This window comes from Edaphobacter sp. 4G125 (assembly GCF_014274685.1).
Classification (GTDB): Bacteria; Acidobacteriota; Terriglobia; order Terriglobales; family Acidobacteriaceae; genus Edaphobacter.
In genome coordinates, this window is record NZ_CP060393.1 from 3749543 (window position 1) to 3807213 (window position 57671).

General features: G+C 55.2%; 53 protein-coding genes and 1 tRNA gene (1 of these 54 cut by a window edge). 36 read left to right on the top strand and 18 right to left on the bottom strand.

Annotated elements, in window-relative coordinates; genetic code table 11:
* Positions 1 to 608, bottom strand: the 5' portion of a protein-coding gene (locus tag H7846_RS15735; protein WP_186693433.1) for a hypothetical protein. The gene continues 121 nt to the left of window position 1, outside the view; 608 of the gene's 729 nt are visible here — the first part of the coding sequence; the start codon lies at positions 606 to 608; its stop codon lies beyond the left edge, outside the window.
* Between the two features lie 75 nt (positions 609 to 683).
* Positions 684 to 1247, bottom strand: coding sequence for a hypothetical protein (locus H7846_RS15740; RefSeq protein ID WP_186693435.1), 564 nt, complete (start codon positions 1245 to 1247; stop codon positions 684 to 686).
* Positions 1248 to 1439: 192 nt separating this feature from the next.
* Between H7846_RS15740 and H7846_RS15745 the strand changes: the two genes are divergently transcribed.
* Genes H7846_RS15745 through H7846_RS15755 form a run of 3 tightly spaced genes read left to right on the top strand, consistent with a single transcriptional unit; the run spans position 1440 to position 3172 of the window.
* Positions 1440 to 1859 carry a GntR family transcriptional regulator gene (locus H7846_RS15745; RefSeq protein WP_186693437.1) on the top strand — a complete coding sequence of 140 codons (420 nt, stop codon included), beginning with the start codon at positions 1440 to 1442 and terminating at the stop codon, positions 1857 to 1859.
* Positions 1860 to 1871: 12 nt separating this feature from the next.
* The gene (locus H7846_RS15750) at positions 1872 to 2732 is read left to right on the top strand and encodes a slipin family protein (protein ID WP_186693439.1); all 861 of its coding nucleotides are present in this window, start codon (positions 1872 to 1874) and stop codon (positions 2730 to 2732) included.
* Positions 2733 to 2752: 20 nt separating this feature from the next.
* Positions 2753 to 3172: a hypothetical protein gene (locus H7846_RS15755; protein ID WP_186693440.1), complete on the top strand. Its 420-nt coding sequence runs from the start codon at positions 2753 to 2755 to the stop codon at positions 3170 to 3172.
* A 58-nt stretch (positions 3173 to 3230) separates the two neighbouring features.
* Here the strand turns inward: H7846_RS15755 and tldD are convergent, their stop codons facing one another.
* Both tldD and H7846_RS15765 read right to left on the bottom strand, forming a co-directional pair.
* Positions 3231 to 4670, bottom strand: coding sequence for a metalloprotease TldD (gene tldD, locus H7846_RS15760; RefSeq protein WP_186693442.1), 1440 nt, complete (start codon positions 4668 to 4670; stop codon positions 3231 to 3233).
* Positions 4671 to 4716: 46 nt separating this feature from the next.
* Positions 4717 to 5913 (bottom strand): VWA domain-containing protein, encoded by a 1197-nt coding sequence (locus tag H7846_RS15765; protein WP_186693444.1) that lies wholly within the window; start codon positions 5911 to 5913, stop codon positions 4717 to 4719.
* A 62-nt stretch (positions 5914 to 5975) separates the two neighbouring features.
* Here H7846_RS15765 and H7846_RS15770 point away from each other — a divergent pair, with 62 nt between their 5' ends.
* From H7846_RS15770 to H7846_RS15825, 12 genes are all read left to right on the top strand, one after another.
* Positions 5976 to 6392 carry a fosfomycin resistance glutathione transferase gene (locus H7846_RS15770; protein WP_186693446.1) on the top strand — a complete coding sequence of 139 codons (417 nt, stop codon included), beginning with the start codon at positions 5976 to 5978 and terminating at the stop codon, positions 6390 to 6392.
* Positions 6393 to 6460: 68 nt separating this feature from the next.
* Positions 6461 to 7852: an ATP-binding protein gene (locus H7846_RS15775; protein WP_186693448.1), complete on the top strand. Its 1392-nt coding sequence runs from the start codon at positions 6461 to 6463 to the stop codon at positions 7850 to 7852.
* A gap of 173 nt (positions 7853 to 8025) precedes the next feature.
* Positions 8026 to 8358 carry a PadR family transcriptional regulator gene (locus tag H7846_RS15780; RefSeq protein WP_186693450.1) on the top strand — a complete coding sequence of 111 codons (333 nt, stop codon included), beginning with the start codon at positions 8026 to 8028 and terminating at the stop codon, positions 8356 to 8358.
* Between the two features lie 10 nt (positions 8359 to 8368).
* Positions 8369 to 11023, top strand: a complete 2655-nt coding sequence (locus tag H7846_RS15785; protein ID WP_186693451.1) for an ABC transporter permease — start codon at positions 8369 to 8371, stop codon at positions 11021 to 11023.
* Between the two features lie 43 nt (positions 11024 to 11066).
* A complete protein-coding gene (locus tag H7846_RS15790; RefSeq protein WP_186693453.1) occupies positions 11067 to 11375 on the top strand; it encodes a hypothetical protein in 309 nt (102 codons plus the stop codon).
* A gap of 102 nt (positions 11376 to 11477) precedes the next feature.
* Positions 11478 to 14354 (top strand): TonB-dependent receptor, encoded by a 2877-nt coding sequence (locus tag H7846_RS15795; RefSeq protein ID WP_186693455.1) that lies wholly within the window; start codon positions 11478 to 11480, stop codon positions 14352 to 14354.
* Between the two features lie 155 nt (positions 14355 to 14509).
* Positions 14510 to 16252, top strand: a complete 1743-nt coding sequence (locus H7846_RS15800; RefSeq protein ID WP_186693462.1) for a diguanylate cyclase — start codon at positions 14510 to 14512, stop codon at positions 16250 to 16252.
* 170 nt (positions 16253 to 16422) lie between these two features.
* Positions 16423 to 17667 (top strand): MFS transporter, encoded by a 1245-nt coding sequence (locus H7846_RS15805; RefSeq protein ID WP_186693464.1) that lies wholly within the window; start codon positions 16423 to 16425, stop codon positions 17665 to 17667.
* 292 nt (positions 17668 to 17959) lie between these two features.
* Entirely contained in the window at positions 17960 to 19348 is a 1389-nt protein-coding gene (locus H7846_RS15810) for a TldD/PmbA family protein (RefSeq protein WP_186693466.1), read from the top strand.
* Positions 19349 to 19364: 16 nt separating this feature from the next.
* A complete protein-coding gene (locus H7846_RS15815) occupies positions 19365 to 20720 on the top strand; it encodes an excinuclease ABC subunit UvrC (RefSeq protein WP_186693468.1) in 1356 nt (451 codons plus the stop codon).
* A 45-nt stretch (positions 20721 to 20765) separates the two neighbouring features.
* Complete coding sequence (gene rpe, locus H7846_RS15820) at positions 20766 to 21452, top strand: ribulose-phosphate 3-epimerase (RefSeq protein ID WP_186693470.1); 687 nt, start codon at positions 20766 to 20768, stop codon at positions 21450 to 21452.
* Positions 21453 to 21508: 56 nt separating this feature from the next.
* Positions 21509 to 23302 (top strand): outer membrane protein assembly factor BamD, encoded by a 1794-nt coding sequence (locus H7846_RS15825; RefSeq protein WP_186693472.1) that lies wholly within the window; start codon positions 21509 to 21511, stop codon positions 23300 to 23302.
* Positions 23303 to 23365: 63 nt separating this feature from the next.
* Here the strand turns inward: H7846_RS15825 and H7846_RS15830 are convergent, their stop codons facing one another.
* Positions 23366 to 23878, bottom strand: coding sequence for a hypothetical protein (locus H7846_RS15830; RefSeq protein ID WP_186693474.1), 513 nt, complete (start codon positions 23876 to 23878; stop codon positions 23366 to 23368).
* A 104-nt stretch (positions 23879 to 23982) separates the two neighbouring features.
* Positions 23983 to 24510 (bottom strand): hypothetical protein, encoded by a 528-nt coding sequence (locus tag H7846_RS15835; RefSeq protein ID WP_186693476.1) that lies wholly within the window; start codon positions 24508 to 24510, stop codon positions 23983 to 23985.
* A 114-nt stretch (positions 24511 to 24624) separates the two neighbouring features.
* Here H7846_RS15835 and H7846_RS15840 point away from each other — a divergent pair, with 114 nt between their 5' ends.
* From H7846_RS15840 to H7846_RS15865, 6 genes are all read left to right on the top strand, one after another.
* Positions 24625 to 27405 (top strand): valine--tRNA ligase, encoded by a 2781-nt coding sequence (locus H7846_RS15840; protein WP_186693483.1) that lies wholly within the window; start codon positions 24625 to 24627, stop codon positions 27403 to 27405.
* A gap of 35 nt (positions 27406 to 27440) precedes the next feature.
* A complete protein-coding gene (gene nadC, locus H7846_RS15845) occupies positions 27441 to 28325 on the top strand; it encodes a carboxylating nicotinate-nucleotide diphosphorylase (protein WP_186693485.1) in 885 nt (294 codons plus the stop codon).
* A 5-nt stretch (positions 28326 to 28330) separates the two neighbouring features.
* Entirely contained in the window at positions 28331 to 29110 is a 780-nt protein-coding gene (locus H7846_RS15850; RefSeq protein ID WP_186693487.1) for a biotin--[acetyl-CoA-carboxylase] ligase, read from the top strand.
* 8 nt (positions 29111 to 29118) lie between these two features.
* Positions 29119 to 29835, top strand: coding sequence for a hypothetical protein (locus H7846_RS15855; protein WP_186693489.1), 717 nt, complete (start codon positions 29119 to 29121; stop codon positions 29833 to 29835).
* Positions 29832 to 31118, top strand: a complete 1287-nt coding sequence (gene rlmD / locus H7846_RS15860; RefSeq protein WP_186693491.1) for a 23S rRNA (uracil(1939)-C(5))-methyltransferase RlmD — start codon at positions 29832 to 29834, stop codon at positions 31116 to 31118. The genes H7846_RS15855 and rlmD overlap by 4 nt, the downstream gene beginning before the upstream one ends.
* Before the next feature lie 80 nt (positions 31119 to 31198).
* On the top strand, positions 31199 to 33865 hold the full coding sequence (locus H7846_RS15865; RefSeq protein WP_255460681.1) for a DNA internalization-related competence protein ComEC/Rec2: 2667 nt from the start codon (positions 31199 to 31201) through the stop codon (positions 33863 to 33865).
* Positions 33866 to 34209: 344 nt separating this feature from the next.
* Here the strand turns inward: H7846_RS15865 and H7846_RS15870 are convergent, their stop codons facing one another.
* A complete protein-coding gene (locus H7846_RS15870) occupies positions 34210 to 35016 on the bottom strand; it encodes a polyphosphate kinase 2 family protein (protein WP_186693493.1) in 807 nt (268 codons plus the stop codon).
* Positions 35017 to 35102: 86 nt separating this feature from the next.
* Positions 35103 to 35306 carry a twin-arginine translocase TatA/TatE family subunit gene (tatA, locus tag H7846_RS15875; protein ID WP_186693494.1) on the bottom strand — a complete coding sequence of 68 codons (204 nt, stop codon included), beginning with the start codon at positions 35304 to 35306 and terminating at the stop codon, positions 35103 to 35105.
* Between the two features lie 277 nt (positions 35307 to 35583).
* Between tatA and H7846_RS15880 the strand changes: the two genes are divergently transcribed.
* Entirely contained in the window at positions 35584 to 36315 is a 732-nt protein-coding gene (locus H7846_RS15880; RefSeq protein WP_255460682.1) for a hypothetical protein, read from the top strand.
* Positions 36316 to 36385: 70 nt separating this feature from the next.
* On the opposite strand, the gene glgC is transcribed toward H7846_RS15880, so the two are convergent.
* Both glgC and H7846_RS15890 read right to left on the bottom strand, forming a co-directional pair.
* Entirely contained in the window at positions 36386 to 37645 is a 1260-nt protein-coding gene (gene glgC, locus H7846_RS15885; protein WP_186696437.1) for a glucose-1-phosphate adenylyltransferase, read from the bottom strand.
* Between the two features lie 193 nt (positions 37646 to 37838).
* Positions 37839 to 38120 (bottom strand): hypothetical protein, encoded by a 282-nt coding sequence (locus tag H7846_RS15890; protein ID WP_186693496.1) that lies wholly within the window; start codon positions 38118 to 38120, stop codon positions 37839 to 37841.
* A gap of 261 nt (positions 38121 to 38381) precedes the next feature.
* On the opposite strand from H7846_RS15890, the gene H7846_RS15895 reads away from it, so the two are divergent.
* A complete protein-coding gene (locus tag H7846_RS15895) occupies positions 38382 to 38894 on the top strand; it encodes a hypothetical protein (protein ID WP_186693498.1) in 513 nt (170 codons plus the stop codon).
* Positions 38895 to 38896: 2 nt separating this feature from the next.
* Here H7846_RS15895 and H7846_RS15900 read toward each other — a convergent pair whose 3' ends face one another.
* Positions 38897 to 39421 (bottom strand): DUF2199 domain-containing protein, encoded by a 525-nt coding sequence (locus H7846_RS15900; protein WP_186693500.1) that lies wholly within the window; start codon positions 39419 to 39421, stop codon positions 38897 to 38899.
* A gap of 206 nt (positions 39422 to 39627) precedes the next feature.
* Between H7846_RS15900 and H7846_RS15905 the strand changes: the two genes are divergently transcribed.
* Positions 39628 to 40887: an ankyrin repeat domain-containing protein gene (locus tag H7846_RS15905; protein WP_186693502.1), complete on the top strand. Its 1260-nt coding sequence runs from the start codon at positions 39628 to 39630 to the stop codon at positions 40885 to 40887.
* Positions 40888 to 40945: 58 nt separating this feature from the next.
* Positions 40946 to 42718 (top strand): acyl-CoA mutase large subunit family protein, encoded by a 1773-nt coding sequence (locus tag H7846_RS15910; protein ID WP_255460683.1) that lies wholly within the window; start codon positions 40946 to 40948, stop codon positions 42716 to 42718.
* A gap of 153 nt (positions 42719 to 42871) precedes the next feature.
* Here the strand turns inward: H7846_RS15910 and H7846_RS15915 are convergent, their stop codons facing one another.
* Positions 42872 to 43516 carry a hypothetical protein gene (locus H7846_RS15915; protein ID WP_186693504.1) on the bottom strand — a complete coding sequence of 215 codons (645 nt, stop codon included), beginning with the start codon at positions 43514 to 43516 and terminating at the stop codon, positions 42872 to 42874.
* A gap of 135 nt (positions 43517 to 43651) precedes the next feature.
* Here H7846_RS15915 and gcvT point away from each other — a divergent pair, with 135 nt between their 5' ends.
* From gcvT to H7846_RS15955, 8 genes are all read left to right on the top strand, one after another.
* Entirely contained in the window at positions 43652 to 44788 is a 1137-nt protein-coding gene (gcvT, locus tag H7846_RS15920; protein WP_186693506.1) for a glycine cleavage system aminomethyltransferase GcvT, read from the top strand.
* 30 nt (positions 44789 to 44818) lie between these two features.
* A complete protein-coding gene (locus H7846_RS15925) occupies positions 44819 to 45109 on the top strand; it encodes a muconolactone Delta-isomerase family protein (protein WP_186693508.1) in 291 nt (96 codons plus the stop codon).
* Positions 45110 to 45174: 65 nt separating this feature from the next.
* Positions 45175 to 45564: a glycine cleavage system protein GcvH gene (gene gcvH, locus H7846_RS15930; protein WP_186693510.1), complete on the top strand. Its 390-nt coding sequence runs from the start codon at positions 45175 to 45177 to the stop codon at positions 45562 to 45564.
* 3 nt (positions 45565 to 45567) lie between these two features.
* Positions 45568 to 46893 (top strand): aminomethyl-transferring glycine dehydrogenase subunit GcvPA, encoded by a 1326-nt coding sequence (gene gcvPA, locus H7846_RS15935; protein WP_186693511.1) that lies wholly within the window; start codon positions 45568 to 45570, stop codon positions 46891 to 46893.
* Between the two features lies 1 nt (position 46894).
* The gene (locus H7846_RS15940) at positions 46895 to 47239 is read left to right on the top strand and encodes a hypothetical protein (RefSeq protein ID WP_186693513.1); all 345 of its coding nucleotides are present in this window, start codon (positions 46895 to 46897) and stop codon (positions 47237 to 47239) included.
* Between the two features lie 9 nt (positions 47240 to 47248).
* The gene (gcvPB, locus tag H7846_RS15945) at positions 47249 to 48808 is read left to right on the top strand and encodes an aminomethyl-transferring glycine dehydrogenase subunit GcvPB (protein WP_186693515.1); all 1560 of its coding nucleotides are present in this window, start codon (positions 47249 to 47251) and stop codon (positions 48806 to 48808) included.
* Complete coding sequence (locus H7846_RS15950) at positions 48808 to 49083, top strand: hypothetical protein (RefSeq protein WP_255460684.1); 276 nt, start codon at positions 48808 to 48810, stop codon at positions 49081 to 49083. The genes gcvPB and H7846_RS15950 overlap by 1 nt, the downstream gene beginning before the upstream one ends.
* A gap of 41 nt (positions 49084 to 49124) precedes the next feature.
* The gene (locus H7846_RS15955; protein WP_186693517.1) at positions 49125 to 50072 is read left to right on the top strand and encodes a hypothetical protein; all 948 of its coding nucleotides are present in this window, start codon (positions 49125 to 49127) and stop codon (positions 50070 to 50072) included.
* Positions 50073 to 50091: 19 nt separating this feature from the next.
* Here H7846_RS15955 and H7846_RS15960 read toward each other — a convergent pair whose 3' ends face one another.
* Positions 50092 to 50619 carry a DUF2911 domain-containing protein gene (locus tag H7846_RS15960; RefSeq protein WP_186693518.1) on the bottom strand — a complete coding sequence of 176 codons (528 nt, stop codon included), beginning with the start codon at positions 50617 to 50619 and terminating at the stop codon, positions 50092 to 50094.
* Between the two features lie 114 nt (positions 50620 to 50733).
* Here H7846_RS15960 and H7846_RS15965 point away from each other — a divergent pair.
* The 3 genes from H7846_RS15965 to H7846_RS15975 all read left to right on the top strand — a co-directional run bounded on the left by H7846_RS15965 (position 50734) and on the right by H7846_RS15975 (position 52824).
* Positions 50734 to 50810, top strand: a tRNA-Arg gene (locus tag H7846_RS15965).
* A gap of 200 nt (positions 50811 to 51010) precedes the next feature.
* Positions 51011 to 51868, top strand: coding sequence for a peptidylprolyl isomerase (locus H7846_RS15970; RefSeq protein ID WP_186693520.1), 858 nt, complete (start codon positions 51011 to 51013; stop codon positions 51866 to 51868).
* On the top strand, positions 51865 to 52824 hold the full coding sequence (locus H7846_RS15975; RefSeq protein ID WP_186693522.1) for a formylglycine-generating enzyme family protein: 960 nt from the start codon (positions 51865 to 51867) through the stop codon (positions 52822 to 52824). The genes H7846_RS15970 and H7846_RS15975 overlap by 4 nt, the downstream gene beginning before the upstream one ends.
* 39 nt (positions 52825 to 52863) lie before the next feature.
* Here H7846_RS15975 and kdpC read toward each other — a convergent pair whose 3' ends face one another.
* From kdpC to H7846_RS16000, 5 genes are all read right to left on the bottom strand, one after another.
* Complete coding sequence (kdpC, locus tag H7846_RS15980; protein WP_186693524.1) at positions 52864 to 53427, bottom strand: potassium-transporting ATPase subunit KdpC; 564 nt, start codon at positions 53425 to 53427, stop codon at positions 52864 to 52866.
* Between the two features lie 10 nt (positions 53428 to 53437).
* Positions 53438 to 55477 carry a potassium-transporting ATPase subunit KdpB gene (gene kdpB / locus H7846_RS15985; RefSeq protein ID WP_186693526.1) on the bottom strand — a complete coding sequence of 680 codons (2040 nt, stop codon included), beginning with the start codon at positions 55475 to 55477 and terminating at the stop codon, positions 53438 to 53440.
* A gap of 17 nt (positions 55478 to 55494) precedes the next feature.
* Positions 55495 to 57258 (bottom strand): potassium-transporting ATPase subunit KdpA, encoded by a 1764-nt coding sequence (gene kdpA, locus H7846_RS15990; RefSeq protein WP_186693528.1) that lies wholly within the window; start codon positions 57256 to 57258, stop codon positions 55495 to 55497.
* Positions 57259 to 57345 (bottom strand): K(+)-transporting ATPase subunit F, encoded by an 87-nt coding sequence (gene kdpF, locus H7846_RS18165; protein WP_186696440.1) that lies wholly within the window; start codon positions 57343 to 57345, stop codon positions 57259 to 57261.
* An 87-nt stretch (positions 57346 to 57432) separates the two neighbouring features.
* Positions 57433 to 57636 carry a hypothetical protein gene (locus tag H7846_RS16000; protein WP_186693530.1) on the bottom strand — a complete coding sequence of 68 codons (204 nt, stop codon included), beginning with the start codon at positions 57634 to 57636 and terminating at the stop codon, positions 57433 to 57435.
* Positions 57637 to 57671 lie beyond the last annotated feature (35 nt).

Here is a 57671-nt window from a genome sequence, read left to right on the forward strand (position 1 = left end):
GACTGAGCCATCATGTAGCTGTGGAGCTTCTGGGATGCCAGATCGCGATCGGCAACCGAGAAACGAAGTTGATAGCGTGAGCCACCTGTAGCTTGATGCGTGTCCAGGATAGCGCCAAGGTCGTTATAGCGCAGAGTGGCTTCATCTTCGGCCTTGAGTTCCTGTTCGGCCTCGAAGTCCAGACGCGTATAGATCCGTGCCTGTTCATGCTTCAATAGCGGCACCAATCCAGCATTGCGCGCAACAGCCCAGGTTCCCCGCGAGGGCGACGTCATATTTTCGACCTGCGACTGCGGGTTGAGTTCGTTCGCCAGATCGATGGAAATATAGCCTTTATTCACCCTAGCGCTGTTCAGCCGATCGGCAACCGAACGTAATGTTGCAAGCTCCTGATGGAGCAGCCTGGTATCTTCCTCGATGATCCGAATATTCTCTTCGGCCTCGTCGTGCATGTCTTCGACAAGCTGATGGCGCTGATGACGATGATGCATCCACTCCACGGTCTGTTCGAACGAGATGGCGATCAGCACCCCGAGCACGATGGTGCCCATGTGGATGAAAAACTCTTTCCAGGTGGTGATGGGGTGTTCCGGAACCTCAATTTCCATAAAACTGGGTCGTCCTCAGATTCGATTTGCGATGTATTTCATCCAATTTTGCACTGAAACCGGAGAGGGGCAATCCTACTTTTGGGGCGCATTTGCGGAGTTTTCTCGAGCTTTGCGCAGCAGAGGCGCTCCCCAGGTTCCGATGGCGAGAAGCGCGCCGAACAGAATGATAGCGTCGATGCTTTCGCGGTCCTGAGCAGACCAGTAGGCGTTGGGATCGAGATTGAGCCAGATGGCGAACTCGTCGAGGGTGAGTGCGGCGCCTGCGCCATAGGCGATCGAGAGCAGCCGACTGAAGAAGATGGAGGCAGGAGTGGTTCCTGTGCCAACTTCGACAAGCGTGGCATAGCCGCTGAGCAACAGCAGGAGGATTCCCCATACGAGGTGATGAATATGCCTTCCGCCGACGATGACGTATCCGAAGGGCCCGACGTGGTGCGTGATGGAGTAGACGAGAAGCCGGGCGGCGAGAAAGGTAATGAAGAACGAGACGGAAGCGAGAAGCAGACGTCGATGCGGCCGATCGGGGATTCTTTGGTGGAGGATCTCGCCAACCACTGTGAGATGCAACAGCACGAGAGTAACGACTGCCAGAAGAATGATGAAGAGCAGCAGAATCCATGAGCCTGCAATGTGCATGTTCCGCTTTTTATCACGAAGTTAGTGATGCTCGCGGCTCTTTGGAGTTTGGAGCAGGAGGTAGTAAGCGGATTGCGTTTTGCGATTGTTCCCGTTCATGTCTTTAGCATGAGCGGGGCCCGGGCAGTGATGTAGATATTGCAGAAAAAATTTATATTGACAATGTACTAGTATACTAGTACATTGTCAATTATGGCAACACCCTATCAGTCCGATAGCTCCGAGTTCAGTTTTCGTCTGGATTCGCGCAGTGGTGTGCCAGTCTATCGACAATTGATCGACCAGGTTCAGGCGGCGATTGCGATTGGAGCTCTGCGGATTGGTCAGCAACTGCCGACCGTTCGCCGCGTGGCTGTCGATCTTGCGATCAATCCAAATACAGTAGCTCGCGCCTATCGGGAGATGGAATTACTTGGGGTCCTCGACACACAGCAGGGGACAGGTACTTTCGTGGCGGAGCGTCAGGTGCAGTACTCGAAGGACGAACGAAAGCGTCAGCTTACGCAGATGGTGACGGAGTTTGTCGCCCGTGCAGGTGCGGCAGGCATCAAGGTCGACGAGCTTCTCGAGGCTCTTCGACAGGTTTCATCAGAAGCTCGAAGCAGGAAGTAACAGGAGGTAGCCGTGTTCCGTCGCAATCAGTTCAGTAACGTCGGTCTGCTGGTCTTTTGTGCGTCATTACTGCTCGGTATTCTCGTCGCTCGTGCAACGAGCTCACCTCTTCCTATCGTGGCAGGGGCGATTGTGGGTGTTTACTTCCTCTTTGCTATAAAAATCGTCAACCAGTGGGAAAAAGTTGCAGTGCTTCGTTTCGGACACTATAGAGGCCTGCGAGGACCAGGGCTTGTACTCATCATTCCCGTACTGGAGACGCTGAGCCGGGTGGTCGATCAACGAGTTCGTGTCAGTACGGTCAGTGCAGAGTCGACACTTACACGCGATACCGTGCCGGTGAATGTAGACGCGATCGTCTTCTGGCTCGTTTGGAATCCCGAGAAAGCCATTCTTGAAGTGGAAGATTTTGCGCAAGCCATTGGCCTTAGCTCGCAGACGGCATTGCGGGAGTCGATAGGACGTCATCAACTGGCGCAGATGATTACTGAGCGCGAGACGCTGGGCCACGAACTGCAGAGGATTCTCGATGAGAAGACGACTCCCTGGGGAATTACGGTGCAGTCAGTTGAGATTCGTGATGTTCGCATTCCGCAGACGCTTGAGAATGCCATGTCGCAACAGGCGCAAGCGGAGCGCGAACGACAGGCGCGAGTGATTCTTGGAGACGCAGAGGTGCAGGTATCGGAGAAGTTTGCGGAGGCGGCACGCGTTTACAACGACAATCCGGGAGCGTTGCATCTGCGTGGCATGAACATGCTGTACGAGTCGATGCGTGAGAAGGGATCGATGGTGGTCGTGCCTTCTTCGGCAATTGAGAGTATGGGGTTGGGAGCAACGTTGGGCCTGACGGCGGTAGCGAAGCAGTCATAGCGGAAGAGAGGAGCGAAGCGATGAAGACGATGATGATGGCAGCAGTGTGTTTCTTGGGCTTTGCGGCGGATGCGGTGGTTTCGCAGAGTGCAAAGGCAGTTCCATTGGGGCTGTGGCAGGCAACGCTCGATGGCATGCCGGGAGTTACGCTGACCCTGGCAAACGATGCGGGAGAGCTGGGCGGTACGGTTGTCTTCTATGGCATTGACGGCCACTCGCAGCGAGTGATGGTTGTAGAACCGCACACGGTGCTGCGTCCTCACATGGAGGGGAACACGCTCTTATTCGAGATGAAGATGGATAGGGTTCCAGGCGGTTTTGCGCGGGTGAAGGTGGTCTTCGACTCGGAGACGAAGGCGGAGATTAAATGTCTGGATTGTGGCGCGGATAGTCCAACGGCTGAGTTAGTAAAGCAGACGGGACAGTTGCAGCGGCAATAGTGTCAGGGATTTGGCACGGCTGGAGCCGTGCCCTTAGTGATCGCGTTTTCGAACCCGGCTAGGACGTTCCGCCAACGGTCATCTTGTCGAGCTTGATCGTTGGCATGCCTACACCTACGGGTACGGACTGGCCGGACTTACCGCAGGTTCCGATTCCTTCATCTAAAGCGAGGTCGTTGCCGACCATGGAGACGTATTTGAGAGCTTCGGGGCCGTTGCCGATGAGTGTCGCGCCTTTGACAGGGCGAGTGACCTTGCCGTCTTCAATCAAGTAGGCCTCGCTGGCGGAGAAGACGAACTTGCCGTTGGTGATGTCGACCTGTCCGCCGCCGAAGTTGACGGCGTAGAGACCGCGTTTTACGGACTTGATAATGTCCTCTGGCATGTCGTCACCGTTGAGCATGTAGGTGTTGGTCATGCGCGGCATGGGGATGTGATGATAGCTCTCGCGGCGTCCGCTGCCGGTGTTGGGCATGTTCATCAGCTTGGCGGAGAGCTTGTCGGAGAGGTAGCCCTTGAGGATGCCGTTCTCGATGAGGACGTTCTCCTGGGTGGGATTGCCCTCATCGTCGACGTTAATGGAGCCGCGGCGATTGGGAAGACGGCCGTTGTCGACGACCGTGACTTTGGGACTGGCAACCTGCTGTCCGATGAGTCCGGCGAAGGCCGAGGTCTTCTTACGGTTGAAGTCAGCCTCGAGGCCGTGGCCGACTGCTTCGTGCAGAAGAACGCCGGGCCAGCCGGGACCGAGGACGACTTCCATCTCGCCGGCGGGGGCATCGACGGCTCCAAGTTGAAGGATGGCGGTGCGTGCCGCCTCGCGGGCGAAGTGCTCAGGCGATTTGTCGTCTTCGAAGAAGTCCATGGTGATACGTCCGCCGCCGCCGCTGGTTCCGCGGGCAGTGTTGGCACCGTCCTTGGCGAGGACAAAGATGTTTAAGCGCGAAAGCGGCTGCGTATCGCTGGCGAAGGTGCCGTCCGAAGCAGCGACGAGGATGCGGCGCAACTCGTCGGAAAAGCTGGCGCGGACCTGCGTAATGCGCGAATCGTAAGCGCGGGCAGCGGCGTCGGCACGCTGGATGAGCTGGAGCTTTTGGGCGATCTCTGCGTCGGCGGTGGCTCCGGTGATGGGGTAGAGCGAGTCCCCTTCAGTGTGGCGGAACCCCTGCATCAGTTCTTTCGCGGGGCCGCTGGCGATAAGGGCCGCGGTACGTGCAGCTTTGAGAAGCGCCGCAGAGGAAAGATCGTCGGTGTAGGCATAGCCAGTGCGCTCTCCGGAGAGGACGCGGACACCGCAGCCGAGCGAGACTCCCTGGGCAGCAGTCTTGACGATGGACTCGTCGATGCCGAGCGAGGTGGAAGTGACGGACTCGAAGTAGAGGTCGGCGTAGTCGCCCCCGGCGGAGAGGGCCTCGGCGAGGCAGCGCTCCATAAGACGCTCAGAGACGCCAAGCTTATCGGTGAAGTAGCGCTTGTGGTCGGGGGTAGGAATAGTCATGTTGATTTGATGATAGGCAGCCAGGAAGGGAGCAGCAAGTCGAGCCCTACTGGGCGGGGTCGGCCCAATAGCCGTTACGAGCGGTGATATGAAGATCAGAATAGTTTTTTAGCCGCAGATCGAGGGCATGCAGCCCAGGATGGGGCGATTGCGGCTGGAAGCTGAGGATGTAGCGATTGGGGATGTGGTTAGAGATGGTCACCAGATCGCGATCAAGATTTTTGGCGTTCGTCAGTTTGAAGTACTCTCCTCCGGTCAGGTTTGCGACGGTTTCGGGAATGTTCCGTTTGAGTCCATCGGAGACCATGATCGCCGCCATCTTTGCAAGGGCAAGAGGCGGCAAGAGCTGTGTGGCGCAGTCATAGGCTTGAATCGCTTTGTTGTGGGTGGCGTCGGGATCGGGGTTGGGGTCTTTGCCCATGCAGCCATGAGGAGGATTGGGGTTGGGATTCTCCCCCAGGGTACCTGCCGCCGTTATGGGGAGTTCGCGCGAGCCGTAGTGTTTGGCCTCGGATTTTCCGGTGGAAAAGGCGATGCTGTAGATGGTGGTGTTGGTATCGCTGACGGCGCGGATTGCATCGTCGATGCTGGTCTGGCTGCCTCGATCCAGCGTTTCGCTGATGAGCAGAATCGCCCGGCGATACTCGAGGGGTTGTTTTCGCAAAAGATCAACGGCAAAGCCGATGCTGTCGAGGATCGCAGCTCCGTTATCGCCGAGTGGAACGTTATGGATTGCCTGGGACGAAGCGCAGTTTTCAAGATGATGCTGTCGAGTGCATCCAGGAGTTAGCGTCTCGAGCGCGGTAGCGGCGGTATCGATGTCGGGAGTAAAGTCCTGCAAAAGGTCTGGATGGCTGTCGAAGGTGACAACGGCGACCTTATGAGGAACATTGCCGATGATGGATTCGAGCATGGGAGACATTGGAGGAGCGATGGAGGCGAATTTATTGAACTCGCGAGCTCCTGCACCTCCGACCTCAAGGATGACGACAAGAGCCAGGGGTTCGCCCCCAGTGTCCTGCTCGAGTGTGAGCTTTTGTGGGATTCCATCATCGGTTAAAGTGAAATCCTCTGCAGAGAGGGTATAGACCAGCTCGCCCGCTTTATTGCGCACCAGTGCAGGAACAAGGACGAGTGTGGAACGGGTGCTGAGTGTAGGGGCCTGAGCAGGCGCAGTAGTCTGCGCCTGTACTGCGGAGAAGAACAGAAAAGAAGTCAGCGCAGCAACGGTACGAGCCAGCATAGCTGTAAGCCTCTCCCACGATGAGTGTATCGCCTTGAGAAAAAGACGATGATAATGGCCGAATGATTAAAGGGATTAATCACATTACGCTTGCCGTGCGCGATTTGGAGGTTTCGTTCCGGTTCTATGCAGAGATTTTGGGAATGACCCCGCGAGCAAGGTGGTACAAGGGAGCATATCTGGAGGCGGGCGGGAACTGGATCTGTCTCAGTCTGGATGAGACGACACGAAACAGCGCTCTACCGGAATACACGCATCTTGCCTTTACGGTCGAGGTCGCTGAATTTTCAGCGATGGTGGAGCAGCTGCAAGCGGCAGGCGTGCAGCGCTGGCAGGAGAACAGAAGTCCTGGGGAGTCGTTTTATTTTCTTGACCCCAACGGGCACAAGCTGGAGATTCATATTTCGAACCTGCAAGACCGGTTGAAGGTGTTGGTAGACAGACCGCCGAAGGATTTGATTCTGTTTCCTGCTACGTGATGGGAAGGACAAAAAATCTGGTACCTTTGGCAGGGCCCCTCGGATTGTGGTTTTTGCGCGTGTAAACCATGACTGATCTTCTTATTGAACGCTTAAAGCAGCACAGAATACTGGGTCCGGCTCCGGTACATGAGCTGGAGTGGCTGGTAAAGCACGGAATTCTTCGCAGTCTTGAGACGGGTGAGCTGGTGTCGCACAAAGGGCAGCCAGTCGAAGGGATGTATGTTCTCTTTTCCGGGCGGCTTGCGTTGTTCGTCGACCGAGGCGCCGGACCGGTAAAACTGGTTGAGTTTCAGCCTGGCGATGTCACAGGTCTGCTTCCGTACTCCCGTCTGGTGAATGCGCCGGGAAACTCGATCGTGCAGGAGCGGCTGGAGATGCTCGAGCTGCATCGTGATCACATTCCAGAGATGATTCGTGAGTGCTTTGGAATCACGTCGATCTTGGTGCATCAAATGGTGGATCGCGCAAAGCTGTTTACCTCCACTGAGCTGCAGAACGAGAAAATGGTCTCGATGGGAAAGCTATCGGCGGGGCTTGCCCACGAGTTGGGGAATCCAGCCGCTGCAATCGAACGCAGCGTGTGTCTGTTGATCGACCGGCTCGAGGATTGTGAAGTCGCGATGCGGGAACTGCAGACGGCGAGGCTGTCGAACAGTCAATTGGCGGCCGCGGATACATTTCGCGAGGCATGCCTTGCGCGGAAGAACAAATCGCCACGATCCACCATAGAACAGGTGGATCGCGAAGAAGCTATCTCCGACTGGCTGAGTAAAAAAGACCTGAATGTTTCAAGCGCCCCAGCACTGGCTGAGACCGATGCCACGCTGGACGCGCTGAATGCACTGGCTACAGAGGTATCTGGAACCGCATTGAATGCGGTAATCCGATCGACGGCTTCACGGCTGGCGATTCGTAGCTTGGCATCGGAAGCCCAAGGCTGTTCGACACGCATGTCGACACTGGTAAGAGCGATCAAGGGCTTTACGCATATGGACCAGGCAATGATTTCAGATCGTTTGAATCCCGGCACAGGCATACATGACACCGTGATGGTGTTAAACGCGAAGGCTATTGAAAGATCGGTAAAAGTAGAGCTTGAATTGGAGCCTGATCTGCCACAAATTTCAGGGTTCACTGGTGAGCTAAACCAGATATGGGGCATCCTGCTCGATAACGCGCTGGATGCAGCACCCGCAGGAGGGTGTGTCAAATTGATCGCGCGACACGAGGGGCAACGGCTGGTGGTACGCGTGATCGACAATGGACCCGGCATTCCGGCCGAAATTCAATCCCGCATCTTCGACCCCTTTTTTACGACGAAGCCGATGGGACAGGGCACAGGATTGGGGCTGGATATTGCGCAGCGACTGGTACGGCATAACGATGGCGCAATCGAATTCGATTCTGTACCAGGACGAACAGAGTTTCGAATCTCTCTGCCAATAAACGACCGTTGAAGAGATGACATCGATTGGTTGCAACCCCCTGCAGACGCATTCTGCGAAATGCCAGAAAAGCGACCACCCTTCGGATATAGCGTTTTGCATACCAGAAAAATTTATATCTTCCTATTGACATTCGATAGGAGTCAGGCGCACCCTTCCTATAGATTTTCTATAGGAATCCGCCTGTGAGTGCGAAACAGACCAATCTTCTTCAAGGCACCCTCGATCTTCTGATCCTCAAGGCCCTTGGCCCCGGCGAGCTTCACGGCCTGGGAATCTCCCGTCGCATCGAGCAGATCACGCACGGGACCTTCTTCGTCAAACCGGGTTCCCTGTTCCCCGCCCTTCACCGCATGGAAGAAGCTGGCTGGCTCAGCTCCTCCTGGGGCGACTCAGAAAATAACCGCCGCGCGAAGTTTTACCAGCTCACCAGGACCGGGAAAAAGCAGCTCGAGGTAGAGACCGAACAATGGTCCCGTGTCGCTCTGGCCATGGCCAATGCATTGAAAGCAACCTAAGGAGGGAGAGATGAATCTCTGGCTCCGTATCCGCAATATCCTTCGCAATCTTCTTCGCAAGCAACAGATGGAAGGTCACCTCGACGACGAGTTGCGCGCCTACACAGACATGCTCGCAGACGAAAAGATCGCCGCAGGCATCCCTCCTCACGAAGCTCGCCGCGCCGCGCTGGCAGAGCTGGGAGGTATCGAGCCGGTCAGGCAGAAAGTCCGCGACACACGTGCTGGAGCAGGCCTGGAGCGCCTTTGGCTGGATGTGCGTTTCGGGATGCGGCAGCTGTGGCGAAATCCCGGCTTCACCATAACCGTAATCCTTACCCTGGCGCTTTCCATCGGCGCCAATACTGCCATCTTCTCCATCGTCAATGCGCTCATGCTGAAGAGCCTTCCCTACTCGCACCCCGAACGCATGGGCACAATCAACACTCATATCACCGGCCCCGTATCTTCCGACGAGCGCCACAAAATCAACGGCGAACAATGGGAGCTGCTACGCGATAACGTACCTTCCCTCATCTCGGCAATCGCCAGCGGACGAACCTCTGGACTCAACCTGCAATCCGGATCGCATGTGCAATATCTCCAGGCCGGACGCATCTCTGCGCACTATTTCGATGTGTTAGCAGTCCATCCCATCCTCGGTCGCAACTTCTCCGAGATAGAAGACCTCGTCAACGGACCAAAGACTGCCATCCTGAGCTACAACCTGTGGCGAAACACCTTCGGAGCCAATCCCAACATCCTGGGCAAACCCATCCTGTTGAAGAGTGCTCCTTACACCGTCATCGGGGTCCTTCCCGAAGGTGTTACTACTCCCTTGAACGCTGATCTTTATACGGCTCTACAGGAAAGCCGAAAAGGCGAGGGAGCAGGCACCAACTTCCAGGTCATCACCCGCCTCCGCGATGGAGCCACCTGGCAGCAGGCCGACGCCGAGATCAACCATGCATGGTCTCTGCGCACCCAGCGCTATGAACTTGAAGATAATCCCGGTGCACAAGTCAGTTTCTACTCCGTGCCTCTTCAGCAGGGCGAAACCGCAACCTTGCGACCGCAGATTCTTACCTTGATGTTGGCAGCGGCATTGATCCTGTTGATCGCCTGCGCTAACCTCGCAGGTCTCACACTTGTGCGCGTCCTCCGTCGCACACCCGAGATTGCCACTCGCATGGCACTCGGCGCCTCGCACTGGCAGATTCAACGACAACTCTGGATTGAAAATCTCCTGCTCGCTCTTATGGGAGGCATCGCAGGCATTGCAACAGGATTCCTCGCCCTGCGCAGTTTGCTTCTGCTTTTGCCCGAACACTTCCTGCCTGTCGCGGACGTTCCTCTCGACGGCCGTGTGCTCGCGTTCACTCTTCTTCTTTCCTTATTGACCAGCGTGCTCTTCGGCATGCTTCCCGTCCTCATTACACGAAGATTCGATCTCCGCTCTGCGATTGCCAATCGCGCCGATAGCGCCAGTCATCTACGTCTCCGGCAGGCTCTCATCGTCAGTGAAGTTGCCTTCACCGTTGTACTGTTGGCTGCCGCTGGCCTGCTGATCCGCACGCTCATCCACCTCCAGACCCTGCCACCCGGCTTCAATCCCACAGGAGTCATGACCGCGCGGGCCTCGCTCGACGATGTGCGATATCACGATCCCGCGACCTTCCAGAAAATGCTCGACCAGAGCGTCGCGGCTATGCGGCAGATTCCCGGAGTACAACAGGCCGCTGCTGGCCTCAGTCTGCCCTATGAACGATCTCTCGTCATGGGAGGACTGCCAATTAACGACGGTAAAGAAGCGGGGCAAAAAGTCATGACCAGCGAGACCTACGTCACCCCTGGCTACTTCGAAACTTTGCAGATTCCAGTGCTCGCGGGCCGAACCTTCACCGCAGAAGACGGCCCCAATACCCAACAAGTAGCCATCGTCAACCAGACCTTCGTGCGTAAATTCTTCCATGGCGAAAACCCTGTCGGCCGTCACGTCAATAAGGACATCATGATCATCGGAGTCGTAGAAGATGTCGCCATGGCTCCCGGAATCGATGCCGTCGCGCCGCTCATGGACGAACAGATGCTCTACATCCCGGCCGCACAGGTTCCGCCATCGCTCCTCGCCATGGCCCACGTCTGGTTTCAACCCAGTTGGATCGTTCGCACCTCTCATCCTGTGGAAGGACTCACCTCACAGATGCAGCACGCATTTGCAAGCGTCGACCCCAACATCCCCTTCTCTGGCTTCTACAGCATGCACGATCTGTTAGCGAAGACCCTCGTCATGCAGCGTGTCGAAGTAGCCCTCCTCACCACAATGGCAGTGCTTGCTCTCTTGCTCAGTGCTATCGGCATCTTCGCTCTCGTGGCCAACATCGTGACGCAGAAGACACGTGAGATCGGGATCCGCATCGCCTTGGGCTCAACGATCCGTCAAGCCATGACCCATATCGGTTCACTCGGCGCCACTGCAGCCGCCTTGGGACTGGTTCTCGGTCTAATCCTATGCGTAGCGGTGCTACGAACCATGCAGAGCGTCCTCTACGGGATCAACACTTACGATCTCCCAACGATCCTGGCTGTCGTTACGACGCTTAGTGCGGTCACACTCATCGCCACTACCCTGCCCGCACTACGTATTGCTCGAATTGATCCTGCCAGAACACTACGTGAAGAATGATCGAGTCGTACCATGGACTCATCGTACATAGTACGATGAGTCCATGAGGCGGCTGCTACAGCTCGGAGTTTTGTTCATCACGCTGGCCATCTGCTATGCGCCTCTGGCGGAACTCTTCGATCGATGGGACACTCCAGGCTTATTCAACGATACCGAGTTCACGATCTTCGCTCTGATTCTGGTATTGTGCCTCGTCCTTCTGGTCAGCAAACTCATCGCCACCTTGGCTCTGATCGTTCATCTCGTTGAACGAGACCGACATCAACAGGCTGATCCATTAAGGCTCACTTCATCAAATAGCTTTTTTGAACGCTTCTCCTCTCTCTTCAGTCCCTTTCCTCTTCGAATCTGATTCTCCTGAAACGCGCAAAGGCTAGGCGGCGAAAGCTCGCCTACATGCCGCTATCTGCATAGCAATGCGGCGGTGCTCTTTTATCCCGGGAGATTTGGACCAGTGTCACCAATAAAGCTTTTCCGCGCCCTTGCCCTGACCGGCATTTGCGCAGCATTCTCACTCTTCGCTACAGCACAGTCGAGCAATCATGGCGCCGTCACAGGCGTTGTCACAGCCTCGGACAGCAACCCCGTCGCCACCGCCGCCATAACATTATCTGGTGTAGACGGCCCTCAATATTCCACAACGGCCTCCGTCGATGGCGTCTTCTTGATTAACAATCTGCCAAGCGGAACCTACGTCCTTAAAGTTTCTTCTCCCGGATTCGCTATCTATGAGCAACCCTCCATCACCGTTGCCGTCGGCCGCACAACCCATCTTTCCATCCAACTCACTCTTGCTAACGTTCAGCAGAGCGTTGGTGTTGTCGCACAACAAAGCTCTGTTGATCCCACTCAGACTTCCTCTGTTGTCAACATCGATCGAGACCGCGTTGAAGAGCTTCCCATCCCTAGCCGAAACTATTTGACCTTTGTCTTACTCGCTCCCCAGGTCGCAGCTGCAAATCCTGCCCTTCAGCAAGGCATAGCTCAAGGCACCGGGAGCTTCAGTTTCGGCGGCCTTCGCCCGGGAAGCAATGCGATCTACCTGGATGAGGTCAACGATAACGATGAATATAGCGGAGGCAGTCGCACTCAGTTATCCCCCGAGGCGATCAGCGACTTCCAGATTGTCAACCATGGCTTCGCCGCCCAATCAGGAGGCGGCGCAGGAGGTTCCATCGATGTTCAAACGCGCTCCGGACTCAATCGCATCCACGGAGATGCCTTCACTTTCGTTCAAAATGGAGCACTGAATGGAACCCAGCCCCTTGGCTTCACTCCTTATAAACCCGATGAAAACCGCATCCGCATGGGCGTTGCCATTGGCGGGCCCATTCAGCACGACAAAACCTTCTACTATGTTGCTGCCGAACAGGAGATAGCACATGGTCAGGAGGTTAATGACCTTCGGCCATCAACACTCAACATCATCAACCAGGCACTCAAGCAACACGGCCCTCTGCCTGGACTAAACCTGCAAACCGGCTTCTTTCCTACAACCGACCAGGAAACCGAGCTGTCCAGCCGAATCGATCGGACTCTATCGGCAAACGAAGCCATCATGCTCCGGTACGCCTTTACCAACACCCGCAACGTGAACGATGCCTTCAACACAGACGAGCTGACCGACCGCACAGCCAGAGGTTCTTCCTTCCTTGCCGACAACAGCCTGAACGGAACCCTTACCTCGACCTTCAGCTCAACTCTGCTCAACAAACTGAGCTTCGAACTTGCCCAACGGCGTGCAGTGCAAAAAACATCCAGTAGCTCCGGCGCGGGAATCTTCATTCCCGGAGTCGCTCTCTTCGGAACCCCTTATTCCGGTAACTCTCGACGGTTTGAAACTCATCTTGAGTTTGCAGACTCTGTCTCCTTACAACGCCGGCATCATCTCTTTCAAGCAGGCGGACGAATCGATCGCGTTGCCTTACGCACAAGTATTCCAGATGGATCGCAGGGATTCTTTATCTTCCCCAACCTCACCGCTCTGCAAACAGGAAACGCCGATTTCTTTATCCAGTCTTTTGGGAAGAACTTCAAAACGAATCTCTCGGAGATACGGGTCGCCGCCTTTGCTCAGGATCATTGGACACTCTCCAATAAGCTGACCCTCGACTACGGCATCCGCTACGACTACAACCATCTTCCAACCGGCCTCCCGCAGAATGCCCTGAACTTCAGCCCGCGCCTCGGCCTTGCATGGACACCATGGAAAGCAACCGTGTTGCGCAGCGGATTCGGCATCTTCTATGACCGATTTATTCTGTCAACAATCAATCGTCTGTTGGCATTCGATGGCATCCACGGTTATAGCCAGATCCTTGAAGACAAGGCAGCAGCCACCCTCTACCAAAGCGGTAACCTCCCCACAGCTCCTATAACAGGAGTAGCCCCCAGCATCTGGCGCGCACAACCTGACATGCGCACCCCTTATAGCCAAGTGGCATCCTTCAGCGTCGAACAGGCTCTACCACTGCAAACGACCCTCACTGGCGAATATCAGTATGTTCACGGAATCAAACTCGGCAGAACCAGCAACATCAATTTGCCTCCACCGGTGCAGCTGACGCTTCAAAATGCCGCCTCCGTTGGTATCTCTTCACCCACGGCGCAGCAGTTGGGCCGGCCTGCATTCTCAACACTTCGGCTCAATCCGGCCTTCGATGCCATCAATCAGTTCGCAACCTCGGCCAACTCCACTTATCACGGCGCAACGATCACGCTCAATCGTCAATTTCAGGACGACCTGCAGATCATGGCCGGCTACACCTTCTCCAAAACAATTGACGACGCCTCCTCCGATCTGGAACAACCTCAGAACCCCTACATGCTGGGGCAGGAGCGCGGACTCTCCCTTCAAGACCAGCGCCACCGCTTTACCTTGAGCGGGCTCTGGCTCATCGGCCCTGACCTCAACGACGCTGCGGATGCAGCAAAAAATGCCAACCCCAGTCCTCTCATGAAAGCTCTTACCGGGTTAGAGTTTGCTCCTATTGTCAGCATCGCAAGCGGCTTCCGTGCCAATCCCATCACTGGGGTCGACAGTAATCGGCAGCACATCTTTCCATTCGCCTCCCGCCCTGACGGATTCAGTAGAAACTCTCTCTCAACTCCAGTAAACGTTAACGTCAATCTGCGAGTTCTCAAGATGATTCCCTGGGGCAGAGGGCACCTCGACGTTGTTGCCGAATCCTTCAATCTCCTCAATCACCAGAACATCTCGTTACTCAATCCCGCGTTCGGCTCCAACTCTCAACCCGCTTTGGAGTTTGCTCGCCCCATTGCAGCATCTACCGCTCGTCGCATTCAGTTCTCCCTCGATTACGAATTTTGAATTCATACCTCAACCGGAGGAGGGCAAACCGCCCTCCCAGCCTCACTCTCAATGGGTATATCTTGCTCTTACAATTACGCTTCGGGCAAACCTGAAACCGTCTCTCATCAGACAGCGCGGCTCTTTGTAACCTATTCGTTGCATGGCGAGTCGGAATGACTCCCCGATATACTTTGGCCGATATTTCTGTGTCTCTTACCGTGGGTATGCCAGCATTCGACAACGGCCAATATAAACCAGTCAAAATGATTGGGGGACTCCTTCTCTCCGCTCTTTTAACCATCGGATTGATCTGCGCAGGCGGCTATACGGTGCATTTGAACATGCGGGCAACCGAGGCGGAGCGCGGCTGGACCGATCACTCACAGCTTGTGCTCACCAATCTTCAGACCCAGGCCGCCTACCTCGATCGTATCGACTTCAATCTTCAGCTTTATGCAATAACCAACGAGCTTTCGCATCTGAAGACCGCGCTGAGCACCCTCTCCGCCATGAATGTCAGCCTGGTGCAACTGCAGGGTATGGTCAGCGACAACGAATCCCAAAGCAGGTATGCCGAGCAGTTCGATAAGGACCTTCAATCCCTTACTACAGCAGTAAGCCGCATGGATACCCAGAATCGCACTCCGCAAGCGAAACAACTTCTCGATATTAGGAATGACCTGGGCATCCTGCAACAACAGGAGCGAGACCTCCTGCGTGTCCGGGCCGATCTCCTCAAGAAGGGTTTTTATCGAAACGTCGCCTTAAGCGCTGGCTACCTTAGTCTTTCCCTGCTCATTGTGGTCGTACTGTATATCTTTCTCCTTCGAGACGCTTTACAACGTGGCGAAAGTGAAAAGGAACTCTTCGCCGCCAAAAGCGAACTTGAATCGACCGTGCACAAGCTGACAGGACGGGCAGAGGATTCCATCTTTCTCACCCATGCTCGCGACGAGCTACAGCTCTGCACCGCAGCGCGGGATGCTCACGAAAGTACCGTTCGCCACATGAACCAGTTGCTCCCGGGAACCAGCGGTGCGACGCTGACCATCAACAATTCCAGGCGTATGGTTGAGATCGCTGCGCGATGGGGAGATCCGAAAAATCTGCTCGATGGCTTCGATCCAGATTCCTGCTGTGGTCTGCGTGCCGGCAAGCTACGCTGGCGCAAAAAAGGCAGGTCCGAACTACATTGCGCACACTTCACCGGAGAGGCGCCCGAGGATTATCTCTGCATCCCGCTTGCCGCTCATGGTGAAACGCAAGGGTTCCTGTTCCTCTCCTGTGATACTCCCGATTCCATCGCTCTGGTCGAAGAGCGGCAACCCCTGATTCAGGAGTTGTGCGAGCTTGCCTCGCTCTCGATCGCCGGGTTAAATCTCAGGGCCAAGCTCGAAGGCCAATCGATTCGCGATGGCCTGACGGGCCTTTTCAACCGTCACTTCATGGAGATTGCTCTCGAACGCGAACTGCATCGTGCCACTCGGTACAATACGCAACTCGCCGTCCTCATGACAGACGTCGATCACTTCAAACAGTTCAACGACACCTTTGGCCATGAGGCAGGTGACATCGTGCTCCGGGCCGTCGCCGAGTGCTACCGCAAGATGGTGCGCGCTGAAGATATCATCTGTCGTTATGGTGGTGAAGAGTTCGTCGTCATTATGCCCGACGTAAGCGAAGAGAGCGCTGTGCGAAGAGCGGAGATGCTTCGCGAAGCCGTCTCTGGCATCAAAACCCAGTTCCGCGGCGAGCCTCTTCGTTCCATCTCTATATCGGGAGGGCTTGCGCTCTACCCCTCCACCGCCGAGCAGGCCTCCGACCTGATCCATGCAGCCGATAACGCTCTTTATCGAGCCAAACATGCCGGAAGAGATCAGATCATCATTGCCAATGAACCCGTAGAAACAATATAGAACCGAGAATAGCGCAGGTTGTGGAACGAAAGTAACAGCTCCGTCCATCACAAATCCCGCCACCATTCAGCAAACATCGCATCCTCGTTCCCGTCTAATCATCCATCCCTGTACGATGAATATCTGTAGCCTTTGATAACAAGATCACCCGGAAGAAGCCGCAAGCCTGAATGTCCTCGAGCTCCAACTTTTTTGAACGTATCTTCAGAGCCTTTCGCTATCGCGACTTCCGCCTGATGTGGATCGGAGCCTGCGTCTCCACTATTGGGACCTTCGTCCAGCAGTTTGCACAGAGCTGGCTGGTCTACGACCTCACTCGCGATCCCTTTTATCTCGGTCTTGATCTCTTCCTCGGCCAGCTCCCCATCATGATGTTCTCGCTCTTCGGCGGAGTCTTCGCCGACCGCATGGACCGTCGCAAGATGCTCCTCGCTTCGCAGTACATCCAGATGATCTGCGCCTTTCTACTCGCTGCGCTCTTTGCCACCCATGTCATTCAGGTCTGGCACATCCTCGCGCTCTCCTTCTTCGTCGGACTCGGCCAGTCCTTCGGCGGCCCTGCTTACTCCGCTCTTCTCCCCACCCTGGTCGACTCCGAAGACCTCTCCAACGCCATCGCGATGAACTCCATCCAGTTCAACCTCGCCCGCATCGTCGGGCCTACCATCGGTGGACTGGCCTATACCACTTTTGGAGCGACCTGGTGCTTTACCCTCAACGGACTCTCCTATATCGCCGTAATCATCTCGCTCTTCATGATCCAGGTGAAGTTCATCCCGGCAAAGACTACTGAGCCGGTCCTCACCAGCATGAAAGAAGGCATTCGGTTTATACGATGTCGTGACGGCATGACCGCGCTCGTCATCCTTGCCTTCTGTACCACGCTCTTCGGCTTCTCCCTCAACAGCTTCCTTCCCGTCTTCGTCCGCACCATCTTCCACAAAGGCCCTGAAACCTACACCCTTCTGCTTGTCTGCTTTGGAGCAGGCTCGATCGTTGGCGCACTCTCCGTAGCCGCCGTGGAAAAGATGAAGGGGCAGGGACGACTTACCCTGATCATCCTCCTCTCCCTGGGAGTCATCACCTCAGCCTTCGCCCTGTCCCCCTGGCTTCCTCTCTCCAGTGCGCTCATGTTCCTGGCAGGAGCCACCACCATGGCCTCCGCATCCTTCATGCTCTCGCTGGCGCAGCTCATCACCACCGACGCCATGCGTGGACGCGTTATGAGCGTCTATAACCTCGCCTTCCGAGCTGGAATTCCCCTCGGCTCCCTGGCCCTCGGAAAACTTATCCCCACCTTTGGAGTCTCCCGAGCGATCGCCGGCGCCGGTCTGGCCCTGGTCGCCGTTGCACTCTACTTCCTGCTGATGAATCGCGAAACCACCTTCCGCCCCGCCTCACAGCAGGAAGCCTAAGTCACTCACAAAACAATCGAAAAAGAAGGAGTGCCATTTCGGTCGAAGGCCCGCAGGGCCAAAGCGGAGAAATCCCTGCATTTCCTTAAGTCAAGCCTCAAAACCATTCATCCATATGATGAACAAGCACTTACACGTTGCAGGTTTACCCTGTCTCACCCCATACAATAGAAATAGGCCCAGAAACAACTGTCACAGAACGCGCCTAACCGAAGTCCGAGCCTAAAGTATCTGGATCGAATACTTTGCGCACATTTCGGGGGAGGGGGTCCTAGGCAGTATCCTTGAATGGATGCCGACCGAAACCGACGCAATCCAGAAAACCGACCTCCGTCAGCTTGCCCAGGACATTCTCGATCGCTCCCTCAAGGCTGGAGCCACCGACGCAGACATTGTCGTCTACGAAGGCGATGAGTTTTCCGCCCGCGTTCGTCTCGGAGAGGTCGAAACCCTCAAGGAGTCAGGCTCCCGGGGCGTCGGACTGAGAGTCTTTCTAGGCCAGAGAGTCGCCAGCACCAGTTCATCGGATTTTTCTGCTGATGGAATCGCGCATCTCGTCGAAGGGGCCATCACCCTGGCCAGGGTAACCAGTGAAGACCCTTTTGCCGGTTTACCCGAACCTCAAGAGTTCGGCCAGCTCGAAGGCGACCTGAAGCTCTACTTTGACGACGTCAACCAGCTTCCTCCCGCCGAGCGCATCGAAATCGCCCGCCGTGCCGAAGCCGCCGCCATGGCTTTCGATACCCGCATCCAGAACTCCGGCGGAGCGGACTTCGACACCGGCACCTCACACAAGATTCTCCTCAACTCGCGCGGCTTCGTTGGCGAGTACCACCGTAGCTACTGCGGCTTCTCCGTCTCCCCCATCGCCATCGACGAAAAAGGCGGAATGCAGCGCAACTACTGGTACTCCAGCTCGCGAACGGCCTCAAAACTCGAATCGCCTGAAGAAATCGGCCGCATCGCCGCCGAGCGCACTCTGCGCCGCCTGGGAGCCCGCCGCGTCCCAACACAGAAAGCGCCGGTCGTCTTCTCTCCCGAAATCGCGCGTTCCATCATCGGCAACATCTTCGATGCTGCGAACGGCGACGCCATCTACCGCCACGCCACCTTCTTCGACGACATGCTGGGCAAGCAGGTCGCTGGCGAAAATATCACCGTCATCGACGACGGCACCATGATGCTCGACGGAATCGGCGGTTTCGGAACCTCACCCTTCGACGGCGAAGGACTTCCCTCGCGCCGCACCGTGCTGGTTCGCAACGGCGTGCTCGAGAATTACGTCAACAATACCTACACGGCGCGCAAGCTGGGGATGAAGTCTACCGGCAACGCTTCACGCGGATTGGCAGGAAACCCAGGCATCGGCTCTGGAAACTTTTACCTCGAACCTGGCACACAGGCACCCGAAGAAATCATCGGAAATATCAAGAACGGCCTCTACGTCACCGAAACGATGGGCTTCGGCGTAAATCTCGTCACCGGCGACTACTCGCAGGGCGCCTCCGGCCTCTGGATCGAAAACGGCAAACTCGCCTACCCGGTCGAAGAGATCACCATCGCAGGAAATCTGAAAGACATGTACCGCAACATCGTCGCCATCGGAAATGATCTGGTCTTCCGCAGTTCCGCCGCCGCGCCAACCATCCAGATCGAAGGCATGACGATCGCCGGAGCGTGAAGAATAAAATCTTCACATGGCAGCGGAGTTCCAATTCGATAAAAACCTCGCCTTCTCTGCGGAGAACGCTGATGAGGTTCTTCGCTCCGTCCCTGCGCTTCCCGGAGTCTTCGCGCTCTACGGAAAACAGGAGGGCTCCGAGCCTTACCTGACGCGAGCCGCCGATATCCGACGACGCATGAAGCGCCTGCTCGCGCCACCGGAGTCGCAGTCGAAACGGCTGAACCTGCGCGACCGAGTCGCCCGCATCGAATATACCGTCACTGGCTCGGAGTTCGAGTCGACGCTGACGCTCTACCACGCTAGCGCCACCATCTTCGGTTACGCCGAAGCGCGACGGCGGCTGCGGCTGCACACTCCCGCTTTTCTTCGGATCGCGATGGAGAATGAGTTTCCTCGTGTCTATGTCACCAACCGCCTCTCGAAGCGCGGACTGAGCGAAACCTATGGACCATTTCCCTCACGGGCATCGGCGGAGCGTTATTGCGATGCCGTGCTCGATCTTTTCAAGCTGCGCCGCTGCCACGAAGACCTTCAGCCATATCCTGAGCATCCGGGCTGCGTCTACGGAGAGATGAAAAAGTGCCTGGAACCGTGCAAACAGGCATGCACTACTGAGCAGTACGCCGCCGAGGCTGAGGCCGTAAAAGCATTCTTCGATACGCATGGAGGATCCATGCTGTCTCGCATCGCCGAACAGCGCGAGAAGGCCTCCGAAGAGATGGAGTTCGAACATGCAGCCGAGTTGCACGAACAGCATCAGAAGGTAAAAAACGCAGCTTCGCTGGCCGACGAGATCGTCCAGCCTGTGCCCAAACTACGCGCCATCGTTGCCCAGCGCGCTGCCTCGATGGAAGAACACGAAGACGAAGCTGCGCTCTTCCTACTCGCGGCGGGTTGCGTCGTGGGCCCGGAGCGATTGTCTACACTCGGGGTTCGCGCCGTAAAGGAACAGACCAGCGTTGGAAGCTCGCTCTTCGCTCAACCTCTGATGCTGGCCGCTGTCCTTCTGGATGAGACCACTTCGACCGAGCCGACGAATTCTCCGGAAGACCGGGCACGCGCTGCACTGGCAGACCTGGAAGAACATGTTTCTGCGAACCACGATCTCGCCTTACTCAGCGATCATCTATCGCTGTTCCGTCGTTGGTATTATCGGCCTGAAAAGCAGCGGGTTGGCGAATCGTTTCTTCCCAATCCAGACGGAGACTGGCCAATCCGACGCATCCTGAACGGTGCAGCCCGGCAGGTCCTCGGCAATCCAAAACAGGTTCCGGACGTACAACGTGAGACGGCGAAAAAGATGCGGGTGCTCCATAAAGGCAGGCCTGATGTAGAGCGAGAGGTTCCAGTGGTCGACAGGAACGATTAATGCGGATAAACAATGCGCTGATAGACTTGAGGCAGGAGCGCACACTTGGTTGAACTTGCATTTTCGATCCTTGCAGCGGACTTTGCTCATCTCGCGAATGAGATCAAAGCAGCCGAGCGCGGTGGTGGCAGCATCGTTCACGTGGATGTGATGGATGGCCATTTCGTCCCGAACATTACCTTCGGGCCGCCCGTGGTACAGGCCATCCGGCCAATCACCAATCTACCGCTCGATTGCCATCTGATGATCGAGAATCCGGATGAGTACATCCCGGCATTTGCCGAGGCTGGAGCCGATCTGCTGAGCGTGCACCAGGAGGTCTGCCGTCACCTGCACCGTACGATCCAGCACATCTCCGACCACGGAATGTTGCCTGGGGTGGTAATCAACCCGGCTACCCCTGTCGATACGCTCATCGAAGTCCTTCCGATGGTGCATTATGTACTCGTTATGAGTGTAAATCCAGGGTTCGGCGGGCAGAAATTTATCCCGTTCACGGTGGAGAAGATCGCCTATCTGGCCGCCCTGCGCAAGGAGATGGGGCTGAATTTCCGCATCGAAGTCGATGGCGGGATTGCTCCCGATACGGTGGCCTCGGTCGTCAAAGCAGGAGCCGAGATGCTGGTCGCCGGCTCAGCGGTCTTCAGCAAAGGAAAGACCGAGCAGAACGCAAAGAAACTTCTGAAGCTCGCCCGGGCGGCAGCACCGGACAAGGCTGCACAGAACGGCTAGAATAGAACCGAGCCTGTGCACCGATTGGTGCGAGGCGGATGTGAGGTCCACGGTTGATGAATCATCGTCCTTCTTCTTTCTTCCCAAGTCTCAAGGCAGCATTGCTGGCTGGAGTTGCGGTCGCCCTGATGGCTACCCCTGCAATCTCGTACGCGCAGGATGCAGCCCCTACCCCAGCAGCGTCGGCGGATGCGAACACTCAGCAGCCTCAAGATGCAACGCTGTCCAGCACCCCTAATTCTTCGAAGAAGGGCAAGAAGAATAAGGAAGAGAAGGTCGTTCAATCGAAGGACACCAGAAAACGGCTCAAGGACAACAAGAAGGCCGATGCCGTAATCGCCACGGATGCCAAGCTGCCTGATCGCATTCTCTACGACAAGGCATTGCAGGCCACCAAAAAGGGGCATTTCGATGTGGCCCGTCTGGATCTGCAGACCCTGCTGAACACTTACCCTGACTCGCAGTACCAGATGAAGGCCAAGCTGGCGATTGCGGACAGCTGGTATCGCGAGGGTGGAACCGCCGCTCTGACCCAGGCGGAGCAGGAGTACAAGGATTTCATCACCTTCTTCCCCAATGCTCCGGAGGCCGCAGAGGCCCAGATGCGTGTGGGTGACATCTACTTCCGGCAGATGGACAAGCCGGACCGCGACTATGCCAAGGCTCTGCACGCGCAGGAAGAATACCGCTTGATGTTGCAGCAGTTCCCGGACTCAACGCTGGTTCCGCAGGCCAAGCAACGGTTGCGTGAAGTGCAGGAGGTACTGGCGACGCGTGAGGCTGAGATTGCTGGTTTCTATGCCACGCATGAGAACTGGCCTGCGACCATCGCCCGCTATCAGACCGTGGTAGATACCTATCCGCAGTACAGCCATATGGACGAAGCTCTGATTGCTCTGGGCGATGCCTATTCCGCTGAGGCAAAGATCGTCCGTGCGCAACCCCGACTGCCGGAAGATGCACGGGCAAGACTGATTAAGATTTACGATGATCGGGCAGCCGCTGCCTACCGCCAGGTCGCGTTGGAGCACTCGGCTTCTCCTCACGTAGAAGATGCCCGCGATCGGCTCGTTGCAATGAATCTGCCTCTGCCTACACCGACACCCGAACAGGTAGCGGCAAGCACGGCGCTTGAGAACAGCCGCGGACAGTACCGTCTACAGGACCGCGCCCGGTTAATGATCCTTCGCCGTCCGGACGTCGTAATGGCTGCCCATGATGGCGAGCCATCTTTGACTGACCCGAAACCGACGCTTGCTCCGGCTATCGTCAACGAAATCAAGCATGACTACGAAACGGCTCTGAATCCAGCTGCGGCGACAGCGGCTCCTGCTGCGCAGGCTCCGACAGCCGACCCAAGTAATGCAGCCGCAGCTGCTGGAGATCCGCAGCCAGCAAGCGTTCCAGCCAAGCCTGCGACCCCCTTACAGCTGAACGATATTCCTGCGGCCGGATCGGGAGATGCAACTCACGGCGCAGTCATGACGAATGTTCCCACGGGAGCTCGGCCCGCAGCCGCAGCTCCGAGCGGCGGAGCCAACTCGATGGGCGTCGAGGTGCTGACTCCAGGAGTTAATGGCGGTCAGCAAGCACCAGCGCAGGCTGATCCGAACGGCGGTCTAAAGCCGGTGGGACCGACCAATAACGCCACACCTCCTCCAATCGAGAAGCCTGCTGAGGCTCCCTCGCAGGTCAACGACGTAACCCCGGGCGCCCAAGCCCCCGGAATGCCAACTCAACCTGTGGCAAATGGAAAGAAGAAGAATCCAAAACCGACCTTCGATAAGGATGAGGAATCTTCGAGCACGCACAAGAAGAAGAAGGGCCTTAGCAAGATCAATCCCTTCTAAAGGGATTTGCAATCTGTATGGAGAAGCCCCGGGATTCCGGGGCTTTTGCTTTCGGTCACGATCTCAGGCAGGATCAGCTTTTCTGCGAGGCCAAAAGAACAGCGAAAGAAGCAGGAGAGCTGCTAAGGCTACGCTGGAAAAAATCACAGGACTGAATGAAGCGCGATGGAGGGTTCGAGCGCGATTCCTTGCCGGCGAGAGGTGCCCACCGATCACCCAGGCATTGCCCGAGATGGATTCATCGGTCTCATAGACCGCATTTCCGTCCACAACAAGCGCATTTCCATCGATTCGTGCCTGGGAGTCGATGACGGTATTTCCTCCAAGGACGGTCGTCCGGCCTTTGACATGACCGGAAATGTTCAGATTTCCGAAGAGGACCAGGATATTTCCTGTGAGGTCACCTTCCACCTGAACGGAACAAAAGAAGCAGGTTGCGTTATGAATCTGCTGCCCCTGGGCTACAAAGATGTCCTGATTGAAGTAGGTGCGGGAGCCCGGTTCGCGCGCCGAGGCGGTTGCTGCGGAGAGGAAAAGAAAGACAAAAATCCCCAGGAATCGGTTTGCGCTGATCACAACGGATTCTTCTCCTGGCGTAACTTTGCTCAGGCGGACGCGCCGCCAGGGAAGGATACGCAGAATTTCCCTGGACGGTTCCGTTAAAGTGGAGGCCTGAAAAGCTAATGCGGAGGCGGAGGTGGCGCCTGGATTCCCTGCCCTTGTGGGTAGACGGGAAAGCGGTAACTGCTGCGGCGCACGATATAAACAATCAGCCAGATGAGCCCGGCAAGAAACAGCAGAGGAGAGAAAAGCACCAGTGTTCCCAGTGGCTGGGGAATCACGGCACGAGAGCCATGGACGGCGGAACCTTCTCCGAGACGGTCCGAACCGGCGAGAATAGCGAGGTCTCCGTTAACGGTAGAACCTTCTCCGAGATTCAGATCTCCTTCCAGAATGGCAGCATCACCTGCGATGGAGTGTCCGGGGTCGACGGTTACGGAACCGAAGGCGACGGCAACATCCCCGGTGACGTCTCCGTGGAGATGGACGGAGCAGAAGGCGCAGGCGATATCGCCTGCCGTCTCACCTTCCGCCACGGTGATATCAGAACCAAAACTCGCGCGATCGTTGCCACTGTGTCTGTCCTTCGCAAAAGAAGGGGCGACGGAGAACAGGATCAGTGCAGCCAGGAGAGGGATTCTGCGCATGAAGAACCTCGTGAGGTAGTGTACGCCGAGCGGTGAAGGAACAACGAGCGTTTTGCAGGGGTTCGAAGCGTGGGAGTTACCTGCACGGATGCTACCCTTAATAGAAAGAGCGACATGAGCCACGAATTACCGAAAGCATACGATCCATCCATTATTGAAGAACGCTGGGCCCGGTACTGGGTCGAGGAGCATCTGTTCGACACCTCCACCCCCAAGGATACGGACGAATCCAGCAAGAAGTTCACTCTGCTTCTGCCGCCACCAAATGTCACTGGCCGCCTGCATATGGGGCACATGCTGAACCAGACGGAGATGGACATCCTGACCCGCTGGCACAGGATGCGCGGTGAGACGTCCGTATGGGTTCCGGGCACCGATCATGCGGGAATCGCCACACAGATGATGGTGGAACGCCAACTGGCCAGTGAAGGCACGAATCGCCGCGAGTTGGGGCGCGAAGCCTTTGTGAACCGCGTATGGCAGTGGAAAGAAATCTATGGCGGCGCCATTCTGGACCAGATGAAGCGACTGGGCGCGAGCGTCGACTGGAGCCGTGAATACTTCACCATGGACGACCGGCTGAGCATCGCGGTAAAGGAGTGCTTCGTCCGTTTGTGGGAACAGGGGCTGATCTACCGTGGCGCCTACATCGTCAACTGGGATCCGGCGATCCAGACAGCAGTCAGTGACCTTGAAGTCGAGCACGAGGAGCGACTCGGTAAGATCTACCACATTCGTTATCCACTGGCGGATGGAACAGGTTCCATTGTCGTAGCAACCACTCGTCCTGAGACGATGCTGGGCGACGTTGCTGTTGCAGTGAATCCCACCGACGAACGCTATATCGCACTGATCGGGAAGCTGGTGAAGCTTCCCCTGAGCGGAGTCAATGGCGGGCCGGAGCGCGAGATTCCGATCCTTGCCGATGATTGGGCGAAGCCGGAGTTCGGAACCGGCGCGGTGAAGGTAACTCCGGCCCACGATCCGAACGACTTTGCAATCGGCCAGCGACATGGGCTACCGAATCTCTCGATTCTGGATGAGACGGCGCACGTCGCGTTACCGGGCTCCTTATATGACGGCATGGAGCGATATGCTGCGCGCGAGAAGATCGTTGAGGACCTGCGTGCTTCTGACCTGCTGGTCGAAATCAAGGACCACACACTCTCCATTGGCCTGAGCCAGCGCACCGGCGTCGTCATTGAGCCGCGTCTTTCGCAGCAGTGGTTCATCAAGATTCAACCGCTCGCAGACAAGGCTATAGAGGCTGTCGACAAGGGCTACATCCGCTTTACACCGGACCAGTACCGCAAGACGTACGACGAGTGGATGAAGAACATCCACGATTGGTGCATCTCACGGCAACTCTGGTGGGGACACAGGATTCCTGCATGGCACTGCGCAAAGTGCGCAGAGATTACCGTAGCTCGTGAGGCTCCGACAACATGCGGCAAGTGCGGAGCAAAGGAGCTGACACAAGAGACCGATGTTCTTGATACCTGGTTCTCGAGTGGTCTGCTTCCCTTCACTGTCTTCGGCTGGCCTGGAGCTGAGGGGGCGGATGGCCTGACTCCAGATCTGGCTGCCTTTTATCCGACAGAGCTCCTGGTCACCGGATTCGACATTCTCTTCTTCTGGGTAGCGAGAATGATCATGCTGGGCTGCCACTTCATGTTGGACGTCCCGATGCCGGACGGATCGAAGCGCACGTTGAAGGATGCTGTTCCCTTCCGCGAGGTCTATATCCATGCGTTGGTGCGTGACGCCGAGCGACAGAAGATGTCGAAGACCAAAGGGAATGTAATCGACCCCATCGAGATCGTCACAAAGTATGGGACCGATGCAGTACGTTTCACACTCGCGAGCATGGCGTCTCCGGGGACCGACATTGCCTTCAACGAAGGCCGCACCGAAGGTTATCGAGCATTTGCTAACAAGATATGGAACGCGGCGCGGTTTCTCTTTATGCAGATCGATCGAGCCAAGGAAGCTGGCTATAAAGTCTCGATGCCGTCTGGCGGAGCGATTTCCGATCTACCTGCTGATACACCTCTTGAGACGCGATGGATCTTCGGCAGGCTGAACGCTGTCTGCGAAGAGATCGAACGTGCACTGGCGGATTATCGTTTTGATGAAGCAGCCGCCGCTGTCTATCAATTCTTCTGGGGTGAATTCTGCGACTGGTACCTGGAACTGGTGAAGCTCCGACTGGAGTTCGGCGAAGGTGCAGAACAGAATCCGACAACCGCGTTGACGCTGGCCTCACTAGTTGCCGTATTTGAGGCAGCACTTCGGCTCCTGAGTCCTTTCATGCCTTTCCTCACGGAAGAACTCTGGCATGCGTTGTATGAAGGCAACCCTCCGGCGAAGTCGATTGCGCTAACACGGTATCCACAAGCCAGCGATTACACTGCTGACGATGCTTCTGTCGCCGCAATGACCACTTTGCAGGAACTGATTACGACAGTGCGCGCTCTACGAAAAGAGCTTGGCGTTCCAGAGAAGGAATCAGCGCCCATCCAACTTCACGCGGAGAATCATGTCCGCGCTCTAGCCAATACCAATCGCGATATGCTGGCAAAGTTGGCGCGGGTCTCCGATGTTGGATTTGCAAATGATCCACTCTCTGGAAGCAACGCACGATCCACAGCGGGCTTCGATGTCACTGTAATCTACGAGCGACAGATCGATGTAGTTGCCGAGCGGGAGCGTTTGACGAAAGAACTGGGCAAGCTGGAAAAGGGACTTGCCGCAGCGGAGAGACAACTTGGCAATGAAGCCTTTATGGCCAAGGCCCCCGCGCATATTGTGGAAGGGCTACGAAAACAGGCAGCAGAGACAAAGATGCTGCACGAGAAGGCCACGGCCGCGTTAAATGCCCTACCGGTGGCATGACACGCCGCTCTAATTTTGGAGACTAGGATTACAGCATGGACTGGAAAAGCAAACGAATCCGAACCATTCTTGAAGCTGCGCTGGCCGAAGATAAAGTAGCCAACGACATTACGACGGCGCTGACCATCGATCCGAAACTGCGCGCTACAGGAACGATCCTCGCCAAGCAGGCGTGCGTCGTCTCCGGCCTGGGATGTATCCCGGTGATCCTGGATATCTACGGCAAGATGAGCAGCATCCCGGTAGGTCGGTTCGAGGTGGTCAGCCATCCCGAGATCTTCGACGGCGTTAAGGTCCGTGCGGGCCAGCCCCTGGCGGTGATCCGGCACAATGCTGCGGCACTGCTCTCAACCGAGCGCGTGATCCTGAACCTGATGCAACGCATGTGTGGCATTGCGACACTGACTCACGAATTCGTTACGGCTGTTGCGAAGACAAAAACCAAAGTGCTGGACACACGCAAGACCATTCCCGGCCTGCGAATCCTGGACAAATATGCCGTAAGCTGCGGCGGCGGCGTGAACCATCGTCTCGATCTTCAGGATGGAATCCTGATCAAGAACAACCACATCTCGCTTGGTGGCGGCCTGTCAACTGTGTTGGAGAAAGCCATGAGGGGCCATAAGCCTGGCCAGGTTGTTCAAGTCGAAGTTCGTAGCGAAACGGAGCTGGAACAAGCGATCGAGGGCGGCGCAGAGTCAATCCTTCTCGACAACATGACTCCCGCGCAAACCAAAAAAGCTGTGAAGAAAATTCGCGCTGCGCTTCCTGAGACGAAGATTGAATCTTCAGGAAGCATGAACCTGAAGACCGTGCGGAAGTATGCACTCGCAGGAGTGGACTTCATCTCGGTGGGAGCTCTGACGCACTCGGCGACTGCGGTAGACCTGAGCATGCGCATCACCGCGGATGTATTCTAGCCAGCATGTTCGATTTGGAAGAGGTTGAGACGGGCCTGACTGGAACGCGTTTTGCCGGACAGGTGAAGCACTTTCCTTCCGTAAGCTCGACCAACACCCTTGCATTGGAAGCAGCCCAGGCGGGAATCCGAACGGGCGTATGGTTTGCCGATGAGCAAACGGCCGGGCGGGGGCGTGGCGGCCATCATTGGCATTCTGTTGCGGGGGACGGCTTGTATATGAGCGCTCTGGTTGCGCCCGCGCTGCCGGTCTCCAAGGCACTTTGGATCTCGCTGGCTACCGGACTGGCTACACAACAAGCAATCCAAGAGGTCACGGGACTCCGCACAGATATTCGCTGGCCAAATGATCTTCTGGTGCATGAAAAAAAGTGCTGCGGCATTCTGGTTGAGACTACTGTCGCGCAAACCGAAGCAGAAGCGATGTTGCGCTACGCGGTGATTGGAATCGGCATCAATCTCAACCATGCTTCGTTCCCGGATGAGATCGCGCGGTACGCTACGTCATTGCGCATCGAAGGTGGAAAGCATGTCCGACGCGAGACTATCTTAGTCGCTCTGCTGCGGGCGCTTGATCGGGAGCTTGGCCTGCTCTCGCAGGTGAATGCTGGAGATCTGCTGGAACGGTTCTCGAATGCCTCCACCTGGGTGCGCGACAGACGCGTGCAGGTCGACGAGCAAGGTGGTTATACCGGGGTGACTGCTGGTCTGGACATGCGCGGATTTCTGCTGGTGAACTGTGATGACGGCAAGCAGCGCACGGTACTCTCAGGCGGAGTACGCTAACAGGAAAGATGCGGAATTACTTCAATTACTTCACGGAGATCGAAGAGCGCTTTCAGCAGCGGCGAGGATCGTTGTTGATGCTCTCAACACTTGACTGGGCCCTGATTGAGACCTGGCGCGAGGCAGGCATTCCGCTGGAGGCAGTGCTGCGCGGTATCGACAATGCCTTCGATAAGTACGATGACCGGACACGACGATCCACAGGCCGCCTGCGTAAGGTCAACGGTTTGGCCTGGTGTGCCCAGAGTGTGATGGAAGCTGTCGAGCAGGCCATGGAGGCCGCGATAGGTGCTGCCCCATCCGAGGAGAATGAGCAGGAGAGCGGTTTTGAAAATGAGCGCGTCGCGAAGTATCTGGAAGAGAATGCCCAGGTGCTCGCATCGGCAAAGATCGAGCCACCTGCTGATGCAGTGATAACAGAGACCGCGACGCGTCTACGAGCGCTGGCCTCCGGCTTGCGACTGGATGCGTCTACTTCACTGGAAGATCTGGATCGTACTCTGACCGTACTGGAAGAAAAGGTCTTCGCAGCGTTAATGACGGCGGCAAATGAGGAACAGCTTACGGCATTGCGAGAACAAGCATCACGCGAGCTGGCTCCCTATCGAGGAAAGATGCAGGCCGTGCAGATCAAACAGGTACAACAGCAGTTTTTGCAGAAGAAACTATTGGAGGCCCGCAACCTGCCTCGTCTGAGTCTCTTTTATATGCGTCTTGATGGATGAAGCTCTCGATCGAAAAAGTCGTGTATGGCGGCGCAGGAATTGCTTCTGCGAATGGGGGAAAAACTGTCTTTGTTCCCTTTACGCTTCCCGGCGAACAAATTGAAGCAAAGATCACAGAGGAATACGGCAATCGGCAGGAAGCAACTCTGGCGCGTATCGAAAGCCCTTCTCCTGACCGCATTGCTCCGCGATGCATTCATTTTGGACTATGCGGCGGATGCCAGTATCAACATGCCTCCTACACCGCGCAGCTTCAGATAAAAAAAGAGATTCTGCAGGAAACGCTCGAACGCGCTGGACTGAACGAACTGCCCCCGATTGAGACTCACGCAGCTGAGCCTTGGGAATATCGCAATCGCATTCGTCTACGTGCAATGGCTGTTGAAGGCAAGCTACGTGTAGGTTATCTGCGCCGCGGATCGACAGAGTTTCTACCGATCGAGACGTGCCCAATCTCCGCTCCAATTTTATTGAGAGCAGCAGAAGTGTTCATGTCACTGGCAGAAGACTTTCCATCATGGACCCGCGCAGTAGAAGAGGTTGAGTTTTTTACCAGCGGGGATGAGCGGAAGCTCCAGATGACGCTCCTTGTTCGCACACCGCCGATCAAAGGATTCGCTGGATTTTGCGAAGCGATGCAGCAACAGCTTCCTGAACTAGCGGGGGCAGGCGTGCAAGTAATCGAAAGCGTGACTCGCGGAAGAAAATCTATACGTACACAAGCGGGCGCATCGTGGGGAGCGGCGGGACTGCAATATACGACCGGTGAAGAAACATACTGGGTCAGCCGCGGCAGCTTCTTCCAAGTGAACCGTTCACTTCTCGCGCGGTTGGTCGAGTTGGTCACAGCAGGACGAAGCGGGGAGATCGCTTGGGACTTGTACGCTGGAGTCGGCCTGTTTGCTCGCGTGCTTGCGAAACAGTTCGATGAGGTGGTCGCCGTTGAAGCAGCGGGGGGCGATCTGGCAACCAATCTTCGCGGCTCGAACGCGCGTGCAGTTGCTGCAACAACAGTGGAGTTTCTGCGGCAGGCAGCGCTTGAGAGGGACCGACCAGACCTGATCGTGATGGATCCGCCGCGCGCCGGCGTCGGCTCGGAGGTTTGCTCCTTGTTGAGCCGCATCAAGGCTCCAGAGATTGTTTATGTCTCCTGCGACCCTACGACGCTGGGGAGAGATCTGCGCCTGATGATAGACTCCGGCTACAGACTCAACCAACTGCATCTGGTCGATATGTTTCCGCAGACCTTCCATCAGGAGACGGTGGCGGTGCTCGGCCGCTGATGCAGAGATAGCGCAGGAGCGGGATTCTGGCGGGCCACGCAGAGAGATTTTGGGCCACGGAGACGGTCGAGCAGCTTGAATTGCGGCGAGCTCCGCTGCTTGCTGCAGCCTGCTGGTTTGCTCTCGGGATTGCAATTGCTCGCCACTGGCTGCCCTCGGCTGTACTGATACTGGCGATCGTATTCCTTGCCATATTTACTTGGCTCGCCCTTCGGTGGGCGTTCCGTATTGCTATTGTTCCGGTAGCGGCGATCTGGATCACAGCAGGGTTCTGGTGTTGGCAGATCCGACCTGTACCGCAGGTGCAACGTGCGCTTCAGCCATATGCAGATGGCTTGAGTCGAAATGTAAGAGGGCGCGTGGTCAGAGTCCGCCCGCTTGCGCCACGAACAAAATCGACCGATCAGGACAACGACCCTGCCTGGTGGATTGAGCGCGAACCACAAGCCGCAGATGCGCTTTCGGTAGATATCGCTGTCGAGGCAATTGAGGATGTAACACCTGACGTCTCGCGCATGGTTCCGATGAGCGGCGGCGTAAGAGTCACGATCCTGTCGCAGGACCATCCGCTCCCCACTCTGCGCTGCGGAGATACGATCGAGATACCGTTGCGCTTGAAGGTCCCGGAACGATATCGCGATCCGGGAGCGTGGCAGTATGCCGACTATCTTCTCTCGCAAGGCATCTCCATGCACGCAAACGTTCGAGCCAACAGGGTCCAGGCCGTTTCGGGCGGAACAGGTAATCTGCAGTGCAGACTATACAGCGCGCAGACGTGGGCCTCGGAACGGATGCTGCGGTTTGTTAACTCCACCGAGAATCGACGTCTTCCATCTGCGATGCAACTAACCGAAGATGACGCTGGTATGTTGAACGCGATGATCTTCGGAGACCGCACGAGGCTCAATCATTCTCTTCGGCTGGGGTTTGAGCGCACGGGTTCTTTCCATCTCTTTGTCGTCTCCGGAATGCACGTGGCGTTGCTGGCCGGGATGGTGTTCTGGATATTCGAAAAACTTCGACTCCACCGGTGGCTATCGACCATTCTTACGCTCGCATTAATGACGATCTATGCGTTGCTGACAGGCTTTGGCGCTCCCGTACAGCGTGCACTCTTCATGACCGCGGTCTTTCTTATAGCTCGTCTGCTATCGCGCAAAGGAAACGTGCTCAACGCACTTGGCGCCGCTGCGCTGGCTGAGCTTGTATGGTCCCCGGGGAGCCTCTTCGAAGCCAGCTTTCAGATGACCTTCCTTGCCATTGTCGCGATTGCGGGTATCGCAGTACCTCTAGGGGAACGGACATTTTTGCCCTATACCCGCGTCGCACAAAGGCTGGGCGATTTGTGGTGGGACCCTGTTCTTCCACCTCGCCTGGCACAGCTGCGCGTCATGCTGCGCATGTGGGGCGAAGCTCTTGCGGGGATACTCGGGCATTGGGCAGGTTCTTTACCCGGAATCATTTTGCGCTGCCTTCTCTTCTTTGCAGAGCTTGTGCTGATTGGCCTCATCGCTGAGATGATCATGGCGCTCCCGATGGCCATGTACTTCCATCGCGCCACGATCTTTGCCCTGCCAGCCAACATCCTGACCATCCCCATTGTCAGCCTACTTGCTCCCGCTGCGATCATCACATTCTGCGCTACGCTCCTCAGTCCGTGGCTCGCGCTCCTCCCTGCTGCGGGGACTGCCTTGCTGCTGCATGGAATCGTATGGTCGATTGAGCGTGTGAGCCGTCTGCAATCTGCCGATCTGCGTGTACCTGGGCCTGTGTGGTGGATTGCAGCTGTTGCTCTAATGATCTGGTTACTCTGCTGTTGGGCCGTACGAAGATCGCGGGCCTGGACATGGGCCGCGGGCATTGCACTGCCACTGGTCTTCGCTGCGATCCTATGGCCAGAGAAGCCTCTGATCCATCCTGGAGCACTCGAGATCACGGCGATTGATGTTGGCCAGGGAGATTCATTGTTGGTTGTCAGTCCCCAAGGAGACGCCATGCTGGTCGATGCCGGCGGGCCGGTAGGCGGATTGACGGAAGCTGCCGCAGCGACCAGCACCTTCGATGTGGGAGAAGAGGTGGTTTCGCCCTACCTGTGGTCCCGGAGAATCCGCAGACTCGATGTACTCGTGCTGAGCCATGCGCACAGCGATCACATGGGAGGGATGACGGCCGTCATGCGCAGCTTCCATCCGCGTGAGCTGTGGGTCGCAGTCGATCCTGATTCCGAAGCTTATCGTGCGCTTCTGAAAGAAGCAGCAGAGTTGCACGTTACGGTAAGACATCTGCGCGCAGGAAACAACGTTGAGTGGAGCGGAACCACAATAAAAGTGCTCTCTCCACAGAGTAACTACACAAATTCAGGAGACCCGGCGAATAACGACTCACTGGTGATGCGGGTCGAGTATGGCAAGGCCTCTGTGCTTCTGGAAGGAGATGCTGAAGCTGCGAGCGAGCAGGCCATGCTGGCTCGTGGACTTGCTCCAATCACCCTATTGAAGGTGGGGCACCACGGCAGCCGAACCTCGACCACGCCGGAGTTCTTCTCTGCGCTCGCGCCCAAGGATGCAATTGTCTCGGTGGGCAAAAACAATACCTTCGGGCATCCACGCATGGAGGTCATCGAACGAATCGCAGCCGGAGGAACCCGGCTCTACCGAACCGACGAGTTTGGCCTTACGACATTCCTTCTGGAACAAAGCGGAGCGATTCGCGAGCTTGCGGAGCCGGACCAGGATGTCTTCAAGTAGGCCATATCGTGCGTCGTACTTGCAGCCCCCCTCCCCCATTCACCTATAAGGTATTTATTTTTAGTAACATACGCGATCTAAACGAGACAAAATATAGAAAACAAGGGGTTTAACTATCAAAATATAGAAAAATAAGGGCTTATCCTCTTCCCTGAATTGAGAAAACCTATTTTTCTCCCTACATTCAGTCTAGCGAAACAAGAAGGGCTTATCCGCACTTTGGGCTGTCTTCATTAGGGGTTACTTTTCAATGATTTAGAGGGATTTCCTCAAATGCAGGGGCTTGACATGATTTCTCGAGCGGGGATTCTTTCGCACGGGGTCAGATTCAGATATCTGATTGGTTACAGCTGGATTTTGCTGGGGTCTATCGAGGGTTTGGGGTATTTGAGCTTGAGGGACTTCATCACCTCAACCAAGATCTGAGAGATAGCAACATTGCGATACCACTTGTGATCCGACGGGATGATGAACCAAGGGGCGTGTTTCCGACTTGTGGCAGGGATAACGTAGTTATACGCCTCTTCGTACCGGGGCCAGAACTCGCGCTCACGAAAGTCGCTCTCGGAGAGCTTCCAGTGCTTATCCGGAGTATCGATACGGGACTGAAGGCGTCGGGTCTGCTCCTCACGAGAGATATGAAGAAAGAATTTGAGAATGACGACATCATTCTCGTGGAGCATTGACTCAAACTTCACGATGTCTTCTGCACGCTCGCGGAGCTTCGCGTCAGGAATGAGTTTATGAACGCGAGGGACAAGGACGTCCTCGTAATGAGAGCGGTTGAAGATCTGAATCATGCCATGCGGAGGAACCTGGGCATGAACGCGCCAGAGAAAATCATGGCGAGCCTCTAATGGCGTAGGTACTTTGAAGGAGGAGACGTTACATCCCTGCGGATTGATTCCGGAGAAGATGTGACTGATCGTGCCATCCTTACCGGCTGTATCCATGCCCTGAAGAACGATGAGGAGCGCCTTCTGCTGGCTGGCGTAAAAGGTCTCCTGCAAACCGGACAGCTTTTCCCGGTGTTCCATGAGAACAGTTTTGGCAGAGCCTTCGTTTCTGAAGGCCCCTGTCTCACCAGTCGCAATACGCGATAGTTTGAGCTTCGCTTTGGGCTTAACCAGGTAAGGTGATTTGAGCTTCATTCCGATGAGCGGGGCTTAGCCTTGCGTCTGGAACCGGGGAAAGTACAGGGAAGCACGGTAAACGCACATGCTTCCACGTAAGCAGCTTACTTAGTGGTCTCTTCCGGCTTCGTGGCGTGCGTTTCAGTAGGCTTGTTCATCTCTTCGGTGACGCCCTTCATGCCTTCTTTGAAGCCGCGAAGGCCCTCTCCGAGTCCTTTGCCGAGCTCAGGCAGCTTTTTTCCACCAAAGAGCACAAGCACGACGACTGCGAGAACAATCAGATGCGTCGGTGTAAATAGTTCACCCATGAATATCTCCCTTGCGCCGCTGTTTATCCTCCCTTCAGAAGAGGGGTAAACAGCGATACGGACTATTGTCGCACACGAACGGGGTGGGTGGGGATGAAGGCGCCTGTGTCGTTCCGCGCCAGAATGGGTTCCCAGGCTCATAGGTTCGTAAGGTACAGTGGCTCCTTGACTTCGCGCTCCAGACGAAAAGACGAGATTTCAGGAGCTTTCAAAGGAAGAAATCTGACGCGCAGAGCACAGGTTGCCCGAACGTTATATCTTGGAAGAGTAAGCGGAAATGCAGGAGCAGATGTTGGACAAGAAGACGAAGGAATTTTTGTTGCCCAAAGAGACCAAGAAGGCTCGGGGATTTAGCCGTGTATGCATGATGGGAGCGATGGCGGTGACACTGCTCTCAACCGGAGCTGCCGTCGCGCAGAACGCTCAGCTAGACACATCGCAAACCGCACCGAGGCCGAAGCCTAAATTCGGCATGATCGCTCCGGTGACCTACGACAACAAATACGAACTTTATGGCGGCATCAACCTGATGACCTTTCAGGCGGGCCAGAACCTCCCCAAGCGCATGAACCTGGCCGGCGGTGAGGTGCTAATGACCTATTGGCTTACGCCGAAGTGGGGTCTGGGCGGAGAGTGGCGCGGCGAATGGGGCACCACGCCGGTAAAACCAAACACCGTCTTCAATGGCCGAGCACTGGCCTCGCTGAACGGTGGAATGCTTGGAGCGCAGTATCGCGGGCCGAAGAACCAGTATGCCGCGTTGAACTTCCACGGCTATGCGGGAGCCATGTACGGCAAGTTTGATTACACGGCCAACCCAACGGTCATGGGAATGTATACCAACCGAACGAAACCTATGGCAGCCCTGGGAGCCAGCGTGGACATCAACCATTCGAAGAACATGGCTATCCGAATTTCGCCAGACCTGATTCTGGAACACTTCGGTTCGGAGACGAGACAGTTCTTTTCGATCTCCGGCGGCGTCGTATACAGGTTCGGAAAACGATAAAAACAACAAACCTAAAAAGGCGGGCTCGAACGAGCCCGCCTTTTGCTATGTCCCGAACTTTTAACCGGGTCTAGCTGTTTCCTGGCTGGAGGAAGCTGGGAGCGACAGGATTTTCGTAAACGGAGTAGTCACGGGTCACAACGGTTAGTCCGCTGGAAGAGACGAAGTAGTTCTTCTTATCCTCCTGGGGGTCGTAACCGATGACGGTTCCATCAGGAATGTGAACGTCACGATCGATGATGGCATGCCGGATACGGCAGTGGCGACCGATGTTGACGTGCGAAAAGACGACGGAGGAATCGACGTCGGCGTAGGAATTGATGCGGACATCGTGGGACATGACGGAGTTGCGGACGACAGCTCCGGAGATGATGGACCCACCGGATACGATGGAGTTGATAGCCATGCCGGTGCGTCCGGGCTCGCCGAAGACAAACTTGGCAGGAGGGTACTGATACGGGCGGGTCCGCATCGGCCAGGACTTGTCGTATAGATTGAAGGTCGGGGAGACAGAGGCCACGTCCATATTGGCTTCGTAGTAGGCCTCGAGGGTGCCAACATCGCGCCAGTAGAGCGCTTTCTGCTTGTTCTCGTCGACAAAATTATAAGCGTGCATCTTATAGCGACCAAGCAACTTAGGCAGGATATTGTGGCCAAAATCATGCTTGGATTGGGGGTCGTCGGCGTCCCGAAGCAGCTCCGGCAGCAGAACATCGGTATTGAAGAGATAGATGCCCATCGAGGCATCGACCATCTCGGGATTGAAGGGAGAACGAAGGCTGGTTTCCTTGGGCTTTTCGATAAAGCCGGTAACTTCCCCATTCCGAGCCACCTCGACGACCCCGAAGGAAGAGACTTCACTGGGGTTGATGGGCAATGTGGCGATGGTGACATCGGCCCCCGAGTCCTGATGCTGCTGGAGCATCAGGGCATAGTTCATCTTATAAATATGGTCGCCGGAGAGAATGAGGACGTATTTGGGCTGTTCGGAGCCAATGGAATAGATGTTCTGATAGACCGCATCGGCTGTTCCCTGATACCAGGATTTAGAGACGCGCTGCATGGGGGGAAGGATCTCGATGAATTCGCCAAGCTCGGATCCGACGACCGAACCCCAGCCTTCGCGGATATGGCGGTTGAGCGAAAGAGCCTTGTACTGGGTGAGGATGTAGACCTTGCGGAGATCTGAATTGATGCAGTTCGACAGGGTGATATCGATGATGCGGTACTGCCCGGCAAATGGCACGGCCGGTTTCGCGCGATCGCGGGTGAGGGGGAAGAGACGTTCACCGGCACCACCGGCAAGCAGAACACCAAGCGTATCTTTCATCATCAAGCGACCTCATGTTTTGGTCCTTCTGGGACCGTCAGTGTTGGATGCACAAAACAGCGAACGCGTCCGGGGAGAATCGTGAGTCTACCATGATGGTATTGACGATGGTGCAGAAAACAATTGGGCAGTGCCAGAATTAAACGAGAAACGGGCATCCCAAGGACGCCCGTTTCCGCTCATCGATGTTGATCTACGCTTCGTCTCCGGATTCGTCGACGCTGATACGAAGAGATTTGAGGAAATTGAGATCGCTGAGGCTAAACGGACCATCCGCCTCACCGGCGGCCTCTTCAGTTTCAGGAGATGAGGAATCGACCTCATTGAGCCCGATGGTGGCCTCGAGCATGAGCAGAACATCGAAACCCTGCTCACGGATATCCTTCACAACGATGGCAATATCTTCAGACTCAGAGACTGTCTCGTGAATTGCCTCGCCAAGTTTCTGGATGAGCTGTTTAATCTTCTGATTCAATGCCACCTCCGGGCTGCTCGATATGCAACTGACCTCGCATCGGGTATTCCCGGCTGAACTAAACCGGCGGGAACGGCATTGCGGGCACTGCTCACTGAGGACAGAATACCCCCAGCGTCAAGGGCACGCAATGGATTTGCATCCTGCTTGATTCGCCCCTTTGCCATCTGTTTTTTAGATGCGGATGGATTGAGGCCGCGTTTCTCCGACTACCTGCCTGGGGGCTTTTCCCGGAGAAGACTAAACCGCTACACTCAACGCATGGACTCGGTACGCTTTGGCCGCGCGTTGGGAATTGGGGCGCGAGCCGCCGCTAAAACACTGGTGACGGCTGTCGACGCAGCAACTGCGCCGAATCCATCGGCGAAGCCTCAAGACCAATCAACGGTTCGACCAACACCGGGCAGCAGCCAGGTTTCTGCTCCAACGCCAACGGGAACCCGTACGGCCCAGCAGGTGACCCGCACCGTGGAACAGGCACGACGGACCACCGAAGGCGTAGCCCGAGGAGGAAAGCGCTTCGGCGAGGCCGTATGGAGGCCGTTTGTACGGCTTTCGGGAGTGCTGTGGCTGGAGTTCACCGGGGTCTTCTTCGGAATCTTTGCCCTTTATGCCGGCAGTGGAGCATGGAAGCTGCGCGGAGAGATCCATGAGACGGCAACCAATCACGATGCCCATATGCACTTCCTGATGGCGACGATCATGGCGCTGGTTTTTATGTATTTCTGTGTGAGCAGTTTTCTGCGGGCAAGCCGCAAAGGACGAGCGCGATAGCCCTAGTCCGGCTCTCCATGATGAAGAATCATCTCGGCAATCTCTTCCGCGCGCTCTAAAGTGATGCCATTACGCTGCTCGATGGCCAAGGGATGGTTGGGATCACTGATGGTGAACTGAGGTCGCTCGCCTACGGGCTGAGTGTGGATGTTCACCTCAAGGTTGAGGGTACTGCCAAAAAGGAAGATGTCGGAGTTGAGCCAGCCGGGAAAAGACGGTTCGTTCTCGCGGCCCGGGGTGTTCCAGAGTTCGTTGGCGCGCAGGAAGGATTTTGGGCTGACTTCGGCCCAGACTCCCCAGACAAAGGGCTCAGCGGAGTCAAGAATGGGGAGAAGGATGCGGCCGCGGAGGTAAAAATCTTTGCCATCGATGACACATTGGTCAGGAGTCATCACGATGCGCCGGTCGCGCTCTTCTGGCGGGACCGCGAGGACGGCCTGAGGAGCATTAACGCTGTACTGCAAGGGCAATTCATGGCGCTGGCCACAGACCGTACAGGCAAATCCGGTATGCAGATCAGTACTCATTTCATTATTGTTTCACAGGCGCATACAGTAAGTGAGCGATGCCGCCCTTGCATCGACGCGGAATTTTGGAGATGATGCCATCGTGCTTACCGGAAGCATCCCGTCCGCGGAAATGGGCTCAGCCCACCGGCCAGCCGTTTCCAACCTGAGACCTGACTTCCTGCCCGAAGCTTGCGGACCACGGGCGCATATGAGGAGGAAAGGTTATGACTACAGTATCGAGGGGAATCCCTGAGCATCCGCATCTCGATGTGCCGAAACGCGAGGCACGTGAGCTTTTGAATCAATGCCGAAAGGGCGAACGGGATGCACTTGAACGTATTCGCCGCCGTCATCCAAAGTTCGATAAGGCAACAGACGATGCGATCGTCAGTGAGCTCAAGTTGAGCGACACGCAGCTTGTGATTGCGCGCGAATATGGTCTATCGAACTGGACAATACTGAAGCAGCGGATCGCGGAGAATACCGCGGCCGGCGCTCTGCGGGAAGCGATTCGGTCGGATGACAGAGACGCAGTAATGACGATTCTGAGAGCTAGCCCAGAGATGCTGCACCTGCCGGTATGGAGTGGGAACTGGGGTCCTCCAATGAGCCATGCTGCCAACCTTGGAAGGCTGGAGATTATTAAGGCATGTGCGGAGCTCGGGGCGCGCGACTATCAGCACGCATTCGGTCGCGCGTTATTACAAGGACAGGTGGAATGTGCAGAATGGCTGCACGCTCATGGTGCAACGCTTGCACCTGGAATCATCATGGGCTCGTGCGAGACCTTGAATGTCGCGGGGTTCAAGTTTCTGCTCGATGCAGGTGCGGCAATCACCGACGGACATGGAGACAGGATGGCTCCTTTGGCTCTCGTGCTCGAAACATACTCGCGCCATCCTTCCGGAAAGCACGCGATCCTGAAGCTGTTTGCGGAGCGCGGCTACCATCTGCCGGATACACCGATAATGGCGCTTCATCGTGGCGATATCGCCCGACTGGAGCAGCACCTGCATCGTAATCCGCTGATGCTGGAGAGACGATTCAGCCTGCAAGAAATCTATCCGGCAGAGTGTGGATGCGCTCCCAATGGACTGTCAGGGCTGCATTGGACTCCAATCAACGGCACGACCCTGCTGCATCTCGCAATCGATTTTCGTGAGCGTGAGATTTTCGAGTGGTTGCTGATGCACGGTGCCGATGTGAACGCCCGTGCGATGGTCGATAGCGACGGTTTCGGAGGGCATACACCTCTGTTCAACACGGTCGTAGGCGGACCAGGATCGGATGCCACGATGGCGCGCACCCTCCTGGAGCGTGGTGCGGAGAGAGACGCCCGGGCAAGCCTGCGAAAGTTTCTGGACTGGATTGCAGACCCGCGTTGGTACGAGGCACGGAACGTGACACCAGCGGAGTGGGGCCACGGGTTTCCTGAGAAGAATTGGGTGAACATCGAGGTCTTGCGGGTGGTCGATTCTGCCTAGAAGCTGTTGTTTTTTTAGGGATGCCGGGCTACAGGTGTCATCCTGAGCGAAGTTTGGCATGCGCCAAACGAAGTCGAAGGATCTGCGGTTCTTTGCAGGCGATTTCCAGCCCCAAACCCGCAGATCCTTCGACTCGCTCCGCTCCCTCAGGATGACACTTCTTCTTGATCCTGCAAGCCTCTATGCGAGACAAAGGTTACACTTCGTCATGGCTAAACCACCGGAGAAGAGTGCGGTAAAAAGTGCAAAGACAAGCTCCGGGATTCCTGTGGACGTGACGTATAGCGCAGGACAACCAGCAGATTTCGATCCGGCCGCACAGCTAGGCAACCCCGGAGAGTTTCCATTCACGCGCGGTATCCAGCCGACGATGTATCGCGGCAGACTGTGGACGATGCGTCAGTACGCAGGAATGGGAGACGCAGAGGAGTCGAACCGGCGATACAGATTCCTGCTATCGCAAGGTACGAAAGGACTGAGCGTGGCATTCGACCTGCCGACCCAGATCGGGTATGACTCGGACTCGCTGCTGGCATTGGGCGAGGTAGGCAAAGTCGGAGTGGCGATTGACTCGATCGAGGACATGGAACGTCTGTTCGCTGGAATTCAACTGGATGAGATCTCCACCTCGATGACGATCAATGCGACGGCATCGATCCTGCTAGCGCTTTATGTTGCCGCAGCAAAGCGTCAGAGAGCGGATGTCAAAAAGCTCTCGGGGACTGTTCAGAACGACATCCTGAAGGAATACATCGCACGGGGAACATACATCTACCCGATAAAGCACGCAATGCGATTAGTGACGGATATCTTTGCATGGGCAGCCAACGAAGTTCCGGAGTGGAATACGATCTCGATCTCCGGCTACCACATGCGTGAGGCCGGTTGTACAGCGGTGCAGGAGGTGGCATTTACGCTGACCGATGGAATGACCTATGTCCAGGCCGCGCTCGATGCCGGACTGGAGATCGACACCTTTGCTCCGCGGCTGAGCTTTTTTTTCAATGCGCATAACAATCTGCTGGAGGAGGTCGCGAAGTTTCGCGCCGCACGGAGGATGTGGGCGCGGATCATGCGGGAACATTTCCGGGCCAAAAATCCACGCAGCTGGATGCTGCGATTTCATACCCAGACGGCGGGCTCGACCCTGACGGCGCAGCAGCCAGAAAACAATATCGTGCGCACAGCAGTGCAGGCTTTGGCGGCGGTACTGGGAGGGACGCAGTCGCTGCATACCAACGGCTTCGACGAGGCTCTGGCATTGCCGACTGAACAGGCGGCGAGGATTGCATTACGAACACAACAGATTCTGGCGCATGAGAGCGGCATCGCAGATACGGTCGATCCACTGGCTGGGTCATACTACGTCGAAACATTGACCAACGAGATCGAAGAACGCGCAGAAGAATACCTGACTACGATTGCCCGGTTCGACCTGGGCGGAAAATATGGGATGCTGCGGGCGATCGAACAAGGCTATATACAGCGCGAGATTCAGAATGCTGCTTATGCGTACCAGAAAGCTGTCGATGAGAAGGATGCCATTGTAGTGGGAGTTAATGAGTTCATAAGCGAAGAGAGCACCGTTCCCATCCAGAGGGCCGACAAGTCGCTGGAGCAGAGGCAGGTAGAACGCGTGCAAGCTTTACGGGCGCGGCGCGATGCCGGTGTCCACGCAGTTGCATTGCGAGCAGTAGAAGATGCGGCAAGGAGTGGAGAGAACCTGATGCCGCGAATTGTGGCGGCGGTGGAGGCGTATGCGACCGTAGGCGAGATTGCGGACGTGTTGCGCGGAGTGTTTGGGGAGTACCGAGAAACGGTCGTGGTGTGAAAGTTTATGTCGTCTCTCGTCTTATGAAGATTAGCCCTGAAGATCAACCGCAGATCTTTCGACTTCGCCTCTCGCGATAAAACCGCGAGAGACTTCGATCAGAATGGCCCTCTCTTTAGGACCGTCGCGGCACATGTTTTTGGTAATGCACGATCAGGGAGCCGACTTCGCCTCAGACGAGTTAGGCGCATTGGGATCGATGGTGAAATCGAAGACAACGACGGAAAACGTATTAGCGACCTTCGGAACTGGTTGAAGAGCATATTCGCCCGGCGTAAGAGGTGCCTTCGGTGTGATTTTAAGCCACCCTTCAGGAAGCTTTTCGATGTTGACATCGACCTGAGAGTCCGTCCGCTTTGCATTTCCCGTTAACTGAGTGAAGTTGACCTGCGCGAGTACGCGCCGATCCTTATCGCCCCTGGCACGAACGAGCGCCCATGGACCGAAGATGCCATCCGTCGAACCAGAGGAGTCGTCATCTTCGAAAAAATGAACATAAAAGACTGGCCTGTCGGAATGAAGAGCTACACGGGCATGAGCCCCCGCGATCTCGGTGGTCATCTTCGGCTTGTAGAAGACGCTCCCTGCAAGAGACCCCGCCACATTGGCGCCCTTGTGATTATTTACGCCTACATTGGTGTGGTGGATCGGAACAAGTTGCTGTTTGCCTTGATAGGTGTCGACCGCCCAGGGATAACTGCCATTGGTGATCTGGACGCCGGGGATAGGCTCAGGGACATATTGAGCGAATACAGGACCGGAGATAGTAAAGATGAAGGCAGAGAAAAAAATCGACAAACAAGCAGATCGCAAAGAAACCTCGTATTGAGCAGGATCGCAGTCAAGATTGCCATAGCAGACTGTGTTTGACAATACCCGTTCGTTGACCGTGGAATAGCGGCACCAATACGATGAATTCCAGAGGGTACGAACTTGTCAGAGACTGCGACTCAGCTTCGTAAAACGGCACTTAATGCAGTTCATCGCGCCGCAAAGGCAAAAATGGTGGACTTTGGCGGCTGGGATATGCCGGTGGATTGCTGTGGCCTGACGGCCGAGCACATGGCGGTGCGGACGGGCGTCGGTGTCTTCGACGTATCGCACATGGGCGACATTCAACTGCGCGGACCAGGATCCTTGGCCGCAGTACAGAAACTGTGCATGAACGATGCCTCGAAGCTACAGGTGGGACAGGCGCAGTACTCGGCGATGCTGTATCCGAACGGCACCTTTGTGGACGACGTTGTGGTGCACAAGCTTTCAGACAACGACTATCTGATTGTGATCAACGCGGGCACGCGCGAGAAGGATGTTCAGTGGGTACGGCAGGTGATCGGCGGCATGCCCAGCGTGCATATGAACGACTTCAGCGACTACTACACACAACTGGCGATCCAGGGGCCGAAGGCGATTGACGTACTGCAGAAGCTGACACCGGTCGACCTGGCACCGATCAAGAATTATTGGTTTACATGGGGACAGGTGTGCGGCCTGCACAACGTGATGATCGCCCGAACCGGATACACAGGCGAAGATGGGTTTGAGATCTACATCCCCAGCGACGAACCCACCAGTGCGCGAGTGTGGAACGAAGTGCTCAAAGCAGGCAAGGAGTTCGGAATTTTGTCTTGCGGCCTTGGGGCGCGGAACACCCTTCGGCTTGAGGCCGCAATGGCACTGTACGGGCACGAAATCTCCGATACCATCAATGTCTTTGAGGCCGGTCTTGGCCGATATGCGAAGCTCGATAAAGGCGATTTTGTAGGCCGCGATGCCCTGGTGAAGATTCAGGAAGAGGGCGGCCCGAAGCGCAAACTGGTCGGCCTGGAGATGATCGAACGCGGGATCGGTCGTGACGGCTATCCCGTGTTCTCACTGGATGGAGCGAAGATCGGTGAGATCACCAGCGGATCGCCCGCGCCTTTTCTGAAGAAGAACATTGCGTTAGCTTATGTTCCGGTGGAGTTTACGCCGCTCGACACCGAGGTAGCCGTTGAAATTCGTGGGCAAATGGTGAAGGCAAAGGTGGTGCCCACTCCGTTCTATAAGCGGCCAAAGAAGACAGCCTGACTACACAGAACCAATTAACGGGAGAAGAGAATGCAGTTTCTTGTTTTGACTGAGCGTAAGACCGACCATTTTCCTGCCGAGGAATGGACCCGGGAGCGTATTGCAGCGGAGGGACAGCGGGTAAGGGAGCTGTACGGGGCTGGAGTCGTCCGAAGCATCTGGCGTCGTAAAGATAAACCGGGCGCAGCACTTCTGATTGAAGCCAGTTCAGAGGCTGCGGCGCGGGAAGCCATTGAGAGCCTTCCGCTGGCAAAACTGGGAATGATTAGTTTTCCGGTCGTAACAGAACTTGAACCGTATCCGGCGCTTGGACCAAGCTAGAGGAGTTTACCCCCGGTTTTCCACGGAAAACCCTCTACAATGATTGAGGAGACCTCCAAAATTCTATGTCTTATCCTGCGAACTACAAGTACACGAAGGAACACGAGTGGATCAGCGTCGACAGCACAAAAGGCACGGTCGGCATTACGGATTATGCTCAGAACTCTCTGGGCGACATCGTTTTTGTCGATCTGCCCAAGGTTGGCTCCGAGGTGAAGGCCGGAGAGATCTTCGGTTCGGTAGAGTCGGTGAAGGCCGTCTCGGATTTGTACTCGCCGGTGAGCGGTACAGTGGCCGAAGTCAATGAAGCGCTAAAGGACGCTCCGGAGAAGATCAACGCCGACGCCAACGCAACATGGCTGATCAAGGTTGACGTAACCAATGTATCGGAGCTGGATACGCTGTTGACGGCTGCTGATTACGAGAAGTTCATCGCTGAGGAGACTGGACACTAAACGATGCGTTATCTGCCAAAGTCCCCTGCGGACCGCAAGGAGATGCTCGCAGAGATTGGCGTAGCGTCGATCGACGATCTGTTTGCGAGCATTCCTGCGGAGTATCAGTTCAAGCGCGACCTTGCGATTCCGCGCCAGCATGGCGAGTCGGAGATCATTGACAGGTTCCGCGAATTTGCCAACCAGAACGCTGCGGGCTATGCCAGCTTTCTTGGCGCCGGCGTGTACAAACACTATCGTCCGGTGTTGATCGATACCGTAGTCTCGCGTGGTGAGTTTCTCACCAGCTACACGCCCTACCAGCCTGAGATCGCGCAAGGGACCCTGCAGGCGATGTTCGAGTTCCAGACGATGATCTGCGAACTAACCGGCATGGAGATCGCGAACGCCTCGATGTACGATGGCTCGACCGGAGCTGCAGAGGCCATCATGATGGCGGTACGCGTGACCGGTCGCGATGGCGCTGTCATCGCGAAGACTGTGCACCCGGAGTATCGCGAGGTTGTCGCCACCTACGCGCAGCACCAGGAGATCCCGCTCGCCGAGGTTGGCTACGCGGCGAATGGGCGAGTGGATCTGGCCGCTCTCGATGCGGCGATTACGAGCGATACGGCGTGCGTGCTGATCCAGTCGCCGAACTTCTTCGGGACGATTGAGGATGTTGCGGCGATTGCCGATATTGCGCACAAGAAGGGCGCACTGCTGATTGTCTCAATTGCCGAGGCTGTCTCGCTAGGGATTGTGAAGCCGCCTGCGGAGGCGGACATTGTGTCGCTCGAGGCACAGAGCTTTGGCGTTGCTCCGAGCTATGGCGGGCCGTTCTGCGGCGTAATTGCATGCAAGGAGAAGTTCCTGCGGCAGATGCCGGGACGCATCGTGGGCGAGACGAAAGACATGGACGGCAAGCGCGGCTTTGTGCTGACGCTCTCGACGCGTGAACAACATATCCGTCGTGAAAAGGCCACCTCAAACATCTGCACCAATCAAGCACTGGTGGCTATGATGACCACTGTCTTCCTTACCGTGTATGGCAAGGAAGGGCTGAAGGATCTCGCGGTGCAAAACCTCGCCAAGGCGAAGTATGCTGCCGATACCCTAAGCAAATCCGGCAAGGTGCTCTTCCCGGGCGCTCCACGGTTTCATGAGTTTGTGCTCGATCTCGGCAAAGATGCGGAACAGATAAACAAAAAGCTGCTGGAGAAGAAGATCATCGGCGGACTGCCGCTGGCGAAGTGGTATCCCGAGCTTGGGCCTAACGCCAGCCTGTGGTGCGCTACTGAGTTAACAACCAAGGCACAGATCGATGCTGCGGCAGAGGCGCTGAAGTAGCGTGGACATTTCCGGTATCGTCGGCGAAGAACTCGTCGCGGTTGAGTTTGTGCAGGACTACCTGCAACTCCGTTTCGACACTCCCCTGCTGACGTTATACGTCTGGCCACACATTCTGTTCAGCGAGTATTCGCTAGCCTATGGAGAGCCCGAGTATCGCAACGCTCTCTGCTCCCTGATCGGCGAAAAGGTAGAAGAGGCAACGCTGGAAGCGGGCGACTCGCTGACTGTGAAGTTTGAGAACGACACCGTGATCGGGTTGTCGTTGCGCGAAGAAGATCTGGACGGGCCGCAGGCCGGGGCGTATTCGGCAAGCGGATCGGTCTCGGACCAGGAAGAATTTTGAGGAACACTGATGAGTGATTCGAAGTTTGTCGGTACCCCGAAGAAAGTAACGACACACGTCAACCAGAACGAAGATCTGATCTTCGAGAAATCGTCGCCAGGTAAGAAGGGTTATCGTCTGGCTGAGCTCGACGTGCCTGCGGTCGACGCCGCTGCCCTGCTGGGCCACTCCGTCCGCACTGATCTGGGTGTGATGCCGGAGCTTAGCGAGATCGAGATCATCCGCCATTTCACGCGGCTTTCGACCTGGAATTACGCCATCGATCTCGGTATGTATCCGCTGGGCAGTTGCACCATGAAGTACAACCCACGCGTGAACGAGCTTGTGTCGCGCCTCGAGGGCATCGCAGAGGCACATCCGTATCAGCCTGAGTCGCTCTCGCAGGGCGCATTGGGCATCATGAAGCTGCTGAGTGACTGCCTGATCGAGATCACCGGCATGGATACCATCACGTTGCAACCTGCAGCGGGTGCACACGGCGAGTTCACAGGTATCCTGCTGGCGCGTGCTTACCATGAAGCGCACGGGAATGCGCGTAAGAAGATCCTGATTCCGGATTCGGCCCACGGCACCAACCCGGCAACCGCGGCTGTTTGCGGCTATCAGGTGGCCAATCTCAAGTCGAATGCGCAAGGCATGGTGGACATCGCTGAGTTGGAGCGCATGGTCGATGAGGACACGGCCGCGCTGATGCTCACCAATCCCTCTACGATCGGCGTCTTCGAGAGCGAGATTCATAAGATCGCCGACATTCTGCACGCTAAGGGCGCGCTGCTCTATATGGATGGCGCGAACATGAATGCCCTGGTCGGCAAGACGCGTCCTGGTGACTTCGGTGTAGATGTAATGCATCTGAACCTGCACAAAACCTTCTCCACTCCGCATGGAGGCGGTGGCCCAGGCTCCGGTCCAGTCGCATGCAAGAAGATTCTCGAGCCCTTCCTGCCGAAGCCTGTCGTTGTGACCAAGGCCGACGGTACGCTGGGCCTCGACTACAACCGTCCGCAGTCGATCGGTCGTGTACGTGCCTTCTACGGTAATTTCGGCATGTTTGTGCGCGCACTCGCGTACATTCTGGCTAACGGACCCGATGGTCTACGCCAGACCACCGAAGATGCTGTGCTGAATGCGAATTACATTCGCGCCAAGCTGGAGGACACCTTCGAGCTGCAGTTCAAGACGCGGTCGCTTCACGAGGTGGTTTTCTCGGACAAGCGGCAGGCGAAGAACGGCGTAAAGACCGGCGATATGGGAAAACGCCTGATCGATTACGGCTTCCATGCCTATACGGTTTCGTTCCCGATGGTCGTGCAAGGCGCGATGATGATCGAGCCGACGGAGAGCGAGAGCCGCGAGGAGCTCGACCTGCTGATCGACGCGTTGAAGCAAATTGCGAAGGAGGCCGAGGAGAATCCCGAGCTGGTGACAACCTCTCCGCACACGACACGGTTACGCCGCCTCGATGAGACATCGGCCGCCCGCAAGCCTGTGCTGCGTTGGAAGCCCATGCCGAACGGCCCGGCAGATACCACCGCGCTGACGCCGGATTCAGCAGCTAAGGAGTGGTAGTGAACAATTTCCGCTATCTGGGTGACGACCGCCGCGCCGAGCTCGAAAAATATGAGTTCATGATGGGCGAAGCGCGAGGACGGCTTGCTGCCACAATGGATTGCCTGACCGATGCATTGATCCTCGTTGGCCAGCATGGTGTTTACTGCACGAGCAACCGGAACCCTACGGTTCCTGCACTCGATCTGCAGGCGGTAATGATTAATTTGAACGGGGCAAAAGAACTAATATCGGCCGTGATGGAGAAGCTCCGTAAAGAAAAAGAAGCTTCATAGGTCATACTGCAACTTGAATCGCAATCACTGCGATGAACGCTATGCTCGCAACACGTATTGGTGCTACCGTTACAAGCCGACCCTATCTTGCTTTAGGGCTAACGTTCCTTCTTTTGGGAATAGGATTTGGGTTTCCTGTCCGTCTGGCTCCTGCTCCTCCCAAACATATATGGGAAGACTCCATATCGAACGAGGCGATAAATTTATATGCGTTAACAGCGTTCGCAGGCTGGTCTCACTTTATCTATGCATGGCGAGGGCAGATCGTTGCCAGCAGAAAATTTTCATCGATCCACAGGGGTACTTATTGGCTCACAGTCGTCGTGTTGATCGCTGCTTTCGTGGGGTTGCGAACATGGTTGGGCATTGCAGTCTTTAGCCTGCTGGCATGGGTATACAACATTGCTCACTTTGTAAAAGCCGAAGTCTTCTTCTCAGGGACAATACGAACGAAAGCAGCCTTCTATTCACCTGTTGTAGCATTTGGCTGGTTTACGCTCTGTCTGTTTCAGGTTGGACCACTGCACAGCATTCACCTCGTTTTCGCCGGATCATTAGCCATTGCGGCTCTAATTCTTTCAATGGGAGGCTGGAGACTACTGGCATCCAATGAAGTCCGGCTCCCGTTGCTTACCTTATTTCTACTGGGCGAAACAATGGTGTGGGCCAGCTATAGCCCTTATATGTCCGACTCGTTCCGAGTGGGTGTTTACATCTTTCACATTGCAGCAGCAAGTTTTTATCACTACCTAACCGCATACTTCTATGCTGAATCGGCAAATGCTAAAAACGCTGACTTTATGCTGAGTCCAGCCTCTATCATTCTGACAAACCTCTTTATCATCCTCATTGGCTTGTCGGTAGCGTGGCTTCCTGACGTTCGATGGCTGCGTCCAGTGTTTGGCTTGGAGTGGTTTACTTTATGGGTTGCGCTCCATCTAGCAGCCAGTGATCTACTGCCTTGGTGGAAGAGGCGCCTCACCATATAAGGCGCCTTCCTGCATAAGCTCACTCCGCAGTGATCTTCACCGATTGATCGGCGTTCTCCCATTTGACATGCAGCTCAGTCGAATTGCCTTTTGTGTTCTCGAATGAGATCGACATCCTCTCCTGAGGCGAAGCCAATGATCCGGACTTCATGGGAATGCGAGCGAGATCTTTGGACTGATCGTAGCTGAGTCCCCATTCGCCAGTCTGCTTATTGATGATGAGCATCCACTGACCGGAGCTGGGCAGCGTAAACAGCGTATATGAACCTGCGGGAACCTGGGTATCTCCAATCTTCAGGTTCGTTGCAGTGACAAAACTGGTGGCTTCATTGGCTCCGGTACGCCACACCTTGTCGTAAGGAACGAGCGCGCCGACGATCTTGCGTCCGCGCATGGAGGGAGCGCCATACTTTACCGTGATCGCTTTCCCATTGAGCGAAACGGTAGCCGTCTCTGGAGGGCTGGGGATGGATTTAGGAGCCTGGGCAAGCGTGGAACCTGCAAGCAGGATCGTACAAGCGAACGAAGCTAAGCTGCGAAGAAGCATCGGTCTGTCTCTCTTTCCTTTTCGGACTTGAATTTTGTAGCTACAACGCTTTGATGCTCGCCCGTAGCGTGAAGACCTGTCAATCCGGGGTGACCGTGCTAACCTAGAGAGGATGCGCCCGTAGCTCAGCTGGATAGAGCGGCAGCCTCCGAAGCTGTAGGTCAGAAGTTCGAATCTTCTCGGGCGCACCATTTTCCCCCTCAACATACGCATAAAGAGATTTCCAGGTTTTCAGGAATACTCATGGGGCGGTCCCTACTTGATCGACCAGAAATTCTTCGGCTTTCAGAATGAACGTGCAAGAAGGACTTCCCACACATTCATACGAAACCAACGCATAAAATAATAAGAAGCAATCTCCGCCTGAAGGCACGACCTATTTGGAGCTGACTTGGCACTGTTGGTCAATCATGAACTCATCGACGATGAAGCCTTTCTAGAGGAGTTCCGTCGCCTTGGAGGGCTTCATATTCATCCGGAAGCTTCCGGGGCCCGGCAAGAAGCATTATTGCTGAGTCGTCTTGCAGAAGAAAAAGTTATAGGCCGAGTTTTGCTGCGGCAGATGGCCGTTGCATCCGGCATCACCATAACTAAAGCCGAAATAGACGAGCAGCGCAAACATCAGTGGGGAACCTCAAGCGCATCAGTTTGTAGTACAGGGGTAAAGCAGGAGATCGAAGAAAATCTCCTGATCGAGAAATATTGCCACTGGATTACGAGGCATGAGCTTCGTCCTTCCCGTACTGAGCTCCATACGCATTACATGAATCATCGCGAACAGTTTCTTGTACCTGAGCAGGCGCAGGTCATGCAGGTGATTCGTAATATTCGTTTTGAAGAAGATGAAGCCATTGCCAAAGCAGAGATCGAACAAGCGGAAAAAGAACTTCAACAAGGTATTCCTTTTGCCAAGGTTGCAGAACGCTATTCCGATTGCGGGGGCAAAATCATGCTCGGGTGGATAAGACGGGGTGAGATGATCCCAGAATTCGAAGAGATTGTCTTCTCCACTTCTCCCGGCCAAAGAAGCGGAATCTTTCGCACGCTCTTTGGATATCACATCGTCAGCGTAATGCACCGAAAACCAGCTGGATATCAGGCTTTCGAAGAAGTTCGTCCTATGTTAGCGCAACACATTCTGCAGGAAAGAAAGAACCGCAGAGTTGGTCAGATCGTGAGTGAGGCAATGCGACGCGCTGAAATTGTCCCCGTTCCCTCTACCTCGGAAGAAAGGGCCTCGCTTCCATGAACGCCACCACTCCATCACCTTGCTGTGTACCGAGCAAAGCCCGTGCAGAACAATTAACTCTCTCGAAAGAGCGCTCCAACTCACGTCAGAGAGTAGCCTCTGGAAGTACAGAGGGCATGGTTTCATTGGATGGTGGTAAATTTCGCATGGGAACAGATTATCCTCATGGCTTCCCTGCTGATGGTGAAGGGCCGGTGCGAGAAGTAAGAATCGACCCGTTCTATATCGATATTTTTCCTGTGACCAACGCGGAATTTGCTCGGTTTATCGAGACCACTGGTTATCACACAGAGGCCGAGCATTTCGGATGGTCCTTTGTATTTACGGGAGATCTTCCAGAAGAATTTCGAGAAGTTAATCCAGTGGCAGGTTTGGAATGGTGGCGACGTATTGATGGCGCAGATTGGGCTCATCCTGAAGGCACACAAAGCAGCATCAAAGGACGTGATGACTATCCAGTTGTGCAGGTGTCATGGAATGATGCTGCAGCCTATGCCACCTGGTCAGGAAAGCGCCTACCCACAGAAGCGGAATGGGAATATGCAGCGCGCGGCGGTCTGGATCAGAAGCTCTATCCATGGGGAGATGAACTTACCCCGGAAGGCAGGCATCTTTGCAACATTTGGCAAGGAATTTTTCCCACTGAAAATACTGCAGAAGACGGCTATGCAAGCGTCTCCCCAGTTCGAGCCTTCCCACCAAATGGTTTCGGCTTGTATTCGATAACCGGAAATACTTGGGAGTGGTGTGCCGACTGGTTCCATCCTACCTACCATGTTGATGCAACGCCCTTGAATCCGGTTGGACCGCCTGATGGTACAGCACGTGTCTTAAAAGGTGGGTCGTATCTATGCCATAAATCGTACTGCAATCGTTATCGTGTAGCAGCCCGCAGCTCTAACACTCCAGACAGCGCGACCACCAATATAGGCTTTCGGTGTGTCCGCGATTTATAGCGAAATGAGTTATGATTCGTACACAAATGGCTCAAAGAGTTATTTTTTATCGTCTATTTTATTGAGTGCGAGGTTTAATTCGAGCACGTTGACACGCGGTTCGCCGAGCAGACCAAATTGGCGTTGCTTTACATGATCCAGTACCAATTTGCGGAGATCGCCTTCGGGGATGTTTCTCTCCCGAGAGATTCTTTCCACCTGGTAAAGAGCAGCTGCAGGAGTAATATCGGGATCAAGCCCAGAGCCTGAAGCTGTCACGAGATCAATAGGAACGGGCGTTCCCTGCCCCTCAGTTTTTACACTCGCATTTATTCGATCGATAAGCGCTTTACTGGTCGGCGCAAGGTTAGAGCCGGAAGAGGAGGATGCATCGTATCCAGTGCCTGCAGCGGATGGGCGGCTATGGAAAAGCCCAGGCCCGGTAAATGGTTGGCCAATCAAGCGCGAGCCGATTACGTCCTCGCCTCTCACTATAAGTTGGCCATTCGCATTATTTCGGAACAGCAAATGTGATATCCCAGCGACGAATAGCGGATAGAACACGCCTAGCCCAATAGCAGTAACGATGGTATATAGAAAAGCCGTAACCAAATGTCTCTTCATATAATTTTCCTCATGCAAGATGCAGTGCAGCAATCACGACATCAATCGCTTTTATCCCGATAAAAGGCACGATAACTCCGCCTAACCCATAGACCAGTAGATTACGACGCAGCATTGCGGCAGCCGACATGGGCTTATATCGAACGCCGCGCAATGCCAATGGAATAAGTCCAACAATGATAAGCGCGTTGAAGACCACCGCCGAAAGCACGGCAGATTCAGCGTTATGCAGGTGCATAATATTTAACGCATTGAGAACAGGAAACACTCCAGCAAACATCGCGGGGATAATTGCAAAATATTTCGCAATATCGTTTGCTATAGAGAAGGTTGTAAGAGCTCCGCGCGTCATAAGAAGCTGTTTGCCGATGGCAACCACTTCAATCAGCTTGGTCGGATTTGAATCCAGATCTACCATGTTGCCGGCCTCTTTCGCTGCCTGCGTGCCAGAGTTCATGGCGACTCCTACGTCCGCTTGTGCCAGTGCCGGAGCATCGTTTGTACCATCTCCTGTCATTGCGACAAGCTTTCCTTCTGCTTGCTCACGCTTGATCAGGTCCATCTTGTCTTTTGGCTTTGCTTCAGCAAGAAAATCATCTACTCCGGCCTCACGGGCGATCGCCGCGGCAGTCAATGGATTATCTCCGGTAATCATGACCGTGCGTATCCCCATAGCGCGAAGCTGATCAAAACGCTCTCGCATCCCACCTTTCACAATATCTTTCAAATGGATCACCCCGAGAGGACGTCCATTCTCCGCCACCACAAGGGGGGTTCCACCGCTCTTAGCAATCGCCTCAACAGAGGAATAGACTTCAACCGGCATCTTAGAAGCATGTTGCGCCAGGTAGGACGCAATAGCATCAACCGCGCCTTTACGGATACTACGACCATCCACTTCAATGCCACTCATGCGTGTATTCGCAGAGAACGGGATGAACTCTGCGTTCAATTGACCAAGCTCACGCCCGCGCAAACCATACTTCTCTTTTGCCAACACAACAATGGATCGCCCTTCCGGCGTCTCATCCGCAAGCGAAGAGAGTTGCGCGGCATCTGCAAGAGCTTGTGCCTCTACTCCAGGGGCGGGAATAAACTCAGTCGCCTGCCGATTGCCAATCGTGATCGTACCTGTTTTATCTAGCAGCAGAGTATTCACATCCCCTGCTGCCTCGACAGCGCGGCCGGAAGTCGCGAGCACATTATGCTGCACCAAACGATCCATACCTGCAATACCAATGGCTGAAAGTAGTCCACCAATGGTTGTTGGAATCAGACAGACGAGAAGTGATATCAAAACAAACGTTGTCTGAGGGGCGCTGGAATATATCGCTAACGGTTGCAATGTAACTACCGCAAGCAAAAAGATGATTGTTAATCCGGCCAACAGAATGTTTAGCGCAATCTCGTTTGGCGTCTTCTGTCGCTCAGCACCTTCAACCAGAGCGATCATGCGGTCTAAAAAAGTTTCGCCGGGATTAGAAGTAATTCGGACGGTGATAATGTCTGACAGTACTCTAGTACCGCCTGTGACTGCTGAACGATCCCCACCAGCTTCACGAATAACCGGAGCAGATTCTCCGGTAATCGCAGATTCGTCCACAGAAGCGATCCCTTCGATCACTTCTCCATCTCCAGGGATCATTTGTCCGGCGGCAACTCGCACCACATCATTGATCCGAAGCTGCGAACTCGGAACCTCCTCGAGGTCTCCTTTCACAACGCGAAACGCTGTCGTCTCAGACTTGGCGCGCCGCAAAGCGTCCGCTTGGGCTTTACCTCTGCCTTCGGCCATGGCTTCAGCAAAATTGGCAAACAATACTGTAAACCAGAGCCAAAGTGTAATCTGCAGATTGAATCCTGAGCCACTATGATTAGTCGAAGTTCTTGTGAAAAGTAGAATCGTCGTCAAGACGCTACCAATTTCAACAACAAACATGACCGGATTGCGCATCATCAGACATGGGTTAAGTTTTACAAAAGCTTCGACTAACGCACGACTAACAATTTTTCGATCAAACAAAGAGCGACGCCGAGTATGAGTAGACATGATTTTTCTGGATTACCTCAAAAGGCTTGTCGTGCCTGCAACAGCAGATGCTCAAGAATGGGACCGAGGGAGAGCGCCGGGAAGAAGGTAAGAGCTCCCACAATCAAAATGACGCCCATCAACAATATGGTGAAGAGTGGAGTCGTAACAGGAAATGTACCCGCAGATGCGGGTACGATCTTCTTTTTAGCAAGGTTTCCGGCGATAGCGAGCATGGGAATCGCCATCATGAACCTTCCGAAAAACATCGCCGCTCCAAGCGAATAGTTGTACCAACGCGTATTCGCGTTAAGCCCTGCAAACGCTGACCCGTTGTTTGCTGCGGTAGAGGTATATGCGTAAAGAATCTCGCTGAGACCATGGGGGCCATGATTGGTCAGGCTACTCAATCCAAGGTTTGGCATCTGTGTAGCAATTGCAGTAAAGCCAAGGATAACAAGTGGAAAAATCAATAGATACAACATGGACATCTGAACGTCATATGCCTCTATTTTTTTACCGAGATACTCTGGCGTTCGACCAACCATCAATCCTGCAATAAAGACAGCCATTACGACATAGACCAACATTCCATATAACCCTGCACCAACACCTCCAAAAACCACTTCACCTAACAGCATGTTGATTAGAGGAATCATCCCGCCCAAAGGCATGAAGCTGTCGTGCATGCTATTAACCGCACCACAACTTGCATCCGTTGTAACAGTGGCGAATAGTGCCGAATTTGTTATGCCGAACCTTACCTCTTTGCTCTCCATGTTTCCGCCTGCCTGGGCAGAGGAGGCGCGCTGGTCAACCCCGTAAAGCAAAGGATTAGGTTGAGATTCGGCCCAATAACAGGCGAATACACCAACAAACCACAGCACCGTCATAGCGCCCAGCACAGCCCACGCGTGTTTTCGAGAGCGCGCCATCTCTCCTAACGTAACGACAAGGCCGGCAGGAATCAGAAAAATTGCACCCATCTCAATAAAATTTGAAAGCGGCGTAGGATTCTCAAATGGATGAGCGCTGTTCGCGTTGAAAAATCCTCCACCATTTGTACCCAACATTTTGATCGCTTCTTGCGAGGCTACAGGTCCTTGTGCAATGGTCTGCGTGGTGACCATTGTCGTCTTACCATCAGATCCGGTTGTCCTTTGCGGTTCGACGAGCTTCACCGTATCGTAAGCACGAAAATTTTGGACAACGCCCTGTGATACCAGCGCTAATGAAGTCACTATGGATAACGGCAGCAAAACCCAAAGAGTAGCGCGTGTAAGGTCTACCCAGAAGTTCCCCAGGGTCTTCGATTCGCGGCGAGTAATCCCCCGAATAAAAGCAATTGCCATCGCCATACCAACTGCACCTGACCAGAAATTGTGTGTCGCCAGCCCCAACATCTGGGTCAGATAGCTCATCGTAGTTTCGGGGGTATAAGACTGCCAGTTTGTATTCGTCGTAAAAGAGATTGCCGTGTTTAGAGCGAGCGCCGGCTCAACTCCTGCCAGATGCTGAGGATTAAGCGGAAGGAAGTATTGCACCCGTTCAATCACATAGGTAAACACCAGGGTTGCTGCACTGAATAAAAGCATTGCTACGGCATAATCAGTCCAGCGCATCTCCTGGTCCATTTGGATCCCTGTCATCCGGTATAACAACCGTTCACATGGAACCAGAATCGGATCAAGAAATGTCTTGCGACGTTCGAAAACACGTGTCATGTAACTGCCCAAAGGCTTCGCCAAAGACAGGATGACTACGATAAAAAGAACAATTTGCAACCAACCATTCAATGACATTTAGAACCTCTCCGGCCGCAACAACGCATACACGAGATACACCAGCGTTGCAGTGGAAAGCAGCAATAAAATTATGTTGAAGAACATTACCGCACTCCTTTCAAACGATCACAGCCGTGGACATAGAGCAAGGAAAGTGCGAACAGGGCGAAAAATACAACGACATCGATGAGATCAAGCATGATAGCCACCGCTCATTTTTTTCGCTTGAATTGTGAATGGAAAAACTGCGCCGCTCCCCATCGGAAGCGCATTTTCATACCGTTGCATCTTGCCCGCGAGAGACAATAAGGGGATACGAAACAAATGGCCGACCGCGATCAGACCTTGGTTCTTACGAATAGCTTGAGAAAGTAAATATAAGTTCGTAGACTTCATCGCAAATCCTACCGAAGCTATTGAAACTTCGGATT

Excerpts from the sequence above, each read along its gene's own strand:
- H7846_RS15740 (WP_186693435.1), bottom strand. The coding sequence starts at position 1,247 with ATGCACATTGCAGGCTCATGGATTCTGCTGCTCTTCATCATTCTTCTG.
- H7846_RS15745 (WP_186693437.1), top strand. The coding sequence starts at position 1,440 with ATGGCAACACCCTATCAGTCCGATAGCTCCGAGTTCAGTTTTCGTCTG.
- H7846_RS15755 (WP_186693440.1), top strand. The coding sequence starts at position 2,753 with ATGAAGACGATGATGATGGCAGCAGTGTGTTTCTTGGGCTTTGCGGCG.
- tldD (WP_186693442.1), bottom strand. The coding sequence starts at position 4,670 with ATGACTATTCCTACCCCCGACCACAAGCGCTACTTCACCGATAAGCTT.
- H7846_RS15765 (WP_186693444.1), bottom strand. The coding sequence starts at position 5,913 with ATGCTGGCTCGTACCGTTGCTGCGCTGACTTCTTTTCTGTTCTTCTCC.
- H7846_RS15770 (WP_186693446.1), top strand. The coding sequence starts at position 5,976 with ATGATTAAAGGGATTAATCACATTACGCTTGCCGTGCGCGATTTGGAG.
- H7846_RS15775 (WP_186693448.1), top strand. The coding sequence starts at position 6,461 with ATGACTGATCTTCTTATTGAACGCTTAAAGCAGCACAGAATACTGGGT.
- H7846_RS15785 (WP_186693451.1), top strand. The coding sequence starts at position 8,369 with ATGAATCTCTGGCTCCGTATCCGCAATATCCTTCGCAATCTTCTTCGC.
- H7846_RS15790 (WP_186693453.1), top strand. The coding sequence starts at position 11,067 with ATGAGGCGGCTGCTACAGCTCGGAGTTTTGTTCATCACGCTGGCCATC.
- H7846_RS15800 (WP_186693462.1), top strand. The coding sequence starts at position 14,510 with ATGACTCCCCGATATACTTTGGCCGATATTTCTGTGTCTCTTACCGTG.
- H7846_RS15805 (WP_186693464.1), top strand. The coding sequence starts at position 16,423 with ATGTCCTCGAGCTCCAACTTTTTTGAACGTATCTTCAGAGCCTTTCGC.
- H7846_RS15810 (WP_186693466.1), top strand. The coding sequence starts at position 17,960 with ATGCCGACCGAAACCGACGCAATCCAGAAAACCGACCTCCGTCAGCTT.
- H7846_RS15815 (WP_186693468.1), top strand. The coding sequence starts at position 19,365 with ATGGCAGCGGAGTTCCAATTCGATAAAAACCTCGCCTTCTCTGCGGAG.
- H7846_RS15825 (WP_186693472.1), top strand. The coding sequence starts at position 21,509 with ATGAATCATCGTCCTTCTTCTTTCTTCCCAAGTCTCAAGGCAGCATTG.
- H7846_RS15835 (WP_186693476.1), bottom strand. The coding sequence starts at position 24,510 with ATGCGCAGAATCCCTCTCCTGGCTGCACTGATCCTGTTCTCCGTCGCC.
- H7846_RS15840 (WP_186693483.1), top strand. The coding sequence starts at position 24,625 with ATGAGCCACGAATTACCGAAAGCATACGATCCATCCATTATTGAAGAA.
- nadC (WP_186693485.1), top strand. The coding sequence starts at position 27,441 with ATGGACTGGAAAAGCAAACGAATCCGAACCATTCTTGAAGCTGCGCTG.
- H7846_RS15850 (WP_186693487.1), top strand. The coding sequence starts at position 28,331 with ATGTTCGATTTGGAAGAGGTTGAGACGGGCCTGACTGGAACGCGTTTT.
- H7846_RS15855 (WP_186693489.1), top strand. The coding sequence starts at position 29,119 with ATGCGGAATTACTTCAATTACTTCACGGAGATCGAAGAGCGCTTTCAG.
- rlmD (WP_186693491.1), top strand. The coding sequence starts at position 29,832 with ATGAAGCTCTCGATCGAAAAAGTCGTGTATGGCGGCGCAGGAATTGCT.
- H7846_RS15870 (WP_186693493.1), bottom strand. The coding sequence starts at position 35,016 with ATGAAGCTCAAATCACCTTACCTGGTTAAGCCCAAAGCGAAGCTCAAA.
- tatA (WP_186693494.1), bottom strand. The coding sequence starts at position 35,306 with ATGGGTGAACTATTTACACCGACGCATCTGATTGTTCTCGCAGTCGTC.
- H7846_RS15880 (WP_255460682.1), top strand. The coding sequence starts at position 35,584 with ATGCAGGAGCAGATGTTGGACAAGAAGACGAAGGAATTTTTGTTGCCC.
- glgC (WP_186696437.1), bottom strand. The coding sequence starts at position 37,645 with ATGAAAGATACGCTTGGTGTTCTGCTTGCCGGTGGTGCCGGTGAACGT.
- H7846_RS15895 (WP_186693498.1), top strand. The coding sequence starts at position 38,382 with ATGGACTCGGTACGCTTTGGCCGCGCGTTGGGAATTGGGGCGCGAGCC.
- H7846_RS15900 (WP_186693500.1), bottom strand. The coding sequence starts at position 39,421 with ATGAGTACTGATCTGCATACCGGATTTGCCTGTACGGTCTGTGGCCAG.
- H7846_RS15905 (WP_186693502.1), top strand. The coding sequence starts at position 39,628 with ATGACTACAGTATCGAGGGGAATCCCTGAGCATCCGCATCTCGATGTG.
- H7846_RS15910 (WP_255460683.1), top strand. The coding sequence starts at position 40,946 with ATGCGCCAAACGAAGTCGAAGGATCTGCGGTTCTTTGCAGGCGATTTC.
- H7846_RS15925 (WP_186693508.1), top strand. The coding sequence starts at position 44,819 with ATGCAGTTTCTTGTTTTGACTGAGCGTAAGACCGACCATTTTCCTGCC.
- gcvH (WP_186693510.1), top strand. The coding sequence starts at position 45,175 with ATGTCTTATCCTGCGAACTACAAGTACACGAAGGAACACGAGTGGATC.
- gcvPA (WP_186693511.1), top strand. The coding sequence starts at position 45,568 with ATGCGTTATCTGCCAAAGTCCCCTGCGGACCGCAAGGAGATGCTCGCA.
- gcvPB (WP_186693515.1), top strand. The coding sequence starts at position 47,249 with ATGAGTGATTCGAAGTTTGTCGGTACCCCGAAGAAAGTAACGACACAC.
- H7846_RS15955 (WP_186693517.1), top strand. The coding sequence starts at position 49,125 with ATGCTCGCAACACGTATTGGTGCTACCGTTACAAGCCGACCCTATCTT.
- H7846_RS15960 (WP_186693518.1), bottom strand. The coding sequence starts at position 50,619 with ATGCTTCTTCGCAGCTTAGCTTCGTTCGCTTGTACGATCCTGCTTGCA.
- H7846_RS15975 (WP_186693522.1), top strand. The coding sequence starts at position 51,865 with ATGAACGCCACCACTCCATCACCTTGCTGTGTACCGAGCAAAGCCCGT.
- kdpC (WP_186693524.1), bottom strand. The coding sequence starts at position 53,427 with ATGAAGAGACATTTGGTTACGGCTTTTCTATATACCATCGTTACTGCT.
- kdpB (WP_186693526.1), bottom strand. The coding sequence starts at position 55,477 with ATGTCTACTCATACTCGGCGTCGCTCTTTGTTTGATCGAAAAATTGTT.
- kdpA (WP_186693528.1), bottom strand. The coding sequence starts at position 57,258 with ATGTCATTGAATGGTTGGTTGCAAATTGTTCTTTTTATCGTAGTCATC.
- kdpF (WP_186696440.1), bottom strand. The coding sequence starts at position 57,345 with ATGTTCTTCAACATAATTTTATTGCTGCTTTCCACTGCAACGCTGGTG.
- H7846_RS16000 (WP_186693530.1), bottom strand. The coding sequence starts at position 57,636 with ATGAAGTCTACGAACTTATATTTACTTTCTCAAGCTATTCGTAAGAAC.